At 38.5% G+C, this 43,232-nt stretch carries 36 protein-coding genes and 2 tRNA genes; 25 read left to right on the top strand and 13 right to left on the bottom strand.

The features are described 5' to 3' along the window. Positions 1-7,332: hypothetical protein (locus QZ289_RS07655; protein ID WP_295701221.1), on the top strand; the 7,332-nt coding region annotated here is incomplete at its 5' end. A gap of 147 nt (positions 7,333-7,479) precedes the next feature. Here the strand turns inward: QZ289_RS07655 and QZ289_RS07650 are convergent. Both QZ289_RS07650 and QZ289_RS07645 read right to left on the bottom strand, forming a co-directional pair. Continuing rightward, complete coding sequence (locus QZ289_RS07650; protein ID WP_295701220.1) at positions 7,480-7,632, bottom strand: hypothetical protein; 153 nt, start codon at positions 7,630-7,632, stop codon at positions 7,480-7,482. Then, entirely contained in the window at positions 7,626-7,751 is a 126-nt protein-coding gene (locus tag QZ289_RS07645; protein ID WP_295701217.1) for a hypothetical protein, read from the bottom strand. The genes QZ289_RS07650 and QZ289_RS07645 overlap by 7 nt, the downstream gene beginning before the upstream one ends. Before the next feature lie 222 nt (positions 7,752-7,973). Here QZ289_RS07645 and QZ289_RS07640 point away from each other — a divergent pair, with 222 nt between their 5' ends. Next, a complete protein-coding gene (locus tag QZ289_RS07640) occupies positions 7,974-8,111 on the top strand; it encodes a hypothetical protein (RefSeq protein ID WP_295701213.1) in 138 nt (45 codons plus the stop codon). A gap of 19 nt (positions 8,112-8,130) precedes the next feature. Here QZ289_RS07640 and QZ289_RS07635 read toward each other — a convergent pair whose 3' ends face one another. After that, positions 8,131-10,083, bottom strand: coding sequence for a heavy metal translocating P-type ATPase (locus tag QZ289_RS07635; RefSeq protein ID WP_295701210.1), 1,953 nt, complete (start codon positions 10,081-10,083; stop codon positions 8,131-8,133). A gap of 223 nt (positions 10,084-10,306) precedes the next feature. Between QZ289_RS07635 and QZ289_RS07630 the strand changes: the two genes are divergently transcribed. After that, positions 10,307-11,938, top strand: a complete 1,632-nt coding sequence (locus QZ289_RS07630; protein WP_295701207.1) for an SLC13 family permease — start codon at positions 10,307-10,309, stop codon at positions 11,936-11,938. A 402-nt stretch (positions 11,939-12,340) separates the two neighbouring features. On the opposite strand, the gene QZ289_RS07625 is transcribed toward QZ289_RS07630, so the two are convergent. Both QZ289_RS07625 and QZ289_RS07620 read right to left on the bottom strand, forming a co-directional pair. Continuing rightward, positions 12,341-13,357, bottom strand: coding sequence for a glycosyl transferase family 90 (locus tag QZ289_RS07625; protein WP_295701204.1), 1,017 nt, complete (start codon positions 13,355-13,357; stop codon positions 12,341-12,343). Beyond that, a complete protein-coding gene (locus tag QZ289_RS07620) occupies positions 13,354-14,292 on the bottom strand; it encodes a UDP-glucuronic acid decarboxylase family protein (RefSeq protein ID WP_295701202.1) in 939 nt (312 codons plus the stop codon). Before QZ289_RS07620 ends, QZ289_RS07625 begins: the two co-directional genes overlap by 4 nt. Before the next feature lie 632 nt (positions 14,293-14,924). Here QZ289_RS07620 and QZ289_RS07615 point away from each other — a divergent pair. Beyond that, a tRNA-Arg gene (locus tag QZ289_RS07615) sits at positions 14,925-15,001 on the top strand. Between the two features lie 209 nt (positions 15,002-15,210). Here the strand turns inward: QZ289_RS07615 and ftsZ are convergent. From ftsZ to QZ289_RS07590, 5 genes are all read right to left on the bottom strand, one after another. After that, positions 15,211-16,380 (bottom strand): cell division protein FtsZ, encoded by a 1,170-nt coding sequence (ftsZ, locus tag QZ289_RS07610; RefSeq protein ID WP_295701200.1) that lies wholly within the window; start codon positions 16,378-16,380, stop codon positions 15,211-15,213. Between the two features lie 10 nt (positions 16,381-16,390). Continuing rightward, complete coding sequence (ftsA, locus tag QZ289_RS07605) at positions 16,391-17,764, bottom strand: cell division protein FtsA (protein WP_295701197.1); 1,374 nt, start codon at positions 17,762-17,764, stop codon at positions 16,391-16,393. A gap of 11 nt (positions 17,765-17,775) precedes the next feature. Beyond that, a complete protein-coding gene (locus QZ289_RS07600) occupies positions 17,776-19,275 on the bottom strand; it encodes a peptidylprolyl isomerase (RefSeq protein WP_295701194.1) in 1,500 nt (499 codons plus the stop codon). A gap of 270 nt (positions 19,276-19,545) precedes the next feature. Continuing rightward, positions 19,546-19,622 (bottom strand) — tRNA-Ile (locus tag QZ289_RS07595). Then, complete coding sequence (locus tag QZ289_RS07590) at positions 19,584-20,723, bottom strand: FtsW/RodA/SpoVE family cell cycle protein (protein WP_295701227.1); 1,140 nt, start codon at positions 20,721-20,723, stop codon at positions 19,584-19,586. The genes QZ289_RS07595 and QZ289_RS07590 overlap by 39 nt, the downstream gene beginning before the upstream one ends. A 39-nt stretch (positions 20,724-20,762) precedes the next feature. Here QZ289_RS07590 and QZ289_RS07585 point away from each other — a divergent pair, with 39 nt between their 5' ends. The 11 genes from QZ289_RS07585 (at position 20,763) to QZ289_RS07535 (ending at position 30,472) form a co-directional block, all read left to right on the top strand. Beyond that, positions 20,763-21,851, top strand: coding sequence for an RluA family pseudouridine synthase (locus QZ289_RS07585; RefSeq protein ID WP_295701191.1), 1,089 nt, complete (start codon positions 20,763-20,765; stop codon positions 21,849-21,851). Further along, positions 21,781-23,046 carry a hypothetical protein gene (locus QZ289_RS07580; RefSeq protein WP_295701188.1) on the top strand — a complete coding sequence of 422 codons (1,266 nt, stop codon included), beginning with the start codon at positions 21,781-21,783 and terminating at the stop codon, positions 23,044-23,046. Before QZ289_RS07585 ends, QZ289_RS07580 begins: the two co-directional genes overlap by 71 nt. A gap of 2 nt (positions 23,047-23,048) precedes the next feature. Further along, positions 23,049-24,236 (top strand): tRNA (guanosine(46)-N7)-methyltransferase TrmB, encoded by a 1,188-nt coding sequence (gene trmB, locus QZ289_RS07575; protein ID WP_295701185.1) that lies wholly within the window; start codon positions 23,049-23,051, stop codon positions 24,234-24,236. Between the two features lie 3 nt (positions 24,237-24,239). Next, a complete protein-coding gene (locus tag QZ289_RS07570; protein ID WP_295701183.1) occupies positions 24,240-24,908 on the top strand; it encodes a cell division ATP-binding protein FtsE in 669 nt (222 codons plus the stop codon). Beyond that, positions 24,895-25,704 (top strand): cell division protein FtsX, encoded by an 810-nt coding sequence (locus tag QZ289_RS07565; RefSeq protein WP_295701180.1) that lies wholly within the window; start codon positions 24,895-24,897, stop codon positions 25,702-25,704. Before QZ289_RS07570 ends, QZ289_RS07565 begins: the two co-directional genes overlap by 14 nt. Beyond that, entirely contained in the window at positions 25,704-26,918 is a 1,215-nt protein-coding gene (locus QZ289_RS07560) for a peptidoglycan DD-metalloendopeptidase family protein (RefSeq protein WP_295701177.1), read from the top strand. The genes QZ289_RS07565 and QZ289_RS07560 overlap by 1 nt, the downstream gene beginning before the upstream one ends. 64 nt (positions 26,919-26,982) lie before the next feature. Beyond that, complete coding sequence (locus QZ289_RS07555; protein ID WP_295701175.1) at positions 26,983-27,372, top strand: FlaG family protein; 390 nt, start codon at positions 26,983-26,985, stop codon at positions 27,370-27,372. Between the two features lie 48 nt (positions 27,373-27,420). Then, entirely contained in the window at positions 27,421-29,466 is a 2,046-nt protein-coding gene (gene fliD, locus QZ289_RS07550) for a flagellar filament capping protein FliD (RefSeq protein ID WP_295701173.1), read from the top strand. Positions 29,467-29,475: 9 nt separating this feature from the next. Next, positions 29,476-29,859 carry a flagellar export chaperone FliS gene (gene fliS / locus QZ289_RS07545; RefSeq protein ID WP_295701170.1) on the top strand — a complete coding sequence of 128 codons (384 nt, stop codon included), beginning with the start codon at positions 29,476-29,478 and terminating at the stop codon, positions 29,857-29,859. After that, positions 29,828-30,076: a hypothetical protein gene (locus tag QZ289_RS07540; protein ID WP_295701168.1), complete on the top strand. Its 249-nt coding sequence runs from the start codon at positions 29,828-29,830 to the stop codon at positions 30,074-30,076. Before fliS ends, QZ289_RS07540 begins: the two co-directional genes overlap by 32 nt. A 108-nt stretch (positions 30,077-30,184) precedes the next feature. Further along, positions 30,185-30,472: an HU family DNA-binding protein gene (locus QZ289_RS07535; protein WP_295701166.1), complete on the top strand. Its 288-nt coding sequence runs from the start codon at positions 30,185-30,187 to the stop codon at positions 30,470-30,472. Between the two features lie 18 nt (positions 30,473-30,490). Here the strand turns inward: QZ289_RS07535 and QZ289_RS07530 are convergent, their stop codons facing one another. Together QZ289_RS07530 and QZ289_RS07525 are read right to left on the bottom strand one after the other, a co-directional pair. After that, positions 30,491-31,426, bottom strand: a complete 936-nt coding sequence (locus tag QZ289_RS07530; RefSeq protein ID WP_295701163.1) for an NAD(P)H-dependent glycerol-3-phosphate dehydrogenase — start codon at positions 31,424-31,426, stop codon at positions 30,491-30,493. Between the two features lie 58 nt (positions 31,427-31,484). Next, a complete protein-coding gene (locus tag QZ289_RS07525) occupies positions 31,485-32,201 on the bottom strand; it encodes a hypothetical protein (protein ID WP_295701160.1) in 717 nt (238 codons plus the stop codon). A gap of 190 nt (positions 32,202-32,391) precedes the next feature. Between QZ289_RS07525 and gatB the strand changes: the two genes are divergently transcribed. Beyond that, the gene (gene gatB / locus QZ289_RS07520) at positions 32,392-33,819 is read left to right on the top strand and encodes an Asp-tRNA(Asn)/Glu-tRNA(Gln) amidotransferase subunit GatB (protein ID WP_295701158.1); all 1,428 of its coding nucleotides are present in this window, start codon (positions 32,392-32,394) and stop codon (positions 33,817-33,819) included. Positions 33,820-33,999: 180 nt separating this feature from the next. On the opposite strand, the gene QZ289_RS07515 is transcribed toward gatB, so the two are convergent. Next, positions 34,000-34,149 (bottom strand): hypothetical protein, encoded by a 150-nt coding sequence (locus tag QZ289_RS07515; RefSeq protein ID WP_295701155.1) that lies wholly within the window; start codon positions 34,147-34,149, stop codon positions 34,000-34,002. Between the two features lie 69 nt (positions 34,150-34,218). Between QZ289_RS07515 and QZ289_RS07510 the strand changes: the two genes are divergently transcribed. From QZ289_RS07510 to QZ289_RS07475, 9 genes are all read left to right on the top strand, one after another. Continuing rightward, the gene (locus tag QZ289_RS07510; protein ID WP_295701153.1) at positions 34,219-36,219 is read left to right on the top strand and encodes a phospholipase D-like domain-containing protein; all 2,001 of its coding nucleotides are present in this window, start codon (positions 34,219-34,221) and stop codon (positions 36,217-36,219) included. A gap of 6 nt (positions 36,220-36,225) precedes the next feature. After that, the gene (locus QZ289_RS07505; protein ID WP_295701150.1) at positions 36,226-37,497 is read left to right on the top strand and encodes a C-terminal helicase domain-containing protein; all 1,272 of its coding nucleotides are present in this window, start codon (positions 36,226-36,228) and stop codon (positions 37,495-37,497) included. Beyond that, positions 37,490-37,771 carry a hypothetical protein gene (locus QZ289_RS07500; protein ID WP_295701147.1) on the top strand — a complete coding sequence of 94 codons (282 nt, stop codon included), beginning with the start codon at positions 37,490-37,492 and terminating at the stop codon, positions 37,769-37,771. The genes QZ289_RS07505 and QZ289_RS07500 overlap by 8 nt, the downstream gene beginning before the upstream one ends. Beyond that, a complete protein-coding gene (locus tag QZ289_RS07495; protein ID WP_295701144.1) occupies positions 37,768-39,084 on the top strand; it encodes a hypothetical protein in 1,317 nt (438 codons plus the stop codon). Before QZ289_RS07500 ends, QZ289_RS07495 begins: the two co-directional genes overlap by 4 nt. After that, on the top strand, positions 39,009-39,374 hold the full coding sequence (locus QZ289_RS10450) for a DNA methyltransferase (protein ID WP_366141187.1): 366 nt from the start codon (positions 39,009-39,011) through the stop codon (positions 39,372-39,374). The genes QZ289_RS07495 and QZ289_RS10450 overlap by 76 nt, the downstream gene beginning before the upstream one ends. A gap of 36 nt (positions 39,375-39,410) precedes the next feature. Next, positions 39,411-39,812 carry a hypothetical protein gene (locus QZ289_RS07490; RefSeq protein WP_295701141.1) on the top strand — a complete coding sequence of 134 codons (402 nt, stop codon included), beginning with the start codon at positions 39,411-39,413 and terminating at the stop codon, positions 39,810-39,812. A 4-nt stretch (positions 39,813-39,816) separates the two neighbouring features. Next, positions 39,817-41,952 carry a TaqI-like C-terminal specificity domain-containing protein gene (locus QZ289_RS07485; protein ID WP_295701138.1) on the top strand — a complete coding sequence of 712 codons (2,136 nt, stop codon included), beginning with the start codon at positions 39,817-39,819 and terminating at the stop codon, positions 41,950-41,952. A 28-nt stretch (positions 41,953-41,980) separates the two neighbouring features. Then, entirely contained in the window at positions 41,981-42,424 is a 444-nt protein-coding gene (locus QZ289_RS07480) for a TaqI-like C-terminal specificity domain-containing protein (RefSeq protein ID WP_295701135.1), read from the top strand. A gap of 83 nt (positions 42,425-42,507) precedes the next feature. Continuing rightward, positions 42,508-43,098: a hypothetical protein gene (locus QZ289_RS07475; RefSeq protein ID WP_290456842.1), complete on the top strand. Its 591-nt coding sequence runs from the start codon at positions 42,508-42,510 to the stop codon at positions 43,096-43,098. Positions 43,099-43,232: the final 134 nt, after the last annotated feature.

Raw genomic sequence — 43,232 nt, 5'->3', positions numbered from 1 at the left:
CTTACCAATGATGGGACTATTAATGTAGGGATTACCAATGAGCAGGGCGGAAATATCGGTACGATTACGAATAATCAACAACTTGACAAGATAGATAATACCGGAGAGATAACCACTATTACCAATGCAAGCACGATTACAGATGTATTTAATAAATCTGGTGCGACCATTGGGACATTTGGGAATGAAACAGGTGGGACTGTCACTAATGGATTTAGCAATGAGGGCACAGTAACAACCCTTAATAACAAAGGCACTTTTAGTCAGGGCATTACCAATAAAGATGGTGGAAAGATAGAGAATCTTACCAATGATGGGACTATTAATGTAGGGATTACCAATGAGCAGGGCGGAAATATCGGTACGATTACGAATAATCAAGATATAGATAAAATCGACAATAGCGGGGAGATTACTCAAGTAGAAAATAATGCCACAATCACAGAGCTTACTAACAATCAGGGTGCTACTATCACAACATTTGAAAATAATAAAGAAGTAACCAATGACTTTACAAACGATGGCACAATTACGACATTAAATAACAATAATGGCGGGACACTCAATAATCTTACTAACTCTGGCAGTGGAAACATCGGCACTCTCAAAAATGAGGGGACACTCAATGGCAAACTCACGAATGAAGATGGCGGGACAATTAGCAGGATTGATAATCACAGCACAATTACAGAGATAGAGAACCAACAGGGTGGGACGATTACGGATTTAAACAATAATGCCAATGCTACCATTACTACGCTCAATAACAGCGGGGATATTACCAATGCCTTTACCAATGAAGGCAGCATTACCACATTAAATAACAACGCCACAGGAACGATGAAAGACCTCACAAATGCTACCAATGCAAGTATCGGAACGCTTACTAATGAGGGCACACTCACAGGTGGGATTACCAATGAGACAAACGGACAAATTGCTGATATTATCAATAAAGCCACACTTGATACGATTACAAATAGAGGCAGCATTACTAATCAAATCGATAACCAAAGCGGAGCTACGATTGCTAAGATTGATAACCAAAATGCAGCAGAGATTAAAGCAATCAATAATGCTGATGGAGCTACCATTACTACATTTGATAATGCTGGACGTATCACTGATGACTTTACCAATGATGGGACGATTACTACGCTCAATAACCAAACTAGCGGGAATATGAATAATCTTACCAACTCTGGCACAGGGCATATCGGTACGCTTACGAATGAGGGCACACTCACAGGCGGGATTACCAATGAAGCAAGAGGTGCTAATAGCGCTAATGGTGGCACGATTGATAAAATCATTAATAAAAATAATCTAAGCAAGATTGATAATAGCGGCACGATCACAGAGATTGAGAATGAAAATGCTATCACAAGCATTGAGAATAAGCAAGGCGGGACAATCGATAGCCTTAGCAATACTGACCCAAATGCGAGCATTACTACTATCACGAATGAGGGTACGATTAAAGGTGGGGATAACAAAGGGAGTATTACCACATTTGATAATACTATCGATGGCGTGATAGAGGCTTTTACTAATAGTGGAACCATAACTGATTTAAATAATAATGGCGGAGAGATAACTACCCTTACTAACGCTACTAATGCCACCATAGAGAATTTCAGCAACACTACACAAGGGCAAGTGGATACACTTAGTAATGCCGGAACTATCAATAATCTTAGCAATGCTACCAATGCCCAAATTGAGACAATCACCAACACTGGAACCATTACAAACGGCACAAATGAAGGGGATATAACCAATCTCACAAATGAAACTAATGGAACTCTAACAACCTTTACAAACAACAACACTATCCAAAACCTCACTAACAACCAGAACGCAACTATAGGGACATTTGATAATAATGGAAGCGTGCAAAATGACTTTACCAATAATGGCACGATTACGACATTAAATAACAATAATGGCGGGACACTCAATAATCTTACCAATGCCTCCACAGGTACAATAACTAAGCTGCTCAATGATGGCACCTTGACAGGAGGGATCACCAATCAAACAGGTGGAGATATCAAAGAAATTGAGAATAACCAAAATATAGATAAGATTGATAATAGTGGAGAAATAGGCGATGTAAGAAATACGGCTACGATTACTGAAGTGATTAATAATACTGGAGCGGAGATTAAGAAGTTTGAAAATACCTCTACCGGAAGTGTTACCCAAGAGTTTCAAAATCAAGGTAGCGTAGGAGAACTTAATAACGAGGGGACATTCGCAGATGGAATCACAAATAAGAGTGGCGGGACTATCACTACACTCGATAATAAAGCCGGTGGGACTATAAATAAAGGAATTACTAATGAAGCCAATGCGACCATTAGCACATTAAATAATGCGAGCCAGATAGAGAAAATCGATAACAAAGAAAATGGCACGATTACAGATTTAAATAACTTAGCTGGTGGGACTATCACTACCTTTGAAAATAGCGGAAGCGTAACCGATGACTTTATCAATCGCGGAGAAATCACAACCTTAAATAACAACACCACAGGAAATATGAAAAACCTCACAAATGAAGCCAATGCCCAGATAGGCACCCTTACCAATGCTGGAACGCTAACAGGGGGAATCACGAATGAGACAAATGGACAAATCGGTGATATTATCAATAAATCTAGCCTTGATACCATTACCAACAGAGGGAGCATTACTACTAAAATCACCAACGAAAGTAATGCAAGCATTACTACGATAGATAATCAAGCTGGTGGAAGCATACAAGAGGTAGAAAACCAAGCAGGAGCTACAATTACCACCTTTGATAATGCTGGAATCGTGCAAAATGACTTTACCAATGATGGGACGATTGATAATCTTACGAACAAAACCGGTGGGGAGATGAATAATCTTACCAACTCTGGGACTGGACATATAAAAACCTTGACCAATGAGGGAACGCTCAATGGCGCAATCACAAATCAAGCTCAAACCACAGCCCCCGATGGTGGCAAGATAGATACTATTATCAATAAGAGCAATCTCTCTAAGATTGAGAATAGCGGCGAGATAGGCTCTATCAGCAATGATAATAATGCCACGATTACAGAGCTCACTAACCACAGCAATGCAACAATAAACAGCATTACTAATGAAACGGGTAGCACGATTACCACTCTAAATAATGAAAGCGACGCTACCATTACAACCCTCACCAATAGAGGAACTATAACTAATAAATTGAGTAATGAAGGCACAATAACTACGCTTCAAAATAATGGCACTTTCCAAGATGGTATCACTAATAAAGGTAATGCAACGATAACAACCCTTACAAACGATGGCACAATTACTAATGGTATCACCAATGAAGCAAATGGAAACATTGGCACGATTACGAATAACCAAAATATAGATAAAATAGATAATAGCGGGGACATTACCAAGGTAGAAAATAATGCGACCATTACGACTTTAACCAATAATCAAAATGCCACGATAGAGACCATTGATAATAATCAAGAGGTAACCAATGCCTTTACTAATAATGGCACAATTACGAATTTAAATAATAACAATGGTGGAACTTTAAATGATGTAACAAACTCTAGCACAGGGACGATTACCACCCTTACCAATAGAGGCATGCTCAATGGCACACTCACCAATGAGAATGGCGGAACTATCCAAACTATTGAAAACCACGACAATATACAAAGAATCGACAACCAACAAGGCGGAACAATTGACACCTTAAACAATGAAATAAATGCCAGCATTACAACATTTGATAATAGTGGCTCTGTAACCAATGACTTTACAAATAAAGGCGAGATCACAACTTTACATAATCACAGCACAGGGACAATGAATAATCTTACCAATGCTACAAATGCGACCATTACCACACTTGCCAATGATGGGCAGCTCACAGGTGGGATTACAAACGAAACTAACGCACAAATTGATGATATTATTAATACTGCTACACTAGGGACAATTACCAATAATGGCACGATTACCAATAACATTAGCAATAGGACAAATGCGACTATCACCACAATTGCTAACAATCAAGGTGCTACGATAGGAGGTGTGATTAATGAAGCTAATGCCACGATTACCACCTTTGAAAATAGCGGTTTAGTGCAAAATGACTTCACAAATCAAGGGACAATTACAACTTTAAATAATAATGAAACAGGTAGATTACATAATCTTACCAATGCAGGTAATGCCACGATTGACACTCTTACAAATAAAGGCACACTTGATGGGGGCATTACCAACCAAGCAAATGGCAATATAAATACGATTGATAATCAAGCAAATCTTGCAAAGATTGACAATAGCGGCACTATCGGCAGTCTAGGCAATAAGAATAATGCTAAGATTGACCGCATTGATAATCAGGCTGGAGCAACTATTACTGATGTAAGTAATGAAGCTGGAGCAGAGATTACTACCTTTGAAAATAGCGGTTCTGTAACCAATAACTTTACCAATAATGGTGAAATTGGCTCTTTAACAAACCTCGCTCAAGGCACTTTAAATAATCTTACCAACTCTGGCACAGGACATATAGGCACACTTACCAATGAAGGGCAGCTTAATGGCGGGATTACCAATCAAGCTCAAACGCAAGGCTCTACTGATGGCGGAAAGATAGATAAAATTATCAATAAAAATACCCTAAGCAAGATTGATAATAGTGGAACTATCACAGAAATAGACAATGAAACAAATGCCACCATTACAAATCTCACTAACCAAAGTGGAGGTGTGATAGATAATCTTAAAAACCAAACTGATGGAACCATAGATTCTATAAGTAACCAAGGACATATCAAAGATGGCACCAATGATGGACATATTAAAGGATTTGTAAATGCAAATCCTAATCCCCAAACAGATGAAGGCAAACTTGATACATTTACAAATAATAAACAAATAGATAGCTTTGATAATCAAGCTGGTTCTGTGGGAACATTTACTAATGCTCAAAATGCAACTGTAACTCAATTTACAAATAGTGCTCAAGGAAACATAGATACATTAAGCAATAATGGAACACTTGTAGGATTTACAAATGCTGTTAATGGGCAGATAAGTGCTTTCACTAATGCAGGCTCTGTAACAAATATGGCACAAAATAGCGGTAGCATTACCTCACTTGTGAATAGTGGTAGCTTTAATAATGGGCTAATGAATAATAAAGGCGGCTCTATCACTACATTAGACCATAGAGCAGGAGCAACGCTAGATACCCTTAATAACGAAGGTGTGATTGATAAAGTGGCACTTGGCGCTGTGATTAAAGACTATACAAGCAACAATACAGGCAATAACACAGAACTTTATGTGCTAGGGGCTAAAGATGATGTGTATATTACTAAGCTTACAAATAGTGCTGGAACCATTGAGATAAAAGCAGAAAATGAAGTGTTAGATACCTTGAATGGCAATAATCGTGAATCAACAGGCACACTCTATATCCGCGGTATGACAAACGCTCAAGGTAATATTGAATATGGTGAGCTTCATAATACCGGTGGAACTATTAGTGGTGGCACGATTGATATATGGGGAGAGACATTTAATAACACTGGCGGGACTATTAATGCAAAGCAGATTATATGGGGACGTGATATATCAGCGAATAATTATGCCAATGCTACGCCTATTAATGTTAATAATAATGGCGTGCATATCGATGGGACTATTTCTAATGGCACAGATATTACCCTCACAAACTGGGTGCTAAAACTAGACCAAACAGGAGGACCCACAGCTGCAGGAGGCACATATAATGACTTCAATCAATCTGGTGGAACTAATGCCAATGGACATATTATTCTAGGCAACAATGTAAATCCAAATGAGATTACCTTCACTCCGCATAAGAATGCTGATGGTAGCACTAATACGAATGGCGGGGTACTCATCATCGCTGACACTAACAAATGGGGACAAAAATATAACTACACTTCCCTCTTTGTGCAAAAACAAGCAGATGGTAGCTATACCACAGCTCTTAAAGAGATTAAAAACACAAGTGGTGATATTGTGAATAAAACAGATGAATGGGGTGAGGGAGAAGGCACATTAGGCAAAGCAGAGAATCTAGGAGGACAAACCACACTTAATATAGAAGCTGATAAACATCTCTTTACAATGCAACCTAACGTCGATATACACGATTTACTCGATGGCTTTTCCATAGGTATTAGACCACAGCGCAATCCCGGAGAAGATGTATCAAAGACATTGCTTAATGGTGTGATTACTAAAAATATCATTGTAAGCAATCTTATGGATTCTATGTCTAAGAGATTATTCCACCAATCTTTAAGACATAAAAAAGGTAAGACTTATACGGTTACTTCTAAGAGTGTAGATACAGATGGTAACAGAGTAAAAGATGATAATGATATGGAAGTAGCCTTGCGATATAGCAATGTGGATTTGCTCCACGAAACAGATATGATTTACGCTCCTCACGCTGAAGATGCCCGTAAGCAAACATTCATTATGCCACTTACTCGCTATACTCGCACAGATTTAGGCGATGGGGATATAGGTGTGGAATATGCAGGAGGTGCATTAGCAGGAGGATTTGCGCATTTAGGAGCATTTGGGACAATGGGGCTTTATGTAGGATATGAATATGCCTCTAGCTTCTTGCCTAGACCTACAGGTTCAGCAAATATCACCAATCAATCTATTCTAGCAGGATTGCAGTATTATTATTCATTCTTTACTCATAGAATGAATGAGCTGTATATGAAAGTCATAGTCCATGCTCAAATGCAAAAGCCAGAGCTTGAGCTTACTCTCACTAATCCTTATAATGCTGCCACACAGCAAACACTCTCTGCGTATGGAGCTGATGCGGAAATAAGGTTTGGAGGGAATTTCTATAATATCTTTAATAATAGCTATATCTCACCAGAGTTTGGTATAGGCTATGGGATAATGAAACTTGAAGCCTTTAGCCTTGATTATAATAGCAATGTGATTATCCCTGAGCATTATCCTGAACATACATTCTTAACGCCCTATGCCACAGGACAGCTCAAATACACAAAAGCCTTTAGAAATAAGGCAAGATATTCTGTTGCACTAGGAGCAAGATACACTATCAATAATGAACAAAAGACAACTTTAGAGATTGGTTCAGGCAGTGCTTCTTCATTCTTTAAATTACCTCGAGTGATAGGCACAAGCAGTGCGGGTATATTCTACTCTGTGGGTAAAAGCAGTGAAATAAGCGCGCAAATTGATGCCCTCTTCGCACAAGAGCAGCTCACAGGAGCATTATCCTTCAAATATGCGTTATGGTTCTAGAGGGTAGTGATTAGAGTTTCTACCTTGTGAAACTCACTTTACAAATGTAAGTGGGCACTTTGTGCGTATGTGATATAACCACCCACACTTGTATTGAACTATCTTTAAAGATATATTATCTGCTTTAATAGCATTAAATCTTATACCTTAATGTTGCTTATCGCCGCAATCATATAGATCAGCGCGGATTCTATATGAAAGGGGATAAGCAGCTTTAGTGCCTTGAAGTATGCCATTGGCGCAGTCAAATACCTTACCACCACTCGTGCATTTTGCTTCTTCTTTCATAATTCTTAGCATAACGCATTTGCTTGAGCTAGCCGTTGCTCCCGCCTCATTTTTAAATCATTAATTACGCCTTCTCGCAAACTCCTTTTTGCTGCTCCTCGTGTGTCATTGGCATTGTCCTTGCCCTCCATCTCTCCTAGAATCTTGTAGTTATAAGGCGTGGATTTGCTATTGCGATACCTTCTATTGCCTTGTTTTGGGCGTATTGTTGATTTATCCCGCTTGTCCCTTTGTTAGCATTTTGTATATTTGCCTGATTGTTTGCAGGGCTCACTTTGTTTGAACCTATCCATCACGCCATCGCTTAGAATGTCGCTAGAATCTGCAAACAAAAGGGGTTATCACAGCTTGATTTGAGCCTAGCTATCGGGTATAAATCTGTCTCTTTAGTCGCTGGAGCACAGGCGGGATATAAGAATATTCATTTTAATTTAGAACATCTCTATAAGATTGCAAAAGTGCTAGAGAGAGACATTAAGGAGCTATTTTAGAGATTGTGGCTTAAGAGTTTTACTTAGAATCTACTTTGTGAGGGCGTGGGGGACGCATAGCATTAAGCAAGGCTAGGAGTGCCACGCCCACATCGCCAAACACCGCTAACCACATATTCGCAATACCCATAATCCCTAAAATGATCAGCATAAGCTTACTTATAAGCGCAAAGGTGATATTTTGCCACGTGATAGAACGCGTGTGAAAAGCGATGTGAAAAGCCTTTACTAGCCCACACAATGAGTTGCGCTGCAAGATAATATCCGCACTCTCCTTGCTTATATCATTACTACTTTCCCCTGTGTTAATGCTTATGCCTACATCACTTCGTCCTAATACGATAGAATCATTAATCCCATCGCCCACAAAGGCGACTTTTCCCTTCCATTGGCTCATCAATGCCGTGAGTTTGGCTTCTTTTTGTGCAGGGAGAAGATTCCCATAAGCTTGGGTAATGCCTAGCTCCTTAGCTACGGCATTGACACTTGCTTGATTATCCCCGCTAAGAATGGCAAAATGCCTTATGCCACATTGTTTTAAAGCCTCTAAATCATCTTTTAACCCCTCTTTTAGCTTATCACCTATGCAAATATATCCGGCATATACCCCATTATGGGCGATATACACGATAGTATGAGCACTCTCTTGTGTTTCAAAGGCAATATGTCTCTTTTGTAGTAATGTAGCATTCCCTGCGAGAATCTCCCCCCTATCGCATACTAAACACACTCCCTCCCCACTGATTTCCTCATAGGATATAAGGGATTCCATCTGCACTTGTTTGCGATGTTTAATACAAGTAGCGATGGGATGGCTTGAGTGTGCCTCTGCTAGAGCGGCGAGTTCAAGTAGAGAATCTTCTGTGTAGCCATTGCTTGGTGAGATATGGAGTATTTGGAATGTGCCAAGCGTGAGTGTGCCTGTCTTGTCAAATACGATATTTTTTACCAAAGAGAGCGTTTCAAGGTAAATAGAGCCTTTGAAAAGCGCTCCTTCCTTACTTGCGCGTCCAATAGAAGCGAAATATCCCAAAGGCACGGCGATTACAAGTGCGCAAGGGCAGCTTATCATCATTACTACTAGCCCCCGATAAATCCACTCGTGCCATTCTCCATTAAAAAGTGGCGGGAGTAAGGCGATACAAAGAGATAGCACAAAAATAATAGGCGTATAAATGCGTGCAAAAGATGTAATAGTTTTTTGCGTTTTGGCTTTGTTTGCGCTTGCTTCTTGCGTGAGAGCAGCGATTTTAGCGATATGAGAATCTTTAAAAGGCTTTTGCACTTTTGCTTCAAGCAAAGCACTTGTGTTTATGCCCCCAGCTATGATAGAATCTCCCTCTTTAACCCCCACAGGCACACTCTCGCCATTGATTGAGCGCATATCGATATAGCTTTTCCCCTTGACAATGAGGCTATCAGTGGGGATTTTCTCTCCTACTTTGATAAAGATTGTATCGCCTATTTGCAGGGATTGGGGGGGCAAATCTATGAGTGTATCTTTGTCTTTTTTATGCGCGATGTCAGGCATAACCTCCAAAAGCGCAGATATAGAGCGCTTAGACTTCTCTATGGCTAAAGATTCTAAAAACTCTCCCACACGAAAAAAGAGCATTACAGCCACCGCCTCGCTTATCTCGCCAATACACAACGCTGCGATTGTGGCAAAGAGCATAAGGGTATTTTCATCAAAAAAAACCCTGTTTTTGCAGTTTTCCCAAAAATGCAGAAAAATAGGCTTCCCCGCATAGCAATAAATACCAATGAGCACAATATAGATAAGTGGAGGCATAAGCTCAAATCGCGCTAAAGATTCTATATGGAGCAATGCCATACACACGCCAAAAATGGCGATTAGAGCGATGATATAATACATATCTTTCTTGCTATTTTGTGAATCTTGCGCGGGATTTGCACAGCAGGAGCAGCTCAAATCGTGTCTATTTTCTTGCGCGGGATTTGCGGGATTCATTACATAGCCTTTCAATAGAAAAATAAATGTGATTATGGCATAAATGAGTAAATACATATAGGGGGTATATGTATATCGATATAGGCTTTACCCTGCCGTACAAATTATGCTATAATCACACCTTTTAGATTCTTAAAACTTCCTACTTTATAATGCAAACAAGCATAAGATTTGAGCTTAAAGTTGGGTTTCTATCATCAATACATCATATAAAGGACGCCCTGTGCCACGCAAAGCGCAAAAGACATCGCAAAATACTTCGCACACACAAGAGGATATGCCAGATATGACTCCTATTTCTCCCACGCAAATGCCCTCTACTACGGGAGAAAGCTCTAAGCAAAATGAAGATAGCACAACACAAGAGACACAAGAGACAAAGGCTACTAAAGCCGTGCTTAAATCGCGCAAAACCCCACATTTAAAGGCATACAGGAGGGCGAAAGCACGCAGAATCTACACACATTTCACCCAAGCGGCTAAAAAGAAGAGTATAACGTATGAGACGATTATCGGTATGCTTGTGGCATTGTGTCTTGGGCTTATTGCGGCATTTTTGGCAAAAACTTACCTCGAGGCGTCCTTTAAGGTATCGGCTCTGCTTGGCATTATCGCTTTGCTTGTTACCCTTTGGACGAATAAAGCCCTGCCCTTAGGCGTGGTCTCACTGCTACCTATTATCCTTTTCCCAAGTTTTGGGATTCTTGATACTCAAAGTGCCACGGCAAATTATGCTAATCCTATTATTTTCCTCTTTTTAGGGGGCTTTATGCTCGCCACAGCGACAGAAAAAATCGGCTTACACCGCGTGATAGCTAAAAAATTTCTAGGGCTTTTCCCTACCACACCAAAGGGCGTTATATCCGCATTAGGATTAGCTGCCTGTGTGCTAGGCACAGCACTTTCAAACTCCACTACGGCAATTTTACTTTTGCCTATTGCGCTCTCCATCACACAAGATTATTTTTTAAAAATGCGCTTTTTACTCGCTGTGGCATTTGGCGCGAGTATCAGCGGGATTACCACACCTATTGGCTCACCACCTAATTTAATTTTCCTAGGATATTTAGAAAGTCTTGGTTTTGAAGGCATTAGCTTTACTACGTGGATTTTTATGATGGCACCGCTCACTTGCCTTATGCTATTTGCCATGATTTCTATCCTCTCTTATGGGATAAATGAGCACTCATTAGAGGTTAATGTCTTTGATGATGTGGAGATAACCCCCGCGCACAAGCGGCTTTTGTTTTTTATCATCATTTTATTAGCTGTGCTTTTTATTAACTCCCCGATTAAGCCATTTTATAGCGGCTTGGGCTTGAATGAAAATGTGATTTTGCTTGCCTTTGGGCTATTGATGTTTGTGCCAAAGATTGGGTTTTTAGATTGGGATGATTCTAAGTCTATTCCTTATGAGCTGATTTTCTTATTTGGGGCGGGATTTTGTATCGCTACTGCCTTTTCACAATCCCAGCTTGGTGGGGTATTTGAAGGGTATTTTAGGCAATTTGAGAATCTGCCTTTTATCGTGTTTTTATTCTTAGCTTGTGTGTGTGCGATAATCGCGACAGGATTCTTAAGCACCACCGCGCTTATTGCGATTTTGCTGCCTATTATCTACACTGCTACGCAATCTTTCCTAAAAGGCAGTGAGCCTGCTATCACTATGCTTGCACTTACCATTTGCGCGAGTTTTTCATTTATGATACCTATATCCACGCCGCCTAATGCGATTGTATTTGCCAAAGGGAATATTAAAACTTGGGATATGGTGCGGTTTGGATTTGTGCTAAGTGTAGTGGGAATTGTGCTTGTAACGCTTTTTGCCTTTATATACTGGCGCTGGTTTGTGTAAAGTAGATTCATTATGCCCTTGCTACTGCGATATAATCGCCGAAAGGTCTTGTTAGCAGAGGCAGAGCCCCTACTAGCGCCTAAAGTTATTAGCTTATGACTAAGACGTTGTCTTAGTCATAAGCTAATTTTAAAGGTCTAGAATCACTATTGCCTTTGCTGTTACAATATAAGTCTTGCTTCGGTATGAAGTCAAATCTCTACTTCGTGCCATTCAATGCTAAAGGTGTTCATAGATAGACTACTCACTCTCACAAATGACATCTTTTCAAAACAATTAGCTTTTAAGGACAAAGTGAAACTTTCTGTAAAACAAAGCTTTTTTAAATAAATCCTGCAGGGGTAAAACTAAACTAACGCTTTATTTTTGGATTATTCGCACATTTACAAGAGCTAAAGAGAGTTAGATTCTTAATTTATCAATCTGTCCTGTGTAGTACAAATACTTTTCAAGCACTAAAAGTGAGATGATCGCCTCTCTTTGCTTGTCAAAAAATTGCTTGATATATTCGTGTGCGTTATGAATGATGGCTTTAGCCTCATCAGGGTGATTGATAAAATATGTAAGCTTTTCTTCAAGGTTAGCATAATCAGGGGCAATCTCCACATAATGGATATTTGGCAAGAGTGTGCCTTCCATAAACCAAGTTTCAAATTTGGGCTTTGGCATTATACAGAGGGAATTTGAACTCATCACCCATTTGAGATTACTCGCTACATCATTACCCTCTAGGGAAAGTAGGAATTTATACGGGAGATGTTGAGCGATACCTATCTTAGGCTTTTGCCAATCTTTATGGATACTTTTGCTCCCCGTATGTCCTAAATCACACATTTTGTGATGAAAATATTTTTCAAAAAAGGCAGTGCGATGTGGCTGGTAAATACCCCCGCGATAAAATAACATATCGCGTTTGTCTTCAAAAGCATAAGGATCATTAATGAATGTGAAATGCCGCACCTTCTCAAGATTAAGCAAAGTAGAATTAGCAAATGGTGGGAGTTCATCTACTGCCCCCCCCCTCGTTGCATTTTGCTCTGCTACATTCTGTGCTTTTATCCACGATTCAATCGGGCGAGATTTAGTAATAGAGGGCTTAGGGCAGATAAAATTTATATCCCCAAACATAAAATGCGCTTTAAAATGTTGCGGAAAATAACAAGCCCACTCATACGTATCAAAGAAATACACACTTTTCTTGCGTGTAAAACGCAGATAATCAAGGCTTTTTGCCTCTTTATCAAGCTGAATAGGTCTCTTAAGCTGACAATAATAATCCACACGCGATTTGATATATTCAATATCTGCCCTATCCTGCACATTATGCAGAATCTTCTCTCTATTTTTAGGCAAAAACACCGCCGGGATAAGGCTACGTGCAATACCTCTAAGATTATAGAGGAAATAATTATTTTTCATAGGAAGCTCTTAAAGTAGTCTATCGTCTTTGCTAAGCCTTCTTTAAGCTCTACACAGGGCTGCCAAGAAAGCTCTTTTTTCGCTAAGGCAATATCAGGCTGCCGCTGCTTGGGGTCATCTTGCGGTAAGGGAAGGAATACAAGCTTTGAGCTTGATTTTGTAAGCTCTAGCACATTTTGCGCGAGTTCTAGCATACTAAATTCATTGGGATTGCCGATATTCACAGGTCCATAGAATCCATCTCTGCTATCCATAAGCGCTATCATTCCACGTATCAAATCATCAACATAGCAAAAGCTGCGCGTTTGTTTGCCCTCGCCATAAATGGTAATATCCTCTCCCCTCAAGGCTTGAATGATGAAGTTACTCACCACTCGCCCGTCATTGGGGTGCATACGAGGACCATAGGTGTTAAAAATCCTCATCACTTTGATATTAAGATTATGCTGTCTTTGATAGTCAAAAAATAATGTTTCCGCGCAACGCTTCCCCTCATCATAACACGCACGAATACCGATAGGATTCACAGAGCCTTTGTAAGATTCTACTTGTGGGTGGATTTCAGGGTCGCCATAGACTTCGCTTGTGGAGGCTTGGAGGATCTTAGCCTTTACTCTTTTGGCTAATCCTAGCATATTAATCGCCCCCATCACGGAGGTTTTAGTTGTTTGCACGGGGTCAAATTGATAATGCACTGGAGAGGCAGGACAGGCGAGATTATAAATCTCATCAACCTCCACATACAGCGGGAATGTAACATCATGCCGCATAAATTCAAATCGTGGATGAGTAAGCAAATGCGCGATATTATGCTTTGCACCGGTAAAGAGATTATCCACACATAGCACCTCATCGCCTCTCTCTAAGAGCTTCTCACATAAATGCGATCCTAAAAATCCCGCGCCGCCAGTTACTAGAATCTTTTTATTGAGCATATAAATCCTTTTAGAAAAGTGCTATTATAGCTTAATGAACTTTATCAAACTTAAATCTCTAGCGCTATCTATGGCTTATCTTGCCAGAACCCGCAGCCAAAATCTACTCATATAAGCAAACAACACAAAGGGGAAAAATCCCTTAATGTGTATATGGGGAATATAACATTTCTAAAGCCCTCTCTTATGTTAGAGACTATGAAATCCTCTTAAGACTTTTTCCTTATCCATCTCTTGTGATTTTAGGGATTTTCCCCTCCTCTTTCCTTGAGGGTATCCCCCCCCCTCTCTCTTTATTCCCCTGCTTTGCCCACCATCGCAAGGGAAGGGGAAAGTAGAAGCAAAATCTGCCCAAAAAAGGAGAGGGATAAAGAGTAAGGCAATCTCCACAGCGGGGGAGGGGATAGAAAAGGAACACCCCCCCCCCTAAAAAAGAAAAGATAAAAAATGAGGTAATTTCTACGATGGAGGAAGAGGGGCATATCTTTCAAGCAGGAGTGGTGATAAGAACATTAACCACCTCTTAATCACCCCTATGATATATTTGCAAGTCTTATATGTATGACATTTTAAGATTCTTAAAAATGTAAAGCACGCTTAAGGATATTTAGCTACAATATCGCCTTTATTATGTGCTCGTAGCTCAGCTGAATAGAGCAACAGGTTGCGGTCCTGTAGGTCGGGGGTTTGAATCCCTCCGAGCACGCCATCTACCTCCACTCCTCAAACGATGCTTTATGTTTAACTCTTTATTTTTATAAACATATTACTTTGTTGAAGTTTTGATTCTTGATGTTTTTAGGGCTTAAAGAAGTGAACTCTTTGGATTACCCTCTCGCTCCCCCTTAAAAAAGCCTTCGCCAATATATCGCTCACTGCCCTTACGACACTTTTATAGGTTGGCATATAAATATATTATCAATCTCTTGCAGCACGTAGATAGGCAGGCACATCAAGCTCATTTTCAAATAATCCGTGCTCCTCTTTAAAAGATTGAGAAACTACACGGAAATGTTCGTTAAGCTCCTGAATGCCTTTATCCTGCGCTTGTGCTGAAGGATTCTGCACATTTGACATATCCGTATCATTAGCAGATGTTACAATTTCTTTTTCAAAGCCTGTAGCAATAACCGTAACCTTTACATAATCGGCAGATACATCATTGCGCGTATATGTCCCCATCACCACATTTGCATCTTCATCAACTAATGAATGCACAATTTCCATTGCGTCATTAAGCGCATTCATTGGGTAATCAGGATGTGCCTCAAAACTCACAAGCACACCTTTTGCCCCATCAATAGAAATATTATCAAGCAAAGGAGATTGTATAGCCAAACGCATAGCTTCACTTGCTGCATCAGCACCTGTGGCTTCACCAATCCCCATAAGAGCCAAACCTCTATAACTCATCACCGTCTGCACATCGGCAAAATCTACATTCATATCACCCTCACCACAATTCAAAACAACATTAGACATACCTGTTACCGCACGTGCAAGCACATCATTAATCATATTAAAAGTTTCAGTCCGACTATAATTTTTAGGGATAATTGAAAGCACTCGCTCATTGGGGATTACCACGATACAATCGCTCTCTGCCTTAAGATTCTGCAAACCTTCCTCGGCAAGCTTTGTCCTCCTGCCACCCTCATATTTAAAAGGCTTAGTTACCACAGAAACGGTGAGTGCTCCTATCTCTTTTGCGGCTTTAGCCACAACGGGAGCAGCTCCTGTACCTGTGCCACCACCAAGCCCAGCAGAGATAAATACTATGTCTGAACCACTTAAAGCAGCTTTAATCTCCTCATAAGTCTCTAGTGCTGCCTTTTCTCCTATTTCAGGCTGTGCCCCTGCGCCTAAACCTCTTGTGAGCTTTTCACCAAGTTTGATTTTAATGTCGGCATTTGTTTTATAAAGAGCTTGAACGTCTGTATTAGCCGCGATAAGCTTCACTGATTTATGCGGATTAACCTGCATAAGATAATTAATCATATTTGATCCGCCACCGCCTACACCAATGGTCGTAACAAGTGCTCCTTGTGGTTGAGGCTGAACTTCTTGAATATCTATGACATTTTCCATATTTTTCTCCCTAGAATAATTGACTCACCCATTTGTAAAATCTTACAACAATATTATTATGTTTGTCCTCCTTGGACGTCATAATTTCTGTAAAATTTTCAATCTGTGTGATTTTTGAACCCAATGTTGGCTCTTGGATGGCATTTTTTGGCAATTCAATATTATGTATATCATTATTATCTGTGGTAACACTACTTTTCTTATAGCGAATCTTTTTCTCACAATCCATTTCATAATTTGTATGCTGCCCGGCTCCGTGCAGGATTAATCCCACTGCCGTAGCTCCATCTGTGCCTTTGAGCTTATCAAAAAGTCCATCTACTGCTATGGGTCTTGAGATTCTCACCGGTTTGCGAAAAATGCTTGAAGCACACTCTTGCATACCATCAAGATTTGCCATACCACCTGTTAATGTAATACCTGCACCAATCTTGTCTTTTAAGCCACTCTTTTCAATGCTTTTTTCTAAGAGCTTCAAAGTTTCTTCCACACGGGCAAAAATCACTGCATGGATAATCTCCATTGACACAAGTTTTGTGGTATTTTTACCTGTTGCCATCATAGGAACGTTAATGGATTTTGTCTTATCTTCTTCATTTAAAATAAGTTTCCCAAATTCTATTTTTATCTCTTCGGCAGTATTAGGATGGGCGTTAAGAGCAGTGGCTAAATCAATAGTAACATTATGAGAACCTACACTTAAAAAATCGCAATATCGCATAGAATAGCCACTATACACCATCAAATCACAAGTTTGCCCTCCCATATCGATACAGGCTACCCCAAGCTCTTTTTCTTCATCGCTTAAAACCGCTATTGATGAAGCATAGCTGCTTAGCACAATATTTTCAATCTCTAATCCTGCCTCACGCACAGCACGCTTAAGATTCTCTAATGCTGTTTTTTTAGCTGTAACAATATGCACAAACGCTTCAAGACGCGAAGCACTCATACCCATAGGATCTTCAGCATAACTCTGCCCATCTAGCCGAAATTCATAAGGCAAGGCGTGGATAAGCACGTGATCTTCAGGTATTGCAGCATTATAAATAGCTGTTTGCATAACACGATGGATTTCTTTAAGCCCAATCTCATTATGTGGTGCATTAACAATCGCTGATTCTCGTATGCTCTTTGTATAAGCCCCAGAAAGCGAAATAATGGCTTTATCTATCTGCTCTCCTGAAACCATCTTTGCATCATTAACCGCATTTCGTATCGACATCGAAGCTTGCTCGATATTAGTAATAGAACCTTTTTTAACACCTTCTGCTTTATGAATACCTGTGCCAACTATATGCGGTATGCCATCATCTTTAATCTCAGCAATAATTGCACAAATTTTTGTGCTACCAATATCGACACCCAAAATAATTCGACTCAAAACTTCCTACCTCACTTAGTTACATCAATATAAATAGTGGTCTTATAAGTATTATGAAGATATTCGACCAACGCATCAAAAGTAACCTGAAATTTCATATTCTTAGCAGACATTGTTATATCGTCAGCTTGATTGTTTATTTTATAGGATTGCTCCAATACACGATAAAGGACCGCCTGATCATCAAAAAGCACATAGCCCTCCAAAGCTTGAGAAGAAAACACTTGAGAGAGAAAATGAGCTTTTTGCGTATCATTAAGCGCAAGAATAGTGCCCTTATAGAATCTATCTACAAATCCAATATCTATGCCTTTAAAATCCTTTACGCTTTCTTTAGCAAGCGCGACAAGTCCATCTTTTGTTTTTTGACGTATATACTGTTCTTTAACCGCACTCTTAGCCTCTTCAAACCTCTTATTCACACTTTCTTTTTTATGAAGCACTTTTAGGATTACAAAGCCCTCATCTGCCTCAATAGGCTTTAGCACCTGCCCTTCGTGTGCAGCCTTTATATCTGCCACTACCAAATCAATGCCACGTTTTACAAAAAAGCCCTCATCTTCTTTAATAGTGCGAGTTATGCCGCTCTTGCTACCATTTCTTAAATCTCGATATTCTCTTTTAGCAATCCTCTCTGCCTCCACCTTTTGCACATCATAAGTAAGTCTATCCATAGCCTGCTCCATACTCATCAAGTGCCCACTCTCATCAAGATAATCACTTTTAAAATTTTCATAATGCTCTCTCAAAGCTTCTTTATCAGGGTGCTGCTCACTAAAAGGTACTAAAATATACTCGATTTCAAATTCCATAGGTGTTTTCCAATTATTCGCATTAAGCTCCCAAAATGCCTTTAGTTCATCATCGGTTGCACTAATCCTTATTTGAGAGATGGGTATGCTTTTAACCATAAGTCTATCACTTATTCCATAGGCTAATTGTATTGTCTGCCTTTCTAAAGGAGTAACAAACCAGGTAGGCACCAAAGCAGGATTTGCGTTCATTAGAGTAAAAACCTTCTCTATTAAAAGTGCATTCCTTATATTTTCCTCAAACTCATTTGTGCTTATGTGCATTTCTTTAAGGGCTGCCTTATATACGTCTTGACTAAAATGTCCATTCTCATCAACATATACATTAGCGTGAAGAATCTCTTGCCCCACTTCATCATCGCTTACTCTTAAGCCCAAATCACGTGCAAAATTCAATAACTGCGTTTGCTGAATAACACGCTCGAGTGCAATCTGCGGTATGCCAAGCTGCTTAGCTTGAGCTTCATCAAGTATGCCTCCTAGTTGTGGAATCTGCGCATACTCTCTTAATACATTATTATACACCCTCTGATAATCAGGTATGCGAATGTCTATCTCCCCTACTCTAGCTACCTTGTCATTGCTTGTGCCAAACCCATATGAACCCCAATTCACCATTCCAGCACCAATGAATGCAATAGCACTGATCCAGATAGTGACAACAAGCCATTTTTTATGTTTTTGCATCCAAGTAATCATCGTAGCTAACCTTACTATAAGCTAATATATATTCGCTATTGTAGCATACAATAAGCGCAAAATGTTAATTTTCTCACAAAAAATATGCTTTTTTTTGATATGTGGATTAAACTTAATCTACTTTAAAAGTATAAAAACGCGTAAATATGGTATTTTCAGCCACTCAAGATATAATTGCAATACACAATATAAATTTATATTTAATGCCAAATTTATGTTAGATTGATTGAAGTTTGCTGCGATTTGTTTATGAAAAGTATATAAAAGAAGTGGTGGACCTTGCAGGATTCGAACCTGCGACCAATCGGTTATGAGCCGAGTGCTCTGACCAACTGAGCTAAAGGTCCGCGTTTAGTCGTGGCATTATACTCAAAAACAAATCTAAAGGCAAGAATGTTTTCAAGGATAGTAAAAAGCGTGATAAAGGTGACAAAGCTTGTCCCACCATAACTCATTAAAGGTAGAGGTATCCCGACTACCGGGGCTAATCCTATCACCATACAAACATTAATCCCCACATAAAGAAAAATCAAAATCGCAATATACCCTGCCACCACACGCAAAAAATAATCCTGCGCATAGGCAAAGCCTAAACTTAAAATATGCACAATCATACAAAAAAAGAGCGTCAAAAGCCCAATACCGCCAAGCAAACCAAAACGTTCCATAAAATATGCAAAAATAAAATCCGTATTCGCATAGGGTAAAAATTTGAGTTGAGACTGTGTCGCTTCTTCCTTAGATTTACCAAGGAATCCGCTTGCTCCAATGGCAATAAGTGCCTGATTTACCTGATAAGGGGATTTATCCGAAACGAAATCAACGATACGTCTTTTTTGGTAATCTTTAAGCGGATCAACCACATAAGCCACAGGCGCAAGAAAAACAACAACAAGCCCAAGTGCAATCCAAATTTTTTTATTCACCCCAATTAAAAAAAGTGTGCCAAAGCCCGTAAGCAGAATAATCATAGCCGTCCCTAAATCAGGCTCTTTAAGGATAATCACAAAAGGCACAAGCACAAATGAGCTAATAATACAAAACTCTCTAATGCCATAGCCCTCTTTTGGTGGAGGATTTGTAGTAATATAAGAAGCAAGAAAGAGCATTAAAGCAATTTTCATAATCTCACTTGGCTGGATAGAAAAGCTCGTAAAAGGAATATCCACCCAACGTTGCGCACCAAGCTTCTGTGTGCCAATAAAATGCACCAAAATAAGCAACACAAGACATATAACATAAGAAGCCATAATTACACTATTAAGCTTCCTAAAAGGGATAAAAAATAAGAATATCATCAAGCCACAGCTCAAGCTGATATATTTAACCTGTTTTGCAAAAAGCACTGAATCTAGCTCATTTAAAAGAAAAAGAGAGAATCCCACAAGTGGTAGAACAAATAAAATTAAAATATAATCAAAAGATGCTAGAATCCGTCTATCAATCACTATTTTTCCTCTTAAATAAAATCACAAAATGGGATTAAAATGCAGAGTTTTATTGTATCAAACCTTGACTTAAATAATGGCAAATTGCGTTTAGATTCTTACCTAAGCTCACAACTCCAAAATAGCAAAAATCAAATCCATCATTTAATCAAATCTCAAAAAGTTTTTCTCAATAACACACCTTGCTTGAAAAATGGCACTTTGCTTAAGCTTAATGATTGCATTGAAGTAGATATTTGCACAGCACATTCACAGCTATTTACAGAATCTGTTCATATTACAGCATCTATGCAATCTATCCATACCGCCTTTAATCCCAATGATGAGCGCTTTAAGATTGAGATTCTCTATGAAGATAGCGATATACTTATCATTAATAAACCTCCTCATCTTGTCATACACGAAGCCCCAAGTGTCAAAGAGCCTACCCTTACAGATTGGCTTAAGGCAAATGCCCATATTCTACACACTTTAAGCGGCGAGGAGCGATATGGCATTATCCATCGCCTTGATAAGCAAACAAGCGGCGCATTAGCGATTGCTAAATCATCTCTTGCTTACACAACACTTCCTAAAGACTTAAAAGAGCGTCAAATGGGGCGATACTACCTTGCCATCATTGATACACCGCTTAAAAGCAATCAACGAGTGCAATGCTATATGGGGCGCAATCCCCACAACCGCCTTAAGATGAGCAAGATTCATATTCGTGATGAAAATGCTATCCCTAAGGGAGTGCGGGATTCTAAAAGCACGTTTATAAAACTTGCCACTTCAAATAACGGACATTGCGAACTCATTGCCATTAAGCTCCACACAGGCAGGACTCATCAAATCCGCGCCCACTTAGAGAGCCTCTCCCGCCATATTCTAGGCGATACACTCTATGGGTATAAAAGCCATATAAATACCTACCATTATAAAGAGAGAATCTTGCTCCACGCCTATATACTCTATCTTAATCACCCAAGAAGCAAACAAAATCATATATTTAAAGCACCTATTTTTAGAGATATGCTAGAATTTATACAAACACATTTCACAAAGGACATACCAAATGATTGTCAAAACATTATGCAGCTCCTTGAAACAGATAGGGTTATGCGCGTTTTTGAGTGTTTTTCTTAGTGCTTGTTTTTCATCTTTTGGCGCAAAACTAGAAGAAGATGCTTCCTTGCCGCGTCTTCATTCTGTTAATACACTTGCTGATGTCTCTTCTGTGGGCTTTGAGTGGAATCTGCTTCAAGATGAAAGTGTACAAGGTTTTGTTATCTATCGCTCTCAATCGGGCAGTGGCAAAGGGTGGCAAAAAATTTCTACGATTAAAAATCGCTTTGCAACGCATTTTTACGACATCAATCTCCAACCACAAACAAAATATATCTATGCCTTTGCGACATTGGGCGAAAATAATACCATATCCCCCAAAAGCGAGCCCATTCACGTCCAAACTTCGTTTATCGATCCTGTAGAGAGTATTTTTGCCATCAATAACCAGCCTCGAACGATTAAGATTATCTACTCTCCCCACCCCAATCCTAGCGTAGATTCATATCTCATTCAGCGATTAAATAAAGCAGGGGAGTTTAAAACGATTAAGACTAACCCTCATCGTTTAAGTGTAGAATATTTTGACAAAAAACTAAAAGATGGGGAAACTTACACATATCGCATTATCGCTCAAAGCCATGAGGGCGTGAAAAGTAAGCCTTCTCGAAGCGTAAGTGCTACTACAACGCCCCAACCTGCCCCTATTGAAAATATTCAAGCCACCACAGATTTACCACGTGCAATTACTATCACGTGGCAAGAAGCCCCTGATACGCAAGGTGTGAGCAAAAAGTATTATAAAATCTCCTATTCCACCAATGACAAAAATTACAAAAATCTTGCCACCACTAATCAAACTCACTACACGCATAAATTAAAAGAAAAAGAAGATGGTGTGAGCTATTATTATCAAGTCGTACTTTTAGGGGATAATGGCTTACAAGGGCGATTAAGCAGTAATCCTGCGAAAGGTTCTAGCCTTCCGCCACCTATCACACCCAAACACTTTGAAGCTAAAGTAGCTGATAATAAAGCTATATTATCTTGGGAAACACCTAGTGATGAGCGCATAGCAGGCTATGTCGTTTATCGCAAAGAAAGTGGGCTATGGGGTCAAAGTGCTCGTTTTATCGATATATATGATAATCAATTTATCGATAAAGAAATGCAAGCAGGCAAACGTTATCTTTATAGTGTGGCAAGTATCGATAAAAATGGCATCGAATCTGCCCCTACAAAAGAAATAGAGCTTTTCATTCAAGGCAGTAAATAAGAATGCCCCATTTTCTTGCCTCACATATATCTTTGCCACCACTGCCCTTTACGCAAGATGGCTTTACATTTGTATATGAGGCTCTACAATGCAATGACGATACGCAATCCCTTATCCTTGTGCGACACAAAGACAAAGAATTTTTTCTCCGCAAACAATACAGGAAGGCAAAGAATAATGCCATTATAAAATGCGAAAAAACTGCTAGAAGCTTATCTACAGGGATACTTAAGGATTCTCTTAAGATTCTAAGCTCTAAACAAACCTCCCTTATAAACCATAATCTTAGTGATAACTCTCCGCGTCAGAATCTCCAATCGCCCTTTCTTAAAAATATAGAATACTTTTTAGATTTTCATCATAACTGCCTTATTGAAATAGGCTTTGGCTCTGGACGCCACCTTTTACATTTAGCACAAAGCAATCCTCATCTTGTATGTATGGGCATAGAGATTCACACACCTTCTATTGAACAGATTCTAAGGCAGATTGAGCTTTTAGGCTTAAAAAATCTCTATATTATCAATGCTGATGCAAGAATCTTGCTTGAGATTCTCCCTGCCCATATCGGACAAGGTATTTATGTGCATTTCCCTGTCCCGTGGAACAAAAAACCACATAGACGTATCTTTTCACAAAAATTTCTCACACAATCTTTGCGCGTTTTAGATTCAAAAGGAATGTTGCATTTACGAAGCGATGATGAGATATATTTTAAAGACGCTTTGAATCTTGCTCTAAATGAGCCACACATAAGCCTTGAAGTGCATAAAAATTGTAAAAATATTATCACAAGCAAATACGAAGCGCGATGGGAGAGGCAGCAAAAGGACATTTATGATATGAAAATTTTTCAACAAAACGTGCAAAATACCCCAGAAAATATGAAAAATTATAAAAAAAACTTCTCTTTTGATAAAATTCTAAGAAAAAATTTGGATAATTACACAAATTTTCCATATAAAAAAATCGCTAAAGACTGGTTTTTACATATCGATAATTTATATTGTGCAGGAGATATATATGTGCTGACCCTGTGTTTTGGGGATTTTCATCAACCTCAAAATGCGTTTTTGCAAATCACCTTTGCTCAAACCCCAATCGCACATTATATTGGCAACAAGCCTATCCCCACACAAGCAGCTATCAAAGCACACACACATTTGACACAGATTTTAAAACAGGAGTAATATGTGAGCGCAATTATTGAAGCGAAAAATCTTAATCTAGGCTATAATGATGAACTTGTTATTAAAGATGCAACATTTAGTATTAATGCAAAGGAATTTGTATTTATCACAGGAGCTTCAGGAAGCGGAAAAAGCACAATTTTAAGCTCATTCTTTGGGCATTTGGATGTTAAAAGCGGACATCTTAATGTTTTTGGGGTAAGTATGCAAAGAGCTTCTAAAAATCGCATCAATCACTTGCGCCGCAGCATTGGCATTGTGTTTCAAGACTACAAACTTATTAAAGAATGGAATATTGAGCGCAATGTAATGCTACCTATGGTTATAAATGGCTATAAAAAAGAAGTATGCAAATCCCAAGTGGAAAAGCTCCTTGTGCATATCAAGCTTTCACATAAAGCAAATAAATTCCCCCTAGAGCTAAGCGGTGGTGAGCAGCAACGTGTAGCAATGGCTCGTGCCTTAGCTCATAATCCTACCATAATCCTTGCCGATGAGCCCACAGGTAACCTTGATGATTATTCAAGTGAATTAATTTGGAATCTCCTCAAAGGCGTAAATGAGCAGCTTGGCATTACCGTTGTTGTAGTCACCCACCGAATGCCCGATAGGCTAAATATCCCATATAGACGATTACATATCGAAGAAGGAGTGGTTTATGAATTTGCTTAGGAGACATTTAGCGCTGATCATTCCGCTTTTAGCCCTTCTATTTAGCCTTGAAAGCATTATGCTTGTCAATCGTGCGGTAAATAAGCACGAGAATAAACTCTCAGATAGTTACTCTATTGTTATTGCTTCTAAAAATGCACTTACATTAGATAAGATTCAAAGCTTTATACGCGAAGCTAAGGAGCTTAAAGCCATTGCCCCCGATTATATGATGAGTGAATTAAAAAAAGATTTAAGTCGTGAAAGCCTTGAAGCTATTCAAAGAGAGTTGCCCTTTTTCTACTCGCTCAAACTCTCTTCTTTCCCCGATGAAGATCGATTGGCTAAAATCAATACCACCCTTTCAAAACTCAATGGTGTAACAAAGGTAGAATCTTTTACTAAAAGCCACTCACAAGTCTATAAACTCCTCCTGATTATTAAAGGCTCTATTATTGTATTTGCTTCATTGATTGCTATTCTTAGCTATATTTTAATGGTAAAACAAATTGAAATTTGGAAGTTTGAGCATAGCGATAGAATGGAGATTATGGCATTTTTGGGTGCACCTGCGTGGATGAGAAATGGCATCTTATTCCGCCTTGCCTTTATAGATTCTATTATTTCTGCCATTGCCATTATCGTGGGTATGGCTTATCTCATCAATTACCATAAAATGCAAGAAGTCCTTACCACACTTGAAGTAACAAATGACATATTCCATATGGGCAGCGACTTTATTATTTTGCTCTTTACGTCAGTGCTTGTTTCTATCGTATCAGTGGTTTTTGTCATCATTAAGCAAAAAGACCTCTAATGAGAATCTTTAGCTGGATTGGGGTATGTGTCATTGCCACCTTATGTATGGCAAATGTCGAACAAGATATTGCAAAAAATAAAGATAAGCTTGCCAGTGCACAATCTCAAGAAAAAGCTATCAGCAAAAAGCTTGATGAGCTAGGCAAGGCTATTAATACTAAGAATAATGAGCTCACCCAGCTTGGCAAGCAAATAGAATCACTACAAAAAGATATTACCCAAAATCAAGGTAAATCCCTCTCACAGGAAAAAACCCTCAAAGATTCTCAAAAAAAGCTAGACACACTCATTAGGCAAAAAAAAAATATGGAAGAACAAGTGGTGAAGATTTTCACACAAAATATTGCTTTCCAAATGATCATTAACCGCCATGCAAATATTGATTCCGAAGATAGTGTAGTGGAGCACTATATCTATGACATCTTGCACAAATATAATCAAAAAATGATTAAAAACATCAATGCCAAGCAAAATATACTCACTGGTGAAATGCAAAAAATTGAAAATGCCATTTCCCAACTTCAAAACTCAATCAAAACACAAACTGACAAAAAAACATATTTAGAGCGAGCCAAAGAGCAGCAAAAAATCACTCTTAACAAAATGCAAGCCGAACTCAAAGTCTATGACCAGCAGCTTAAAGACATTGTTAAAGAACGTAAGAATCTTGATGATATTCTCTCTAAACTTAATATTGTCAAAGAGCAGAAAGCCCAAAACACCAATCAACAACAAGCCTTTATCAATAATCAAAAAAGCCCCAATAGTATTAAAGCCCCCAAACAATTTGGCACATCATATAGAGATATGCCCACTATCGCATATAAAGGACCTAAGACATTCCCACCACTTGATCAATATATAATAGAAAAGAAATTTGGACCCTATTTTGACCCTGTGTATAAATTTAAAATTTTTAATGCCGCTATTATGTTCAACCCCAAAACACCCAACGCAAATGTAAAAAATGTGCTTGATGGTAAAGTCGTATATGCTAAAGAAGCACCGGGGTTAAAAAAAGTAGTAATTATTGAACATAGCAACGCCATACATACCATTTATGCCTATATGGACAAAATAGAATCTTCTATCAAAACAGGGCTAAGCATTAAAAAAGGAATGATTATTGGCAAAGTAAATGAGCGTCTAAGTTTTGAAATCACACAAAAAGATAAACATATCAATCCCACAGATTTTATAAAATTAAATTAAAAATTTCATTTCTTAGTCGATATTGTTTTACTTAAATCTTTTTGGAGCTTTCAAGGAGGAAGTTATGATTGATAGTATCAATAAAATCGATAATAGCAATACCATTAGAACACGGCTTGTTAATATGGTTAATGCTAGCGGTAGGGCTATCACGGAAGATACACGCTCTATCGAGGCACGACGACAGGAAGAAATCTCACAGCACCAAGCTAAAGAAAATAAAAAGCAGCTTGAAAATGAGCTACGCGAACTAAGCAAAAAGCTTAATGATGAGATGAAACGTGTAGGCACAGATTTAAATTTCTCATATGATGAGAATATACCCGGACTTATGGTAACCGTTAAAGAAAGCAATGGCGGTAAAGTCATACGTGAGATTCCATCAAAAGAAGCCATTGAGCTTATGAAAAGAATGCGTGAAGTAATCGGCGTAATCTTTGATAAACAAGGTTAAGCTTAAAATAGCAAATCTATTTTAAGATATTTGAGGAAGGAAGAGAATATGGCACTTGGGACATTGAGCTCATTGGGGCTTGGAAGCAAGGTTTTAAACCACGATGTGCTTGATAAATTAAGAAAAGCTGATGAAGCCTCTCTTATCGACCCTATCGACAAAAAAATTGAAAAAAATGTCGAAAAACAAACCGAACTCGTTGCCATCACTTCTACTTTGCGTGAGCTAAAATCTAGCACAAATAAACTTGGAGATTACTCAACCTACCTAGGACGCTCAAGCCAAGTCATCGGCGATGCGCTCAAAGCCACTATATCCGCAGGTGTCCCCACACAAGATATTAAAATCGATGTAGATTCTGTGGCGACCTCTGACATCAACGAAATAGGTTCAAAGTATGAAAGCAGGGAATCTATCTTTAGCCAAAAAGATTCTGTATTAAAGTTTCATCACAAAGGGAAGGATTATACCATTGATATTAAAGCGGGTATGGAGTTAGGAGAAGTAGCCCAGCTCATTACTGATACCACCAATGGCGAAGTGATGGGGATTGTGATGAAAACTGGCGGTTCAAACCCCTATCAGCTTATGATCAATTCAAAAGACACAGGCGAATCCTCAAGAATATATTTTGGCTCTACTATAAGTGGATCTGTTGTGCCAAGTGGTGCCTTTGAGCTCAAAGATGGTGATTTATCTATCACCCTTAAAGATAAAAAAGGTATTGATAAAACTCTCTCCATAACAATTCCCAAAACTGCTACAGAATCAAAATCACAAGATAATGCCCAAACACTCAAAGAAGCTGTGATTGCTGGTATTAAGAGCGATGCTGATTTTGATGGATTGCTTGATAATGACTTAAATATCGGTATAGGTGGAGCCAATAGTGATACACTCACCATTAATGATAAACGTGGATACCAGATTCAAATTGAAGGCACAAAAGCGCCAATCCTAGGATTCAATGAGAGTAAGGAGAGCATAAAAGATGATTTAATGGTAGCAACCAAAAGTGTAGGAGCTGGGAAGCTCACAGGCACTATCCATATAGGGAGTGTCCCGCTTGATTTATCAACACTCACTAAAGAGAAAAATACCGCTGCACAAAATGCAAAAAATATAGCCGAAGCCATTAATAATATTGCTGGTATTTATGGTTCTGTCAATGATGAGGGCAAACTCGTGATTAATTCCGATACAGGTGAGGTTAATATCTATGCCAATAATGATCCTGCGAGTCAAAAAGCGCTTGAAGATTTGGGTTTAAAGAGTGGTGCTACGATGAATTATGCTAAAACCCAAGAGGAATTATTTAAGATTCGTAAAGTCCAGACTGCCCAAGATGCTGTATTTTCATATAATGGCATTTCAATGAAACGCCCCACAAACAATATTGATGATGTAGTAAGTGGAGTAAATATTGAGCTGCTTACCACCACCGAGCCCGGCAAGCCTGCTGTAATTAGTATTACACGTAATGATGAAGAGATTATTGAGAGTGTGAAAAAATTTGTAGAATCTTACAATACCCTTGCCATGAAGCTTGATGAAGTAACAAGATATGATGAAGATTCTAAGATTGCAGGTGTGTTTAATGGTGATAGTGATATTCGCTCTATCCGCCCTACACTCAATCGTATTTTTTCTACAACCATTGTAACAGATACAGAGATTAAAAGCTTGGCAAAATATGGTTTAGCCCTTGACGAAAAAGGTAAGATGAGCCTTGATGTAAGTAAGCTTACATCTACCCTAGCTGCCGATCCTCAAGGAACACAAGATTTTTTTAATGGTAGTCTTAAAACGACAGAATTTAGAGAAGTTCAGGTTGATGGGGTATTTAAAAAATTTGACCAAGAGCTTGATAGGCTTTTAAATGGCGGCAATGCACGTCTTAAATTGCTTGAAGAAAGTCTTACAAAAGATGATAAAAAACTACGTGAAGATCGTAAAAAAGCAGTCGAACAGCTCAATATGCGCTATGACATTATGGCGCAGAGATTTGCAGCCTATGATTCACAAATCTCTAAAACCAACAATGCCTTTAGTAGCGTTCAGCTTATGATTGATCAATCCATAGCTAAAAAATAAGGAGTACTCATGTATGGCAACAATGCTTATAACCTCTATCAACAAAACTCAGTCTCTGTAGAATCCCCTGCTAAACTTGTAGAAATGCTTTATGAAGGGATTTTGAGATTTTGTGCCCAAGCCAAACGCTATATGGAAGCCGAAGACATAGAGAAAAAAATCTATTATATTAATAAAACCACAGATATTTTTACCGAGTTGCTTAACATACTTGATTATGAAAAGGGTGGTGAAGTAGCAGTTTATCTCACAGGGCTTTATACACATCAAATTAAGCTCCTTACTCAAGCTAATGTTGCTAATGATACGACAAAAATTGATACTGTTATCAATGTAGCCAAAGGACTTTTAGAAGCTTGGCGTGAGATTAATCAAGATGAATTGGCACGATAAATTAAAAGTCGCCTTACTGCAAAAAGATGACCAAAAAGCATTTCTGCTTGTAAGCAATCTGCCTCAAAACTTACAAAATGCTCCACTTGAAGATAAGCTTCAAGCCCTAGAGCTTATCCATCAAACTAAACTTCTCTTAGAATCAAAACAGCTTGAAATAAAAACCCATATGGAACAAATCAAGATAGCGAAAAAATTTCTCCAAAATATCATCTAATTTTCCATACAAAAGAAAAAAACAAAAATTATGTGCAATATAACTTGACTTCAAGCTTAAAATTGTATAGAATGGATTGTTCAATTTTTAATATGCAAGGAGTTTGTAATGAACAAAGCAGAATTTGTAGATTTAGTCAAAAAAGTTGGCAAATACGACACAAAGAAAGATGCTGAGAAAGCAGTAAATTCTTTTGTCGATGCTATTTCTAAGGCTTTATCTAAAAAACAAAGCGTGGAGCTTGTAGGTTTTGGTAAATTTGAAACAGCAGTTCAAAAAGCAAAATCAGGTAAAGTTCCCGGAACAAACAAAACTTATACAACAAAAGAAAAGGCTGTTCCTAAATTCCGTCCTGGAAAAGGTCTTAAAGACGAAGTAGCCAAAGCTAAAAAATAAGTTTCGTAGCCCTCGTGGCTACGACATAAGCGTTTTCCAACTCTCTTTAACACTTTTTCCTTCTATAATCAAACTAATCTCTCTAGCAATCGGTGTATAAATATTTTCCCTTTGCCCTATTTCTGTAATAGCTTTTGCAGTAATCACACCTTCAGCCACTTCACCAAGCTCTTTTAGAATCTCTTCAATACTCTTTTGCTCTGCTAAACCTAGCCCCACACGATAATTTCGGGACATCGTAGAATGAGAAGTAAGAAACAAATCTCCCGCCCCAGAAAGCCCTAAAAATGTCTCCATTTTCGCACCAAAATGCTCCCCAAATCTACTCATTTCTACCAATCCGCGCGCAATGAGCGAAGCCTTAGCATTTGCACCAAAGCGTAATCCATCACAAATCCCCCCTGCTATGGCTATCACATTTTTATACGCTCCAGCCACTTCACCACCCACAACATCAGGGCTTACATACGTTTTAATAAAATGTGGCATTAATGCTCCAAATTCACGGCCTAGCACAAGATTGCGAGAATGTATCACAAGTGCACAAGGCAGAGACTGCACCACCTCATAAGCAAAACTAGGCCCACCTAAATAAGCAATATTTTTATGCGCTATGCTCTCCTCCATAATATCACTTACAAACGCCCCGCTACCAGATTCTATACCCTTACTCGCACAGAGAATCTTAATCCCCTGTGGCAACTTAGCATAAGCAAGCCATTCCCGCAAAGCGCTTGTGGCAATCGCCATTACAAAATAATCTGCCTCTAATGCCTCAAGATGAGGAATCTGCACAATTGGTAAATGATTATTTATTTGTAGTTTTTCGTTAAGTGGGGTAAGCAAGGAGGTAATATCACGTCTTGAAATGATTTGCACTTGATTTTTTTCAGCTAATGCAAAGGCTAAAGCCCTCCCCCAAGCTCCTCCACCAAATACACTGATTGTCTTCATATTTACCTCACTTGCTGTTAGAAAGCTTTATTATACCTATTTATTATACCTAAAGCCCTCAAAAAACATAGCTATATGTTAAAAAAATCTGTGTAGTTGCAGCCCAGGGATTCATCACATTGCCTCCCCATATTGACCCAGCAATGCTTGAATCAAATCCCGATAAACCTATTTTATTACTGAATGTATTTGAAAATCCAAGTGATGTTCCACTACTTGCAAGCTGTGTTTGCTTAAGTGTCAGCATAAGATGATGTTTTCTTAGAAGTGTTAGAGCCACACCAATGCTGTTTGCCCACGCAGAATACATCGTTTTATCACCATAATCATAGGCATTTTCCTCATATCGAATCCCGTTATCATACGCCTTAACTTTGCCGCCTTTTCTTTGCGTATTAAGCTCTAATGCCCTTAAAAAAAAAATCTCTAGCTTCAAACGCGAATTCGATTTAATAGCATATTTTATCTCTATTCCTGCGCCATAGCGCGACATCGGGGCTTCTATCTCATTCAAATTTGCATTGCCCGTTTCAAGCTCAGCCTCTGAATAGCCTTCATTAGCAAATACATCGGCTTTCAATGAAAGACCTTTGCTTATTTTTTTACCCGATTCTGTATCTGCCCCTTTGAGTGTCTTATCATCTATTGATAGTGCAGGATTTGAGCGTTCTGTATCTATTTGATAAAGCTGTAAATCCTGTGCCACTCCAACATTCAGCACTAAGCTTATCAAAAAAAATACCATTCTTTTCACTGTGATTTCCCAACAAGTCATAAAATATCTTAACATCGGCATTTAAAAATACCCTACAAACCCTGCCTCAACTAAAGTTCAATAAACTTTAGCCATCTCATTAAATACCCTATTTTATAAAAAAACTTTTTAAAAATTTATGAATCTTTTATTGACTTTTCCCTATACTAGCACCTTACATTCTCAAACATTATCTTACAAAGGTTACCTTATGTCCAGCTATGAAACAATCATTGGCTTAGAAGTGCATGTCCAGCTTAATACCAAAACAAAAATTTTCTGCTCCTGTGCCACAAGCTTTGGCGATGAGCCTAATAAAAATGTCTGTCCCACCTGCCTAGGACTGCCCGGTGCCCTACCCGTGCTGAATAAAGAAGCTCTAAAAAAGGCTATTTCATTTGGCACTGCCATTAATGCTACGATTAATCAAAATTCCATTTTTGCGCGTAAAAACTACTTTTATCCCGATTTGCCTAAAGCCTATCAAATCAGCCAGTTTGAGATTCCCATCGTGGGTAAAGGCAGCATTGAGATAGCACTTGATGATAAGACAAAGATTATAGGTGTTACTCGCGCCCACCTTGAAGAAGATGCGGGGAAAAATATCCACGAAGATAATCACTCAAAAGTGGATTTAAATCGCGCTTGCACACCTCTGCTAGAGATTGTGAGTGAGCCAGATATGCGAAGTAGTGATGAAGCTATAGCCTATCTTAAAAAGCTCCATTCTATCGTGCGCTTCCTCGGTATAAGCGATGCGAATATGCAGGAGGGGAGCTTTCGATGTGATGCGAATGTCTCTATCCGCCCAAAAGACGATGAAAATCTCTACACCCGCGTAGAGATTAAGAATCTCAATTCCTTTAAGTTTATCCAAAAAGCCATCGAATACGAGGTGGAAAGGCAGATTGAAGCGTGGGAAAATGGTAGCTATGAAAAGGAGGTTGTGCAGGAGACACGCCTTTTTGACACTACTAAGGGTATCACGCGCTCTATGCGAGGCAAGGAGGAAGCAGCTGATTATCGCTATTTCCCCGAGCCTGACTTGCTACCTGTACATATCGACAAGCAGCTTATGCAAGAAGCACAGGAAATCCCTGAAATGCCCGATGAAAAAAGGGCAAGATACATCAGCGACTTAGGCATTAAACCCTACGATGCGGGAGTGCTAACAAGTAGCCTTGAGCTATGTGTATATTTTGAATCTATGCTTGAGAGGGGTGCAAGCGCTAAAGGTGCGCTTACTTGGCTTACCACAGAGCTTTTAGGGCGATTAAAGGGAGAGAACACATTGCAAACTTGTGGGGTGGATTCTAAAACTTTAGCTACACTTGTTAAACGCATTGAGGAGGGCAAAATCAGTGGCAAAAGTGCGAAGCAAATCCTAGATGTGCTTGTAGAAGAGAGTGGCGGTGATGTGGATAGTCTCATAGATTCTATGGGATTAGCACAAGTCAATGATGATGGTGCGATTTTAAGCGTTATAGAATCTATCCTTATAGCCAATGCCGATAAAGTGAGCGAATACAAAAGCGGCAAAGACAAGCTCTTTGGCTTCTTTGTGGGGCAAGTGATGAAAAATGCCAAAGGCGCAAACCCCGCCCGTGTCAATGAACTCTTAAAAGAAAAATTAGGATAGATTCTCTATGATGCCTTTGCTGTTGTGCTTTGCACCACATTTGCACGAAGTGCTTATCCATACTTGCAAAGTGAGTTTTTAAAGTATAGAATCTTATAATCCAAAAAACATAAAGGAATACTATGCAACACCTCTTAAATAGCAGCGGGGGGGGGGGATAGAGTAGATTCTACTTCCACCCTATCTACACAGAATCTCACTCCACCACCTCAAAATCAACCAAAACACACAGCCCACACACCTCCGCACAATACCAAATTCACTACCAATCATAATGGTAATGACACCCTCATTAATCAATTTAAAAACGCCCTTTATGGCGGTACTCATATCAAGCACTTAAGCTTTCTTATCGGATTTTTCCGTATTAGCGGCTTTTGGCGGCTTCATAATCTCTTAATGCACCCTACTCAAAGCACATTTTCACAAACACACTCTTCTCGACCCCAAAACCCCAGCACTACAAATGCCTATGACACACTAGAGAGTATCCGCATTCTTGTGGGGCTTGATGTGGATTTGCTGCTTTATGAGCTATCGCAAAAAGGTTTTGACCCAGCCCACCAAGATAAAAGATTCCGCGATTCTTTTATCCAAAATCAAGCCCAAACGCTAGAGAGCGAGGACTACACACAAGATGTAGAGACATCTTTTGCCCTTTTGCAAGACCTCCTAAAGTCTAATAAGATTCAAATCCGCATAGTAAGAGAGAAAAATGTCCATGCAAAATTCTATGTCTTCTCTTCGTCTCCTATCCAAAGCCACACGAACGATGCCAAACTCTATAATGGCTCTCTTATCGTAGGCAGCTCCAATCTCACATATAATGGATTAGAGAAAAATTACGAGGTGAATCTCCTCACTACCGAATCCAATGACATCACTTACGCCTTAAGCGAATTTAATAGGCTATGGGACAACGCCGTGCTAATCACCGCCCAAGATATACAATCCTGCACTACTCAAAGCTATCTGCCGATCCTCTCCCCCAAAGACCTATACTACAAGCTGCTTTTAAGCCACTTTGGAGAGGAAAGCCTCACAACAGATAATTCCATAGAATCGCTTTTCAAGGGCTATACCGCCTATAACTACCAAATCCACGCCATTCAAGAGGGCATAGCTAAACTCAAAAAATACAATGGCTTTTTCTTAAGCGATGTAGTAGGGCTTGGCAAAACCCTCATCGCCTCTATCATCGCACAAAAATGTCGCAAAGATGGGATTATCAAGGGCAAGATTCTCATCATCACCCCTCCTGCCCTCAAAAAATCGTGGAAAAAACATTTTGATGATATTCATATTACAAATTACGATATTACCACACACGATAGCCTCCATAAACTAAGCAAAGATGAAATAGCACAAATCGAGCTTATTATCATCGATGAAAGCCATAATTTCCGCACAAGCAAAACCAATCGCTATCAGGCATTACAGAATCTTTGCAAAACCCCCTATCACGTACCGACATCATTTGCAAACAGAAAGATTATGCTGCTCTCTGCCACCCCGCAAAATAACTCCCCAGAGGATATTAAAAATCAAGTGTATCTCTTTTGCAATCCCCGCCACTCAGGCATTGAGGGTGTGGAGAATCTAGAACATTTCTTTAGTCCGCTTATAAAACAATTTAATGCGATTAAAACAGAGCTAAAAAAACTCTACCAGCAAAAACCTAGCCCCAAAGATCAAATACAAGAACAACACAAAAAGCTAGAAGAAATCAATAGCACCCTGCGTGAGAAGCTCCTTACTCATATTATGATTCGCCGCACGAGGGGCGATATACAAGCCCTCTATATAGATGATATGAAAGCTCAAAATCTTAAGTTTCCCCGCATAGAAAAGCCTAAAGATTTAACCTATGACCTAGATTCTATCTCCAAGCATTTAGCGACCCATACGCTTACGATACTTAATTTCGATGAGGGAGATAAAAATCAAAGCGGTTTTACCTATGCACGTTATTTGATTTTCCCTCATCTTACAGGCATTGGGCGACAAAAATATATGAAAGCCTATGGGCGAGAGGGAGCAGATGGCGAAGATTTCCTTATGAAATCCACTCATCAATTACAGCAATTCATTAAGCAGATTCTATTCAAACGTTTTGATTCTAGCATTGCCGCCTTCAAATCCACACTAGAGAAACAAATCACTTCCCATAATATGCTGTTTAGAATGTTTGCGAACAAGCACATCTATATCCCTAAATACTATGATAATCGCGATAAGCTTTATGAAGCTGTGTTAAGTGAAAATGATGAGGATTTAGAAAAATTTTTAGAAGAGAGGGAAGATGACTTTATAGCTTTAGAAGTAGAAGATTTTACGCCAAATTTTACCCTTAAGCTAGAAAAAGACAAAGCCCTTTTGCAGAATCTGCTCTTACAATGACAGCAGGTGGAGATTGACCCAAAGCTTGATGTTTTAAAAGATTTTTTAAATGTCAATCAACATCATAAAATGGTGCTTTTCACAGAGGCAAAGACCACAGCAGACTACCTTGAGGATACACTTAAAAATAGCGTATTTAAGGATAGAATCTTAAATATAAGTGCGGCAAATAAAGACAGCTTAGAAGATGATATTAGAGCTAATTTTGATGCCAATTATCCTAAAGAGTGGCAAAAAGATGATTATTCACTCATTGTAAGCACAGATGTTTTGGCAGAGGGCGTGAATCTCCACCGCGCAGATATTATCATTAACTATGACACACCCTACAATGCCACAAGATTAATGCAGCGAATTGGACGTATAAACCGCATAGGCACGAGCTTTGAATTTATACATATCTATAACTTCAAGCCCACGCATTTAGCTAATGAGATTATCAATATTAATGCTATTGCTCACAGCAAAATACAAAGCTTTCATTTTGCCTTGGGCGAGGATTCTGCGATTTATGATGAAAATGAAATCGTAGAAAGCAAACAGCTCTACAACCTCATCAATCAAAGCAACCAAGAGCAGAGCAAGGACACCGAATATCTCAAAGACTTGCGAAAGCTGCACGATAAAGACCCAAAGGCATTTATGCGTATCAAAGCCCTGCCGCTAAAATCCCGCTCTATTATAGAATCTACCCAAAATGAGAGCTATGCCTACATTGCCCATACGCACACGCCACATAAAACTCAAACAACAAGATTCTATCCCTATCACATCGCTACAAATACTCAAAGCCTCATAAACGAGCCAGAAGTAAGCAGTAGCGACTTTTATAGCATAGCCGATTTTCTCAAAGCACATTTTAATGCCAAGATTCTAAAGCCTACGCAAGAGCAGTTAAAAGAACATTACAGCCACATCAACGCCGCATTAAAACGCCACGAGCAAGACCTGAAAGATAAGCCAGAGCTTAACGCGCAAGAAAACAAGCTAAATCCAAAGGATAGGCAAGCTATTGCCAAGATTCGCTATTGCAAAGAGTCAGATGAGAGCGTGAGAGAATCTTTGATAAATGCCCTTAAAAATGGCAGTCATACACATTTATCCAAAGAAATTGTAAAGACACAAGATGAGAATCTCGCCCAAACCCTTAAAGACCTGGCAGAAAAATATGCCCTTGCCGCAAATACCAATGAATACAATCAAGATTCTAGCATTTACACCCCGCCGCAGATTCAATTAAGCATTAGCACTTTTACCAAAGGCAGCAAAAATGAGTAATGCAGCAACTGCGTCATTGCGAGGCAAAGCCCAAGCGTCTGGACGAAGTGCTAACCCACACTTGCGTATCTATCGTCATTGCGAATGCAGTGAAGCAATCCATAACTTGCAAAATCTTGAAATGCTAAGAGACAATACAGAATCTTCCTCTATCATTCCCCCTCCCTTAGCGGAGGGGTTAGGGGGTGGGCTAAATCCCTACGGGCAAATACACGCCACAAAACCCCTAACGTGCTTCACAATGACAACCCAACCAACAAAGGATAATCTATGAGCGCACTTGATACATTTTTAACCCAGCCCTATGACTACGAGCATTTTAAAGATTTCATCATAGAATCTTTTGGCAGCAAAGCCCAAAATATTAAAACAGAACAGCCACATCTCTACAAAGCAGGCAACATCATCAAATCCTACGCAAAACTATGTGAGCCAATCCTATTAGAATCCGATGAATTAGGTATATTTGCCTTTGAAACACAGAGTATAGACGCCAAGGTAACACTACATAAAGAACTTAGCTCTATCATCAAGAACAATGCGCTAGATATGAGTGCCATCTTGGCAGTTTTCTACGATAAAAATGATAAAGAAAATTTCCGCTTAAGCCTTGTAACGCAAGGCTATGACTATAACCTCAATAAACCCGCTTTCTCTAATCCCCGCCGCTTTAGCTTCACACTAGGAGAAAATGCTAAAATTAAAACGGCAAAAGAGCAGCTGCAAAAATTCATAAATACCAAAGATAAAAGCCTAAACACACTCCAAGAAGCCTTTAGCGTAGAGCCTGTTACAAAAGAATTTTACGCAAAATACAAGGGGCTTTATGAAAATTTAAGTCAAAAGCTTTCTGCTAATCACGTTGCCTTGAATGTACTCAATGGCTATGAGGGGCTAAGCGAGACTAAAGCTATCAATGCCTTTGTCAAAAAGCTTTTAGGGCGGATTGTATTTTTATACTTTTTGCAAAAGAAAGGTTGGCTAGGTGTGCCTAAAGATATGCCCTATGGGAGTGGTGATAAGGGCTTTTTATACACTACCTTTCAAAAGTCGAAAGAAAAAAATGTATCCTTTTATGCCACATATCTTTGTCCGCTCTTTTTTGAGAGCCTAAATACCAAGCACGAAAATGATTACTCATCGCTTTTTGAGAGCAAGATTCCATTCCTTAATGGCGGATTGTTTGAGGCATTTACCAAGCAAATAAATGGACGTAAAGAAAATATGGAATCCTCTCCTTTTATATGTGAAGTCCTTGATAATAGTGATTTTGAAGCGATTTTTGATGTGTTTGAGAGCTATAACTTCACTATTGAAGAATCCACCCCCGATAATACAGAAATCGGCATAGACCCCGAAATGCTTGGCAAAGTCTTTGAGAATCTTATCGATTATAAAAGCAAACAGGGGCTTTTTACACGCCACGAGAAATTGTGCATTTTATGTGTCAAAATGCCATCACGCGCACTTTACAAGAGCGACACGCCACCACACAGGAGCAAAAAGAGGCTATTTACAATCTTATCTTTCACGCTAAAACTGATGATTTTATCTCCCAAAATACTACTACTCTTACCCACGCGATAAAATCCCTTAAAATCCTAGACCCTAGCCTAGGTAGCGGAGCGTTTCCTATGGGGCTTTTAAATGAGATTTTGAGAATCTTACATTTACTCAACCCCACTATGCAAGCCCAAGACATCGCAGCCTTGAAACGCGAGATAATCCAAAAGCAAATCTATGGCATAGATATAGATGCCGATGCTATCGAGATAGCGAAACTCCGCTTTTGGCTCTCAATCGCCGTAGATGAGGACACACCCGCACCGCTGCCAAACCTAGATTTTAAATTTATGCAGGGCAATAGCCTAATATAGACGCTAGAGGGGATCGAAGTCATCGCCGCAAGGGATATGAATGCCCCAATCCACCAAGTCAATCTTTTGGGAGAGCGAGATATAAGTGCTTCCATCTTTGATTTGAATGCGACACAAAAACTAGAGCAGCTTTTTCTCGCCTATTATGACCCAAATGCAGATAAAAACGCCCTAAAAAAGCAAATTCTTGCCATTATGAAAACTGCCTTTGACAAACGTATAAAACAAATTGAAGAAATTGTCCAAAGCGAGGAGCGAAACCCAGCTATCAAACAAAGAGAGAGGGCAAAACAACAGCAAAATATATTAAACTATAAACAATACATACAGAGCCTAGAGCAGCTCTATAAAGATTACGCACAAAATGACTTCCACACGGATAAATGCTTTTTATACCGCTTCTTTTTCGCTCCTGTATTTGCACAAGGGGGCTTTTGATATAGTGATAGGCAATCCCCCTTACATTCGTCAAGAGGATATACCAAACAAACACACTATACTTAATGAATTTAAAGACTTTGTTTGCCACAGCAAACATTATAAATTTGCCAACTCCTCAGCAGATATTTACACTTATTTTTATGCTAAGGGCTTAAATTTGCTCCAAAATGGAGGATTTTTAAGCTTTATTACGAGCAATAAATGGTGCAGGGGCGGTTATTGGAAAAACTTGCGAGAGCTATTATTAGATTTTTGCATTGATTCACATTACGATTTTAATGGCGTGAAAATCTTTAAAACTGCCACGGTGGATACGGCTATTACGACCATATATGCTACTCCAACTCAAAGTGAGCATATATTCCCACATTTTCTATTCAAACGTGAATATCAAATCAGCTCCAGCTTGATGATATTTTTCAAAGAAAACGCACAAGATTGTCCACAAAAATTTCTAAATAAAGAGAATTTTGCATTTAATGATGAGGAGACCCAAGCCCTCAAAGATAAGATAGAGGCAATCGGCACACCGCTAAAGGATTGGGATATAAATATAAATTATGGTATCAAAACAGGCTGCAATGATGTAAAAGTCAATGGCAAAAAAGAGGGCGTATTTCTTATCACTTCAGAAAAACGAGCAGAAATTTTAAGCATTTGCGATAATAGCAAGAATAGTTTAAAACCCTATTTAGCTTTTGAATATAATGAAAAATTAGCAGAAACAAAGCGGGATTTAGAATACAAGAATGACTTTTTAATGATAAATGAAAAAGAACGCACAGAGCAGATTATAAAGCCTATTTTGCGCGGACAAGATATAAAAAGATATAACTATGCGTGGGCGAATCTTTGGCTTATTTGCACGAGAAATTCCTATATTATCACAAAAGAGGAAGCAAAAATTTTTGGATTAAAAATTAAGGATTTTAAAACAAGAAAAAGAAACGATATTGATTGTGTAGAAATTCCACCCATTGATATAGAGGAATATCCAGCATTACAAGCACATTTTGATGAAGTGGCGAATAAAGGAGAAAGTAAGGGTAAAGGATTCTATAACCGAGATGATAAAGGCATAACGCCCTATAATCTTAGAAATTGTGCTTATATCAATGAATTTGCTAAGCCTAAAATCGTATGGAATCCTGTAAGTGGAGAATACTTCTTTGCCTATTCAAAAGAAACGATGTATTTTAACAATTCCCTTTTTATGATAACAGACAAGCAATATAAAGAAAATTTTTTGCTTTATATTTTAGGACTTATGAATAGCACACTTTATAAATTTCTCATTACGCAAATGACAAACCTTATAGAAACAGGCAAATATGCCTATGGCGCAAAAGAAAAAATAGAAAAACTCCCTATCCCCAAAATCACACAGGAGCAAGAGAGAGCGTTTGTAAATATTGTAGAACAAATCATAGAATCTAAAGCACAAAATGCCCCCACCAACACACTAGAATCCAAACTAGATTCTATGGTCTATGCCCTCTATGGACTAAATGATAGAGAAATAGAGCTAATTAGCACGACGCCCCCCCCCCACGAAATAACCATAGCACTATTGCTAATTGCGAGTGTGGAAAGTAGGCTTCTTGCATTGGTAACAATGCTTTGTGAATCTTTTGAATTAACATTAAAAGAAGCCTTTAGATTCTGCGATGGGCTAAAAATACCAAGCTATCGGTATGAATCTAAAATTATTTATCCCGAAACAACACAAGGTGTGAATTTTATGCTTGATAAAATGGGTTATTTTTTAGACAAAACTGCTTTTATGATTAAGGGTGAGAATCTAGAATATCTTAACGCCGTCCTTGCTTCAAAAATGAGTTTTTGGTATTTAAAACAAATTTGTAGCACACTCCAAGCAGATGGTTTATCTATGAGCAAAATTTTTGTAGAAAAACTGCCCGTAATAGAGACGCATAAAATAGATTCTACACTTTTAAAAGAGATTGAAAGTCTTGCAAGTGAGATTTTAGAATCTAAAAGGCAAAAAACACAGGAGCTAGAGCAAAGATTAGATTCCCTTATCTACCAACTCTATGGCTTAAATCAAAATGAAATCAACATCATAGAATCCGAGCTACAAAGCAGAGAGAGAGAGAGAGAGAATAGAGGTAATTGATAAAATTTATCAATTATTTGCAGCATTTTTGGATAGCCAACATTCCACACAATTTGAAGCAAAAATCATTTGGGCGGAAATGACTCAAAGCCCTTGTTTTATATATGAAGACAAGGGATATTATATCAATCAAACTTGCTATTTTATCCCGAGAGATGATAAGTATTTGTGTGCGATTCTTAATTCAAAACTCATTTATTTTTATATGCAACAAATTGCTTCAAATTTGGGTGATGGAGTGTTTCGGTGGATAAAACAATATATAGAAAAACTCCCGATTCCACAAACCACCAAAGCAAACCAACATATCGTGAATCAAATCATTGCTTTAGTTGATGAGATTCTAAAATTTAAAGTAAAAGATTCCACCTTTGATATTTCCGCTTTAGAATCCCAAATTGATAAATTAGTGTATAAGCTGTATTGCTTGAATGATGAGGAGATACAAACCATACAAGGAAGTGTGAGATGAGATAATTAATTTTAAAATAATGCAGCAAAGAGTGGAATTATATAAGATTCCAAAAAAGACTTAATAATCCCAAAGGAACATTTATGACACATCAACAAGAAAGACTATTAAGAGAAATTTACTATATAGCAAAACGATATACCTTAAATAATGACCTAAGAGCACAACCCATAAGGTTTGACATACAAGAAAATTCACAAATAAAAATGAACGAAAACAATCTGGTGTTTGAAATAAAAGATTTGCTATACCTTGAAATTCAAGGTTATGTAATAGAAACAACACCTAATCTACCCCATACTATATTTGTTACAATAACAGAGAAGGGAATGGAGACTATTAAAAATCTAGGTTTTGATTATGTAGTTCTTTTTCAATCTTATATTCTTAGCCAAATAGAACTATATATTGATGGACAATTTAATGAATTTATAGAGAAATTAAAGGGAATTAATTGTCTCGCATTAAAGTATGAGTGCAAGCCTTTTAATTTTAAAGATAATAATTTCTATATAGGGAGTATTAAACCTGAATTTTTAGAATCTCTCAAAAAGTGCATATCTTTCAACAATCAAACCAAATCCATCAAAGAACATATGCAAGATATTATAGATTCTAACGATAATAAAAAAGGTGAGGAACTATGGGAGAAAATAAAGATATTGAGTTTTTAGAATAGGAACAGTCTCACAATAACAATAAAACAGAATCTATACAATGCAGATTCTAGCAATACTTGTAGCCATAATGAGTAGCACCTTATTTTGGTGGTTTAGGAATGCTTATTCCAATGGTAGAGATAGCTACT

The organism is uncultured Helicobacter sp., assembly GCF_910577135.1.
Classification (GTDB): Bacteria; Campylobacterota; Campylobacteria; order Campylobacterales; family Helicobacteraceae; genus Helicobacter_C; species Helicobacter_C mastomyrinus.
This window is presented reverse-complemented; position numbering and strand designations above follow the sequence as displayed.

Excerpts from the sequence above, each read along its gene's own strand:
- QZ289_RS07650 (WP_295701220.1), bottom strand. The coding sequence starts at position 7,632 with ATGCTAAGAATTATGAAAGAAGAAGCAAAATGCACGAGTGGTGGTAAG.
- QZ289_RS07645 (WP_295701217.1), bottom strand. The coding sequence starts at position 7,751 with ATGGAGGGCAAGGACAATGCCAATGACACACGAGGAGCAGCAAAAAGG.
- QZ289_RS07635 (WP_295701210.1), bottom strand. The coding sequence starts at position 10,083 with ATGAATCCCGCAAATCCCGCGCAAGAAAATAGACACGATTTGAGCTGC.
- QZ289_RS07625 (WP_295701204.1), bottom strand. The coding sequence starts at position 13,357 with ATGAAAAATAATTATTTCCTCTATAATCTTAGAGGTATTGCACGTAGC.
- QZ289_RS07620 (WP_295701202.1), bottom strand. The coding sequence starts at position 14,292 with ATGCTCAATAAAAAGATTCTAGTAACTGGCGGCGCGGGATTTTTAGGA.
- ftsZ (WP_295701200.1), bottom strand. The coding sequence starts at position 16,380 with ATGGAAAATGTCATAGATATTCAAGAAGTTCAGCCTCAACCACAAGGA.
- QZ289_RS07600 (WP_295701194.1), bottom strand. The coding sequence starts at position 19,275 with ATGATTACTTGGATGCAAAAACATAAAAAATGGCTTGTTGTCACTATC.
- QZ289_RS07585 (WP_295701191.1), top strand. The coding sequence starts at position 20,763 with ATGCAGAGTTTTATTGTATCAAACCTTGACTTAAATAATGGCAAATTG.
- QZ289_RS07580 (WP_295701188.1), top strand. The coding sequence starts at position 21,781 with ATGATTGTCAAAACATTATGCAGCTCCTTGAAACAGATAGGGTTATGC.
- trmB (WP_295701185.1), top strand. The coding sequence starts at position 23,049 with ATGCCCCATTTTCTTGCCTCACATATATCTTTGCCACCACTGCCCTTT.
- QZ289_RS07565 (WP_295701180.1), top strand. The coding sequence starts at position 24,895 with ATGAATTTGCTTAGGAGACATTTAGCGCTGATCATTCCGCTTTTAGCC.
- QZ289_RS07560 (WP_295701177.1), top strand. The coding sequence starts at position 25,704 with ATGAGAATCTTTAGCTGGATTGGGGTATGTGTCATTGCCACCTTATGT.
- QZ289_RS07555 (WP_295701175.1), top strand. The coding sequence starts at position 26,983 with ATGATTGATAGTATCAATAAAATCGATAATAGCAATACCATTAGAACA.
- fliD (WP_295701173.1), top strand. The coding sequence starts at position 27,421 with ATGGCACTTGGGACATTGAGCTCATTGGGGCTTGGAAGCAAGGTTTTA.
- fliS (WP_295701170.1), top strand. The coding sequence starts at position 29,476 with ATGTATGGCAACAATGCTTATAACCTCTATCAACAAAACTCAGTCTCT.
- QZ289_RS07535 (WP_295701166.1), top strand. The coding sequence starts at position 30,185 with ATGAACAAAGCAGAATTTGTAGATTTAGTCAAAAAAGTTGGCAAATAC.
- QZ289_RS07530 (WP_295701163.1), bottom strand. The coding sequence starts at position 31,426 with ATGAAGACAATCAGTGTATTTGGTGGAGGAGCTTGGGGGAGGGCTTTA.
- QZ289_RS07525 (WP_295701160.1), bottom strand. The coding sequence starts at position 32,201 with ATGACTTGTTGGGAAATCACAGTGAAAAGAATGGTATTTTTTTTGATA.
- gatB (WP_295701158.1), top strand. The coding sequence starts at position 32,392 with ATGTCCAGCTATGAAACAATCATTGGCTTAGAAGTGCATGTCCAGCTT.
- QZ289_RS07515 (WP_295701155.1), bottom strand. The coding sequence starts at position 34,149 with ATGAGTACCGCCATAAAGGGCGTTTTTAAATTGATTAATGAGGGTGTC.
- QZ289_RS07510 (WP_295701153.1), top strand. The coding sequence starts at position 34,219 with ATGCACCCTACTCAAAGCACATTTTCACAAACACACTCTTCTCGACCC.
- QZ289_RS07500 (WP_295701147.1), top strand. The coding sequence starts at position 37,490 with ATGAGTAATGCAGCAACTGCGTCATTGCGAGGCAAAGCCCAAGCGTCT.
- QZ289_RS07495 (WP_295701144.1), top strand. The coding sequence starts at position 37,768 with ATGAGCGCACTTGATACATTTTTAACCCAGCCCTATGACTACGAGCAT.
- QZ289_RS07490 (WP_295701141.1), top strand. The coding sequence starts at position 39,411 with ATGAATGCCCCAATCCACCAAGTCAATCTTTTGGGAGAGCGAGATATA.
- QZ289_RS07475 (WP_290456842.1), top strand. The coding sequence starts at position 42,508 with ATGACACATCAACAAGAAAGACTATTAAGAGAAATTTACTATATAGCA.